This is a genomic window from ANME-2 cluster archaeon (genome assembly GCA_019429385.1).
Lineage (GTDB): Archaea > Halobacteriota > Methanosarcinia > Methanosarcinales > Methanocomedenaceae > Methanocomedens_B.
Map to the genome: position 1 here is coordinate 1 of JAHYIS010000023.1, position 43268 is coordinate 43268.

Below are 43268 nucleotides of genomic sequence, written 5' to 3' on the forward strand. Positions count from 1 at the left end.
AAAACCATGCAGCAATATCAAATAACCTATAGGAGCTTTTGAAGCGTGAACCAGCAGGTCATCAAATTCGGTACTGGTCTTTTGTGTGAGATGGATTAATTTCTTCTCAACAATATGCAGGAAAATGGATCTTACAATGTAGGTAAGCAATATTATGATAAAGAATAGCCCGAGCTTTTCCAGTGAGAGGTCAAGCATTTCTATGTTTAAGATGTCGGGTATTTTTATCATGGGACTTCGGGGATTTAAGTGTTAACGATACTTAAAAGTTACCGCTATGGATTAGATTATACAGGCAACCACTAAGGTGGACTACAACAGTACCAGCGAGAATACAATACCGAAGAAATATGACGTCAGTATCCACGCATATATCATGACGCTCGTACACAGTCATAGCTCGATAATAAAACTGACTGATCCTATGACCACATTGCCCCTGTCATAAAGGAAGAACCCGTAGTAACCGTGAAAGTACTTTTTATCCTGAAGTAGTTTAACATTGTAAAATTATGAAACCTTATATACTTACTTGCCAGTATGTTACTATATGGTAAGATTCTTTAACCGTGTACATGAACTGTCAATGTTCGAAGATATATATCGCACCCCATCCTCCTCACTCATCGTGCTCTACGGGCGCCGCCGTGTGGGAAAAACAGAACTTACCCGGGAATTTATCAAAAACAAGAAAAGCATATATCTTTTTATTGAGACAAAACCCGAAAAACTCCTCTTAAAAGACATGGAAGAATCTCTCGAAAAGATATTGGATTTCAGGCCCAGGCTGGATAACTGGGATGATTTTTTCAATCTTCTCTTCAAAACCAGTGACAAAATAATTGTAGTGTTTGATGAGTTCCAGAATTTCAAAAAAACAGACCCTGGCTTCTTCTCCAAGTTCCAGAAATACTGGGATGCATATCACAGGGAAGCACCCCATATGTTCATAGTTATAGGTTCATATGTTGGAATGATAAAAAAAATATTCCAGGGAGAAAAGGAACCACTTTTCGGCCGTGCCACATTGTTTTATAACCTTATGCCGTTCACTTTTTCAGAAAGTTACACGTTCCTGCGCGGTTTTTTGGATGTGGATATAGAAGAGGCAATGAAATTTTACTTTATCTTTGGTGGTGTGCCTAAATATTTACTATTTGCAGGGGAATTCGGCACACCTGATGCTGGTGAGACGTTCAAGAAACTCTTTATCGACACCCATATATTAATGGAAGAAGGTATGAACATCCTAAAACTTGAGTTCGGCACTGAACACAAGAGCTATTTTTCAATTCTTGAAGCCATCTCATTAGGCAGGTCAACGCCCAGGGACATATCAGATTACACGGGTATACAAGCTTCCACAGTCTCAAAATACCTGCATGAATTACTATATGACTATGAGATTATAAAAAAGGAAGAACCGGTTATAAAAACAAAGTCAAGAAGTGGAAGATACTTTTTGGGTGATAATTTTTTCAATTTCTGGTTCAGGTTCATCTATAAAAATTATGGAACATTTGAAATCGATCCTGATATGGGACTGGAGTTGTTCAACAAAGACATCAATGCCTACTTCGGCTTAGCTTTTGAATGCGTTGCCAAAGAATTGCTGATTGCTGTAAATAAAACCGGGGAACTTCCGTTCAGGTTCCTGAAGCTGGGCAGGTGGTGGGATAAAGATGCTGAAATTGATCTGATCGGTTTCAATAAAACGACCCGGGAAATCCTGTTGTGCGAAGTTAAATGGAAACATCTTACCAGAAAAGAGGCAGACAGGATCATAAAAGACCTGAAGGAAAAAGCAGACAGGGTGAAAGGCAAATGGAAGCAACATTATTGCCTGATTGCTAAAGAAATTGACGAAAAAGAACGACTTGATTACCTGGCGTTTGATATTTCAGATATGGAAATGATGCAAGCTCACTGACCATTCATCGAACATCCATTAACCATCCACTGATCATATACAAATCATTTTTTACCTTCAAACCGTTAATCCCTCATCATGACAGGCGCAGTAACATTACTCTCATCGGGTCTGGATTCCACAGTAGCCTTCAAGCAGGCCCTGGACACCTTCGATAACGTGATATGCCTTACCTTTGACTATGGACAGCGGGCAGCGTCCATCGAAATAGAGAAGGCCGCTGCCATCTGTAAAAAGTACCATTGTAAACACCATATTATCCCCCTGCCCTGGTACAGAAACTTCGGCGGTGCCCTGACCGGAACTGAAGAACTTTCCACCCCTTCCATGACCGAACTGGACGATGCCACAAAGTCAAATGAGACCGCCCGCAGCGTATGGGTCCCGGCGCGAAACATGGTATTCTTATCCATTGCCGCCTCCTTTGCCGAGGAGCACGGGCTGGAATGTATCGTGGTGGGATTCGATGCCGAGGAAGCAGCCACCTTCCCTGACAACTCACCTGAATTCATAGAATTGTTTGACAGGGTCATGGAATACGGCACCCTGAACCATCCCCGGATATTCGCACCTCTTGCAGACCTGGACAAGGAAGGTATTGTCAGGTTGGGGCTGGAAATAGAGGCGCCCCTGGAATATTCGTGGTCATGTTACACGGCCGGGCCCGTTCCCTGTGGTGTATGCGAGTCGTGCATGCGCCGGAAACGTGCTTTTTCAAGGGTAGGTGTTCCTGACCCATTACTGGAACGACTGGGAAAATCTTAATGCTGACACCAGTGGTTATAGATTCGAAATGAGCCTGGACGAAGAAATTACAGAGATAGAGGACGAGATACGCAAGACCTCTTACAATAAGGCAACCTCACACCACATCGGCAGACTGAAAGCAAAACTTGCCCGCCTGAAAGAAGATATGGTAAAACGTGCCTCGTCAAAAGGCGGAGGAGATGGTTATTCGGTCCGTAAATCGGGAGATGCGACCGTGGTACTGGTGGGGTATCCTTCAGTGGGCAAATCCACATTGCTGAACCGGTTGACCGGTGCCCAGTCCAGGGTGGGGGCATACGAGTTCACTACCCTGGACGTGGTCCCTGGTACCATGTTCCATAAAGATGCCACTATCCAGATACTGGACGTTCCCGGCCTGGTGCGCGGGGCAGCCTCAGGGCGCGGGCGCGGAAAAGAGGTCATATCAGTGGTCAGGAATGCTGAACTTATCATATTCCTTATCGACGTGTTCCAGACCGGGCATCTGCAGGTACTTGAAAAAGAACTCTATGATGCCGGTATCAGAGTGAACACCCGCAGGCCTGATGTGAAGATAGTGCGCAAGTTCAGGGGCGGTGTCGGCATCAACTCAACCGTGGAAACGGAACTGGACCGGGAAACCATCCTGTCCATACTCAAGGAATACAAGATGCACAACGCTGACGTGCTGATACGGGACAACGTGAACATAGACGAGTTCATTGATGCGCTGCTGGGTAATCGCAAGTACATCAAAGCAGTTACCGTTATCAACAAGGCTGACCTGGTGGACGAAGCCTTCAAAACCAATCTCAGAGCCAATTTCCCGGATGCAATGCTCATCTCGGCTGACATGGATAAGAACCTGGACCCCCTGAAAGACCTTATATTCGACAACCTGAAATTCATCCGCCTGTACATGAAACCTCAGGGAGAGCCAGCTGATATGGACGAGCCCATGATTATCCAGGAAGGGGTCAGTGTGGGTGATATCTGCGACAAACTGCACCGTGATTTTAGAAAAAGGTTCAGGTATGCCCAGGTATGGGGCCCCTCTGCCAAACATGCAGGCCAGCGCGCCGGCCTGGAACATATATTAATGGACGGCGATGTATTGACCATTGTAACCCAGAAGTGACCTTACCATGGAGCAGCGAATCACACCTAAAAAATTCAATATCCTATTGACCGTTTGTATCTACCTGTCATTTATCGGCGCCATAATCTCCCTGTACATGACCTGGGTGTTCGTGGTATGGATATTCCTGATCCTCGGCCTGTTATTCTTTATGGCCCGCAATGCCACGTTTATTATGGAAAAAGTGGTACAAAAGCGATTTAGCTATGATAAGAGCTCTGGTTCTCATTTTGATGATGACCTTGGTGAAGACACTGATGATAAGAACCGGTGACCACGGTCAACCCAGGAACGTTTCTATACGTTCAAGCGCGGTTTTTAGTTCATCCAGACCGGAAGCATAGGAACATCGTAAAAATCCGGCACCCGATTCCCCGAATACATCTCCGGGAACCACGGCCACCTTTTGCTGGTTTAACAGTTCTTCTGCAAACTGCGATGAGGTCATGCCTGTGGATTGCACAGACGGGAATGCGTAGAATGCACCTCTTGGCTCAAAGCAGTCCAGGCCCAGCTCGTTGAGTCCTGTTACAAAAAGCTTCCTTCGCCGGTTATATTCCCTGACCATGGCCTGCATCTCGGAATCGCCTTTGTTCAGAGCCTCGATAGCCCCTATCTGGGATGTGATGGGTGCGCATAACATGGTATACTGGTGAATGAGCAGCATGGCTTTGATAATATCGGGCGGGCCCATGGCATATCCAATGCGCAGCCCGGTCATGGCATGGGACTTTGACAGGCCGTTTAGCAGTATGGTACGTTCATCCATACCGTTGAGTGATGAAAAACAGGTGTGTTTACCGTTGTAGGTAAGCTTGTCGTACACCTCATCAGATATGACCAGCAGGTCGTGTTCCACTGCCACATCTGCCACTTCCTCAAAATCCTTCCTCCCCATCACAGCACCGGTCGGGTTGTTGGGGTAGCTCAGTATGATGGCTTTGGTCTTTGGGGTAATAGCATCTTCCAGTTGTGCCCCTGTCAACCGGAATTCGTTTTCCCGGGTAGTGGAAACGGTAACAGGATTGCCTCCGGAAAAAACAATACACGGTTTATACGATACGTAACTGGGCTCGTGGACAATGACTTCATCCCCCGGATTGACCACAGCACGCAGGGCAAGGTCAGCGGCCTCGCTGACACCGGTGGTTACAAGTATCTGGTCTACGGGGTCATAGTTCACTCCATAGTCCCTCTGGAACGAGTTGGACACGGCTTCCCTGAGTTCAAGCAGGCCGGCGTTGGAAGTATATGACGTGAAACCTTTCTCCAGTGAATAGATACATGCTTCCCTGATATGCCAGGGCGTAACAAAATCAGGTTCGCCCACACCCAGGGAGATAACATCATCCATACCGATGACCATATCAAAGAATTTCCTGATACCCGAAGGTGGGACCACACGTACCCTGTCAGAAACAAATTTTCGTGTCTGGTTCATCGGTCGCTCACATCATCTTAGGGAGTAATGGCCAGTCTTTTTGACTTGTCCTTCTCGAATAGGGTAACTCCGTCCTCTTTGTAGGTCTTGAGCACGAAATGTGTTACCGTGCTCTGCACCTGGTCGAGGGTGGCGATCTTCTCTGCTACGAAAAAAGCCACGTCCTTCATGGAATGGCCGCGCACGGTCAGGGAAAGGTCATGGTCGCCCGATATCAATCGCACAGACCTGACCTCGGTAAAATTGGCAATGCGCCTGGCGATGACATCGTATCCCGACCTGTCACCCAGGGAGATCTTGAGTTCGATGATGGCATAGAGGTATTCTTCACCCACCTTATCCCAGTCAATGACAGCCTTATATTTTCGGATGATACCGCTATCCTCCAGTTCCTTGATGCGGGAGCGAACCTCCGTCTCAGGATAACCGGTAAGCCTGGCAATTTCTGCCGGGTCGATCTTTGGGTCCTGCTCTATAATCTCTAATATCTCATTCATGTCCATGCCTCACTTCAAATAAGCGTATTTTCTATGTATTTACAGGACATAGATATTACGCTTACTTACACGGGTGCAAGCCTGTCAAGGGTATCGCACAATTTATTCACGGTATCCTCTACGGTCTTCATGCCCTCTTCATCGGTATCGGCTTCCTTTTGTGTGATGCCGCCAAAATGACTGTTGTCGCCTACCACTATCATACCGTGGATATGCATCCAGGCATGAATGGACCAGACAGTATATTCCTGCCCACCATTACGGGAGGCCCCGACGGACAGTGCAGCACCGACCTTATCCTTCAGTAAAAACCCATTTCTCCTCAGGGGAAGGGTACGGTCGAACAGCATCTTTAACTGTCCGGACAGGGTTCCGAAATATACGGGCGAGGAGGCAATGATGCCATCGGCAGATGCAAGAGAACTGTTGATCCCTGCCATATCATCCTCGATGGGGCAGCTGTTTTTTTTTCTGCATACATGGCAATCCGTACAGGGGGATATGCGGGTATCGGCGAGGGAGATCTTTTCGACTTCAAATCCTCTTTGCCTGGCAATGTCCAGGCAACGGTCGATCATGTGGCTGTTACTGCCGTCCCGGTTGGGACTGCCGGATATTCCAACAATTTTCATAGTATTACTTCACCAAACCTTCAGGTATCATGGTTACCGGGGTAATAACTTTTCCTGTGCGTTCTTCTTTTTTTTGTATAAATTACCATACTTTTATTGAATTATTTTAATACGTTAACTTGAATATGATTGATGTCCCATCAGGAATTGATGATCGAGAATAAACAGAATATCATCACTTTTTTCCAGAAAAGTGATGCTGAGGTTACTATAATGGATATCGCCGACAACTGTCAATGAGAGTGTACTATCGCTGAAAGATATTTGACCATCCTGGTATTGAGCAGCGTAATCAGGATGAACCGAAATTCAGGTCAGCATGACCTGTTTTCACTGCGGTAAAATCAATGAAAAATGTTGTTCAATAGCAACAGGCTACCTGATAATGTTCAGCTTGCTCAAATCTTCTTTTGTGATGAGATAATAAGCATCATATCGTTCAGCGAAATCCATTATCTTCTGGTTCACAACTCCCCGGCTGTGTGCATACGCGGCATCATGTCCTGATTGCTGCAGTACGTATTCATTGTTGCCGACCTTAATTACAGTAAAAATATCTTCTCCGTCCCCGACTCCTATATGGAGCACATCCCCGGATTCCAGATCCTTTACGATATTGGGTCTATTCTTGGTCTTGACGCCGTATTCAATACTCATTTGATTACCTTCAGTTATTAATTGGAATTATGCCATTGAAAAAGAACGCACCGCTTGTTTTAGTGCATCCACGCATGGCGGTACTCTAACAAATGCTGCGTTATCATTTAAAACTATTTATTGATACACTGATACTACGTGAAACACTGCTACGCAATAGCCTTCGGTTGAAGCTGCTCAACCATACATGACTACCCTCATATCACTATTTTTCGCATGAAATATATACCTGCAGACCAATCCAGTGCACCATGCGCCCGCACATAACCATCAATGCAGCCATGTCCGCAGACGGAAAGATATCCACTCACAGGCGAAAACAGGTCAGGATCTCCGGAAATGATGATTTTAACAGGGTGGATACTATACGTGCACATGCCGATGGTGTGATGGTGGGTATAGGGACCGTGCTTGCTGATGACCCCAGTCTTACAGTAAAATCCGGGCAGCTCAGGTCTGAGCGCAAAAAGCGGTGTGGCTCTGAGGACCCGGCCAGGATCGTAGTTGACAGTATGGCAAGGACACCCCTAGATGCCGATATTTTCAAAAAAGGAGAGGGGGAAAGGATAATTGCCGTGTGCGAGAATGCACCAAAGAGCAGGGTCGAAGCACTGCAGCAACAGGGAGCCAGGATTATCACAACAGGTGAAAAGCAGGTGGACCTTGCAGGACTGATGTCAGAATTAAAGGCGCTTGGCATTGATACGCTGATGGTTGAGGGTGGAGCGACCCTGAACTGGTCACTGCTATCCCAGGGACTGGTAGATGAACTCTCTACGTACATCGGTGCCCTCGTACTGGGAGGACAGGGCGCACCAACATTGGTGGACGGTATCGGGTTTGCCGATATCACAGATGCTGCCGGGCTGGAACTGGTGTCAATGGAGCCGATGGACAACGGTGTATTGCTCAGGTGGAGTGTACTGGATAAGAAAAGTGGATAGGTACACTCATAAGGACACGGGTAAGTGGACAGGTATGTGCACCTATCCGGCAGGATAAGGATCCACTCTGCAAACATATAAACTAATAAATACGGGCTGCGCATATTGTGAGCCATGAACACCAGGCACGTAAAACTTATTGCCACTGTAATGCTTTTATTAATACTGGCGGTATTCGTCACGGCATGTACCGAATCAGAAAAATCCGGACAGAACCGGGTGGCTACACTCGAGACCAGTAAAGGGGTCATCAAATTCGAACTCAATGAAGATAAAGCCCCGATATCCACATCCAATTTCATCGAACTGGCACAGTCGGGTTTCTATGACGGACTGGTATTCCACAGAGTGGTCCCCGGATTTGTGATACAGACCGGCGACCCCACAGCTACCGGCACGGGCGGCTCTGATAAGACCATCCCGCTGGAGATACATCCTGACCTCACGCATACCCTGGGCGCAGTGGGTATGGCGCGCTCTTCAAACCCGAACAGTGCCACCAGCCAGTTCTACATCACACTTGCACCCCAACCCGGCCTGGACGGCAGTTATGCGGTTTTTGGGCAGGTACTCGAAGGCCAGGATGTGGCATCCCTGATACAGCAGGGTGATACCATGATAAAAGTAACAATAAGTGAAAAATAACTTTTTTACAATCTCTATTGAACCGCTGTTGGAAAGTGTTTTATCCCATCTTAATAAATGTATCATTGAACAGTATTATTGATCGTACAGGAAATTTCCATGAGTCAACAGGATAAAGATGAGCTTATAAAAAGAATCCTTGAACGAAAGGAGGAACGTAATGCTGTCATCCTTGCGCACAATTACCAGCGGGGGGAGGTCCAGGACATTGCTGATTTTGTGGGTGATAGCCTGGGATTGAGCCAGCAGGCTGCCAAACTTGACGCTGATGTCATTGTATTTTGTGGTGTGGATTTCATGGCAGAAAGTGCTGCAATACTGAGCCCTGGCAAGACCGTGCTGATGCCTGAAACCTCGGCAATGTGTCCCATGGCTGCCATGATCACACCGGAAGACCTGGTCAGGACCAGGCAGAAATATCCTGATGCTGCAGTTGTATCCTATGTGAATACCAGCGCAGCTGTAAAGGCGGAATCAGATATCTGCTGTACGTCATCCAATGCCATCCAGGTGGTGAACAGCCTGGATGAGGATGTGGTGATATTCGTGCCTGATAAGAACCTGGCACTATATACCCAGCGCTTTACTGATAAGATGATCATACCCTGGGACGGGTACTGCCCTACTCACCACCAGATACTGCCAGGCGATATCCTGCTCATGAGAGAAGACCATCCCGAAGCTGAAGTGATCGTGCATCCTGAATGTAAACCCGAGGTTATTGATGCAGCAGATACGGTGTTGAGTACCGGGGGCATGCTCACTCATGTAAAGAAGTCACAACATAAGGAGTTCATAATAGGGACCGAAGTTGGTATGCTGCACCGGCTCAGGAAGGATAATCCTGATAAGATATTCTATCCGGCCTCAAAGTACGCGGTTTGTCCAAACATGAAAATGAACGACCTGAATAGCATCGTTATGGCACTTGAGGAGAACAGGCATGTCATCACTGTACCTGAATCCGTGCGGGTACGGGCCAAACAGACACTGGACCGCATGCTTGAAGCGGGACGGGGCGATTGATGCCAGAGAGTGTAAAGTATGTCAGGGCGGTCTTTGAACTGCTCAGGTGGGGTAATTGTGCTATGGCAGGGTTTGCCGCCCTGGTGGGTACATTGATAGCATTCCTGGCATTACCTGATTCTCTTGAGGTTGTGCTGGTGTATGAACCGGTGCTGGTGTTTGGTGCTGTTTTCCTGATAACAGGGGCAGGTAATGCTGTAAACGATTATTATGATTTTGAGATAGACCGTATAAACCGGCCTGAGAGGCCCATACCATCAGGCAGGGTCGGGCGCTCATCTGCCCTGTACCTGTCATTCCTGTTATTTGCGCTGGGGATCGCTCTTTCCTCCTTGCTGGGGCCCTTATGCCTCGTTCTGGCCATGTTCAATTCAGTGATGCTGTTTTTGTATGCCAGCAATTTTAAACGCATGGCATTGATGGGAAACCTGGTTGTCGGATACCTGACGGGTTCGACCTTCCTGTTCGGGGGCGCACTGGCCGTTTTTCAGGGGACAGGCATCCAGTCTACAGTGATATTGTTCATACTGGCAACCCTGGCCAACCTGGCAAGGGAAATAGTAAAGGATATCCAGGATATGGAAGGTGACCTTAAGGGTGGGGCGCATACCCTTCCGATAAAAATTGGTGCCCGTGGTGCGGCCCGAGTCGCCGCTGTGGCCGGGATATCGGGTGTGGTTCTCAGCCCGCTTCCATTTTTGTTCAATGTGAACAATGCTTTTGGTATATCTTATCTTGCAGTAATATTTATTGCGGATATGTTGTTCTTAGTAGCGGTAAATGAGGTATTGTTCAGAAACAATGCAGCTAAAGCCTCAAAATTATTAAAGATGGCCATGTTCGTGGCTCTGGTTGCCTTTGTTGTGGGTGCGGTTTTGTAGTAGGCATTGTGCTGGAGTGAGCGCGGTCTTGGAGGAGGAGTTGTGCTGGAGTGAGCGCGGTCTTGGAGGAGGAGTTGTGCTGGAGTGAGCGCGGTCTTGGAGGAGGAGTTGTGCTGGAGTGAGCGCGGTCTTGGAGGAGGAGTTGTCTTGGAGTGAGCGCGGTGTTGGAGGAGGAGTTGTGCTGGAGTGGGCGCTACGTTGGAGTGCTTTTTTAGATTTTATACAATGAATCACATTACGATTTCTATATCAGAAATCCTATGTGGTCAATTTACTGTATTGGGGTTTATTTTGCCCTATATTATTATCATAATGTTTAAATAGGCTTAATAATATGTTAGGGAATTGATTTACTGCCTGATTTATATTATATCGAAGGAAGTACAGTATTATGAAAGACAGAATTGTTCCAACAGCACCGGTAGAACGTCTCATCAGGGCAGCTGGCGCACACAGGGTTAGTGCTACTGCCAGTGATGCCCTCGCAAAGCATCTGGAAGAATATGGTATTAAAGTGGCCAAAAGAGCTAACAGTCTGGCCTTGCACGCAAAAAGGACAACCGTTAAGGGAGAGGACATCGAAGAAGCCCTTAGACAGATGAATCCGTGAAAGCTCCAAACGCCTGTGTACCTATACAGGCATGCTTTTTTTTTAATAAATTGTTACATCAAAGATTTGTCTGATTAATACTGGTGACCATCGTTTCCATTTTTGCCAGTATATTGTTCACATCTGCGTTAGGTTCCACCAGAACCATAATCAATGTGTTCGTGTTAATTTTTCGCAATGCTATTATGCCATTATCAGTGTAGGTCAGATTGTACCTGAAGCCTGTATAATCCAGCCGCGTGGCCATTTCCTGGGTGTATCGATAAATAACAGACGAAACTGCGTGGGCCAGTTTTGTATTTACTTTCCTGTTAAAATGACTTGACACTTCAAGTCCTGCGGGAGTGGAGATACCTATACCCACAACACCTTCCACAGTAGAGCAATAATCATCAAGCAAATTATATAACGTCTCAGACAAACGTTCACTCAATTCAATTTCATCCCCATTCATTTTTTACATTATTAACAAATACTATGTAAATCTAACAGATGATAATATTTACGATTTATATTGAAACCAGGGTCAGACCATGAAATTAAAAGATTTGAACGAACGGGACATTATTTCCCTCATTACCGGGATCTTTCAGGCGGAACCAATTGATACTGTATCGCCCTTTCCAATAGTGGGGCCCGGTGAGGATGATTGTTCGGTTATAGAGTTGGGTGAAGGCAGATACCTGGTATCGTCCACAGATATGCTTCATGAGAGTACGGATTTCCCCAAAGGGATGACCCCGTGGCAGATAGGCTGGATGAGTGTGGCTGTAAACCTCAGTGATATTGCCGCCATGGGGGCTAAACCTGTTGGTGTCATGATGGCACTGGGACTGCCCCCTACTACCGAACTGGATTTTATTAAGGAACTTGCCAGAGGTATGGATGCCTGCGCCCGCCAGTATGGAACAAGCATTATCGGTGGCGACGTTGACCGGCACGATGAACTGACCATCGTGGGCTCTGTACTGGGTTTGGCCGATGACGGATATCTGGTGCGAAGAAAGGGAGCACAGGTAGGTGATGTGGTGTGCGTAACAGGTGAACTGGGTGCAGCCGGTGCGGCACTGGATTCGCTCCGGAATAAAACAAAAGCATATCCCTATGTAATGAAAAAACTCTACATGCCTGTACCCAGGATACGTGAAGGGATGGCCCTGGCACAAACAGGCTGCCTGACTTCGATGATGGATATCAGTGATGGACTGGCATTGTCGTTGCACGATATTGGAGTGGCCAGCGGTGTGGGATTTTGCATCAATCCTTCCAGTATACCGGTACACAGGACCGTTCGGCAGATGGCTGGTAATGAAGCCCGGCTTGTTGAGTGGAGCGTGTATTCCGGTGGTGATTTTGAACTGCTGTTCACTATCCGGGCCGGGTGTGTGGAAAAGGCCAGGAAAATGGCTCATTTCACGGTGATAGGTGAAGTCACTGCCGGCGGGATTGTCTTTTTGCAGGATGGCCACACCACTGAGCTGGAGGCCAGGGGATACCTGCAGTTCGGGGATAAAGTATAATTAGCTGCAATTAAAGGTTGATACCATGGTTACATGTCCCACATGCGGAGGAACAACCTGTATCGACCCGGCCGATGATGTGCTGGATTCCCTCTACCAGATATATATGGCCTGCCCGAAGTGCCAGCCTGAACCGGGATGGAAAAAACATACTGCTCTTGCAGACCAGCCCGGCCTGCCTGCATTGGAGCATTTTGATGCGGGTATGTTGCGGTGCACCTCTTGCGGCCGCAGACCCCTGGATGCAGTGATGGCACATGCCCTGTCCATTATGATGGAGCACGGGGACCGGAACAATGATGCAGGACTCTCACAGGTAGGTACACCGCTTATTGCCAGGGGATTCCCCATCATGTACCCGCCCAGGTTGGGTCCTGATAGTATTGTCCTGATAACAGATTCTATAGGACAGGCGACAGCTGAGGATATTGTGAACAGGGTGCCCGAGGTCAGGGGCGTGGTGTTGCGGCATGGCGGACAGGCCCAGAGCGTGGGGATACTTGACTCTGGCTCCAGCCCGCATGAATATACCCTGCTTGCGGGTTGTGACATGAGATGTGATGTTGCCCAGACCGCTTTTGGTGAGCTGGTGATATATAAGAGCCAGAGCAAGATACATATCGAGTTCGATAACCGCCATAAGATGGATATGCTCGGGAAACTGGACAGGGAAGGTCTGCTGGCTGGTAAGGTGGTGGTGGATGGGTTGTGCGGTCCCGGTACCCTTGGACTTATGGCTATGCTGGCGGGTGCCTGCAAGGTGGTGTTCAATGATGCCTGGCGCCCTGCTATTGAGAACGTGCTGTTGAACATTGAAGTCAATAAAGCGCTGCTGGGTGCGGATGCGGACCTGGAAGTCATCACGACATTGGACGTACTGCCTCTGGTGGGGGATGAACCGGTACTGGTAGCCAGGGTGATGCGGGAAAGGGGACGTGTTGCGGCTGAAGTGTATTTTGGGGACCTGCGCAAACTCGCGGGAATCGTTGAAAAATGGGATGTATGCCTGATCGATGCTTTTCCGGCAATGGAGACTTCGGCGCTTGTCAATACCTGGACCGCGAAGCATCCCGGTGGTAATGTGGTTGTGGTATGAGAAAAAAAGGTATGGAAGAGGGGTGAAGGGTTAATGATAGGTAAATGAGTGAGGATAGTAAGCCCCCTTCTGTTTTAGCGGCACTTCCCTTGGGATGTGGTCCGCCATATAACGGCATTCGGCTAAGCGCCAACTCCGGGCCGGCCCCGGACGTGCCGTATGGCCCCTGTTTGGCTTGCACCCACGAGGATTCACGCGTTCCATCCGCTTATCCGCGCGACCTCAACCTTGCGGTATCATTGCATTGACGCGGTGCGGTATCGTTTCTGTGCCATCATGCGGCCCGGCGTTAAGCCAGACCGTGAGCCGCCGGTTTTGCACGGCAGCTGCCAGGACTCTCATCCTACGTCCACTACAGGCGTTCGTGTGTCCGGGTGGTGGGGGGACTTTCCTCAGGTCAATTGACCCGGAGGCCGTCCTTCCTCTCTCGGGATGTAATAGGTGGATGTGGGGTATAAGGTTTGTTGTTGCTTTGTTATTGTTTGTGGTTACACCACACGCAGGGATGGAATAATAGGATCGATTCCATTAGATATCTGTACTTACGATAGAAAGAAAAAAAGAGTGGTTGTGGGTAAAAAATTTACCCACTTAAAACTGATTTAAGTTGAAAAAATTACTTTTTCGTGCTCTTGTTCAACTTGTAACCACCATAAATGAAGAGACTTGCCTGGAAAATATAAAATATACTTTCAAACCACTTCAAACTAAATTCTGTATTAAATCCGAATTCAATTCCATGACCAAAGTATCTGCCTGAAGCACTCAGGAATCCGAAGATACCCATTAATAATAGAAATTTGAGTAAATCCTTGTTAAGCGCTCCTTCAAATGCCTTATACGCTTTGTAATATAGGAATATTACACCTACATATATCAGTGCAATGACTATTTTTAATGCGGGATTGAATATGCTAGTCTCATAATTAAAATCTAACATTTTCATTCACCTCTTTGACATATTTCAAGAATTTTGCAGCAACAAGCAAATTCATAAAGGCAAATGCCAGGAAGAATAATGATTCGCCCCATTTGAAATCGAGGGTTATAATATCCCCTAAAAATCTAAAGGTAAACGCCGCAATTCCAAGAACCAGACTTACCATTAAAAAATTAAGTCCTTTCTTAAAATCGCCACCATATGCTTTACGTGCCTTATAAAAAAGTATCAAAGCAATTACATAAAGTAAAGGAGCTAACCACTTAAGTATTGGATTTAACATACTTGTCTTGTAGTTTAGTATTTCTATTACCATTTTTTTTCACCCCTAAATTTTATCAAATTCTTTTGCTTGATCTTCACCCAAAAATACAGTTACTTTCTCCCTGCATTTTCGAACACATTCATCCTCACTTAATCTATCAACGGTTGCAGCACTTGCAGGACCGAAGAATTTCGCCATGAGTTCTTTACATTTTTTTTTTTCGCCATAGATTCACCGCCCGTGAATAATGTCTATATATCATCATCATTGTGATGAGGATATAATATATAGACATTAATATATATATATCGTTATTGTGCGTCCTCGAAAGTAGCTCTCATGATGTCCTGCAAAATGGTTGAGCGATACTTCCGGGTAGGGGCAACTTCTGTTCCCACAGGATGTTCAGGAAGTCCTTCAGCGAGGTTGACCCCCGGTCAATTGACCCGGGATGGTCCTTCCTCTCATGAATGTAAAGAATGTATGTGGAGGATAAGGTTTATTTTGGCAATGGCAGGTTGGCCAGGTAACATGTACCGGGCCGGACAGGTAAAAGATTTGCCAAAATCTTGTTCCTGCCTGTACCAGTAGAGTTAACGTAAACGTACTCTCAAAATTTAGCGATTTCTGCGCCTGTTCGGTTGCTGACTCGTTCTTGAGATAGCGTTATTCATGTTTTTATAGGGTTTTCGCACCACAACTTTCTCAAAAGCAGGGACTTTCACTTTCCTTATCTCTACATTATTGTGTTTCAATATGCTTGAAAAATTGTCCTTATCACTTTCGCAAAGGATACTTATTGCCTTCCCTTTGGCTCCTGCTCGTGCAGTTCTGCCGATCCTGTGGATATACTGGTTGCTCTCCCTGGGTATATCATAATTGTAAACATGGGAAATACCCTCGATATCAAGCCCTCTTGCAGCCACATCGGTGCATACAAGGACACATGATTTCCCTGTATGGAATTGCTTCATGACACTGATCCGTTTACCCTGGGTCAATCCGCCATGGATTGCCTGTGCATCAATATTTGAAGCCCTCAGGTTCTTTGCAACTCTATCCGTATTTCTTTTCGTATTGCAAAAAACCATTACGAGGTCTGATTTTTCATGCTGTAACAGATGCACCAGTAACGATAATTTCATATCATCTCTAACCTGGTAGTACGCCTGGTCCAGATTACCTGCATCAACAAACGGGTCAACAGAGACCTGGACCGGTTTGTTCATACTGTTCCTGGAGAGTTTGACAATATCACTTGAGATCGTTGCCGAGAATAAAAGGGTCTGCCTGTCCTTAGGACACTGCTTGATGATCTTTTCCACATCATTTTTGAATCCCATATCAAACATGCGGTCTGCTTCATCGAGGACAAGGGTTTCTATATCACCCAGTTTCAACGTTTTTCGTGCAAGATGGTCAAGCAGCCTGCCTGGTGTTCCTACCACAACATCTGCGGTCTTCAATGCCTTTATTTGAGGGCTGATACCAATACCCCCATAGACTGCAACAACCTCTAAAGGTTTGTATGCTGAAAATTGCCTAAAACTGCTTGCTACCTGCTCGGCCAGTTCCCTGGTAGGTGTCAGGATCAAAGCCTGGGTACCTTTTCCTTTGACAGAATTCTGCAATATACCTACTGCAAACGCGAGCGTCTTTCCTGAACCTGTGGATGAACCTGCAATTACATCGTTTCCTGCAAGGATCAATGGAATGGCTTTTTCCTGTATTTCGGTGGGATTTTCAAATCTCTGTTCAATAATTGACTTTAAAATAGGCTTCGTTATACCTAATTTTCTAAAATTTTCCATAGTAAGACTTTCCATGATTTTTCAAAAAAAAGCTGTTTCATGGCTTTTTATTGGTAATTTCGCTGAATATATAATTAAACAATTAAGAGCCATTAGTACAACTTATGATAGTCAAGATTAATTTACGCTTAAAAGTTATTGAGCTCTTCTAATGCTGGGTGCATCCTTATACTTTTGCCTGGTCTATCACAATAAACTACGATTCGCCTGTAAGGCACCTGATTATTCTATATATCATTCATTCTGCCTGGACCGTCGGTATAGGTATGGGTCAGGTTTGAGGTAAGGCACCTGATTATTCTATATATCATTCATTCTGTCCTCGGCCAGATTCGGGTCCAAGGTTTTTTCATTATATTCACTTCCTGAATTATGTAATCATGTCAGTAGTAACGTTCAAAATTGAACAAAAATTGGCCGAAATGTTTTTATGAGAGTGTCATCATACTATTTTAATAAGTTGCTGGGTTGGGTGATATTTTTGGGGTCAGATTTCAGAGTATTCGGAAGAATTACAGAGTCCTGGTCACAGGCCGGGATGGCCGGACTTATCGTGGAAGCATATGACAAAGATAGCGTTAATGACGATCTCCTTGGCTCGGTCACTACCGGAATAACGGGAAATTTCGAGATAACATTTGAAAAGTCAGATTTCAAGGAGAGATACGGGGATGATAACCCTGATATCTACCTGAGGGTAAAAACGCCATCTGGAACGACTATCTATTCATCGGAAGAGAACGTACGATATCGAGCTAACGAAGAGGAGGAATTCATTATTGCGATTGAAGAAAGTACCCTGAAGAGCAGAAAGCATACCCTGAACACCAATCTGGATCTCAGTAACGTTAAAGATGCGGATACAACCAGGTCCATCAAGGTCGCTGCCGTAAGGGATGGGAAGATTCTCGAGTCAAAGGTCATTAAACTCAGTGAAGTTGAGAATATCAGCTCAATTCCCATTGAGATCGAATACTTTACGGGTGAAAGGGAAAAACCCCTTGGAGTGAATTTAGTGGCCGGACCTGATGTACCGGAGAAGGATTTCCTGGCGGCAAGTAATTATTCCCGGTGGATATCACCGAAAGCTGGTTGGAAGGACTTCACCAATAAAGTACCCAACGTAGTTATTCCTGATACTATTTTCAAATGGCTGTGGTGCCACACGTACACCATTCGGGGAAAGGTGGTTTGCCCTGATGGAAATCCTGTTCCCGGTGCAACAGTAGTGGCAAAGGACGTTGATTGTTTCTGGTGGTGGTGCCGGGAAGATACGGTAGGTACTGCAACCACAAACCCGGACGGGACCTTCGAAATGACATTCAAATGGTGTTGCCGCTATCCGTACTGGATATTACGGTTGCGGGACTGGAGGATCAATCCTGATCTGCTGGACAAGATAACGCACCTTGCTGAAATTCCGCCGATCGGCATACCACCCCTTCCTGACCCTGCCCCTGATCTCAGGATCTTTGGAGATATCATAAACCTTCACCGCTCCGTGAATCTCTCAGAGGACCTGAACAGGACAACTGGTATTAGGGAAATGAAAAACATATCTGCGGTCCAGCCCGGTAATCTTGAAACAATGAGGACTGAACTCTTACAGATACTTCCGGCTAATCCTGAATTAAGTGCCCTTCGCATCTGGCCATGGTGGCCATGGAAAGATTGCAGGCCGGACATCATCTTTGAAGTCAGGCAGGACTGCAAGCAACCTGATACCGTGATCTACAAGGAGAATTATTTCAATACACGGTGGAATATCCCCACCCTTCTTGAAGGCGTGACCCTGATAGCGAATGAGGACGCCTGCTGCATACCGGTAGTGGACCCGCCGGAAGGGAATTGTTTCAAATTCTCTGAAGTGGGTTGCACTTCTTTGATGAATATTGGCGGGAACGATCCAATGTCACCGGTGGTAACCGACCTTGAAGGGTTCGCATATCCTGATAATCTTGACAGGCCTTTCGGGGAGACGCTGTCCATCAAGGGAATATTCGGTGACCTGGCAGATGTGGATTACTACAGAATAGCATTTTCAACTGATGGTATCACGTATAATGAGATGCTGCCGGATATGGTAAATAGTTATTCAAGGGTCTTCTGGGGACCGCCTCTTGCTGGCGGGCCGGCCCAGTGGAACACTGTCCTGTTCAAGAAACAGGAAATTGATGGCCACTGGGTCTTTGAGACACGGGAGAAATTTGAGCGGGACAATGATCCTGCATCGTGGGGGATCACCCGTTTCTGGACTTCCAACAAGTATCTGGTAGTGTCCTGGAATACCGATAAGATGGCATCAGACGGTCTTTACTACCTCAAGCTTGTAGCATACGATGAGGGACCGGGCGATACCCTGGTCAATGAAAGAGTTATGCCGCAATGTGGCAGTGAGACCAGTACCAGTCCGATACCCGAGACCTTGCTGATATGTATCGACAACCGGATCATGGGGGTACATCCTCCGTCAGTGCCCAGCCACCCCTGGGGTTCCGGTTTTATCCATCTTGGGACTGTTGAACCGGACTGTGATATCCTGAAGGTCATTAAGAATCCGGGCCAGGCAGATGAGAAGGAGGTAAAGCCCTGCAGCATCCTGAGGCTTAAGGCCGCAGATGATATGCGTATATGCTTCAATGCCAGTGATGTGGACGGTCACCTGCAGGCCTACCACCTGTCATTGCACTGGGGTGAAAGTTCTTATAAGGTGTTGATCAACGGTTTCAACGGGGCATCACTGGGCACGATACAGTGTGTCAATAATGCATGTGGTACTGTTGACCCCTGTGTGAAAGGACATGAGAAGGGACCAAGATACCAGGATGCTGTGGCCCAGGGTGCTGACAGGCCCATATGGTATGGAGGGAATTACCGGATCGGTTTGAAGGGTTCTGATTTCCCCACCTGTTGCGCCTACCAGTTGAAACTCAGGACCTGGAAGAGAACCTTCAGGGGCTGCGATGATCCGTATAATTTCCACTGGAATGTCACTGAGTATAGCTTTACGGTGATCAGGGAAGACCTTATTGGAAATCCTCTGTTCAAGGAATGCCAGGAGATATGTCCTGATAGTCTTAAGAAGGAAAAGGCCGCTAAGATGCTGACTGATGTTATTCAATAAGGGGAAACCCTTATTGATTCTCCTTTTTTCTTCGTGCTTTGTGTTGAGATAGTCACGGACCTTCTGCAAGAAGCAGGAGGCATCAAAGCTGATTCTCGAATAATTAAAATGCTAATCTATTAATGGAATTTATGCTACAATGAAGCGCAGGCATCCAATTTTAAATAAGGGAAGCTGATTACTGATTGAAAAGATATATATTAATTAGAAATTAACATGATATTAAGGTGATATATATGGTTCAGGCGATAATAAATATTGAAGAACATACTAATAGAATCTTGAATATCGTCAAAGCCAAATATAGCTTAAAAGACAAAAGTGCTGCTATTGACCTCATGGCAACACAATATGAAGAAGAAATACTCGAACCAGAATTAAAACCAGAATATATTGAAAAAGCCGAGAAAATAATTCAGCAAAAACCGATTGATTTAGGTGGTGTTGAAAATTTAAAAGATAGATTAGGCTTTTGATCTTTATGTATAATTTAAAGATAAAGCCTGACCTTGAAAAAACGCTTAAGAAACTGGCCAAAAATAATAGGAAACACGTTGAAATAATTCTAAAAAAAATTGATGAAATCCTAGAGAATCCTCATAGATATAAAAACCTTCGTGCACCTTTGAATGATTGGAAACGGGTACATGTGGATAAACATTTTGTTTTGATTTTTTCAGTTGATGAAGAATCAAAGAGTGTTACGCTGGAAGATTATGACCACCATGACAATATCTATAAACACTAAGCTTTTGAATTAATTTGCGCCTGCTTTGGATTAGATAATCTTTTTTTTCAATTATATTGACGCGACCATGAACTAGCTGATGTACAATCACTATACCCCGGACTTAAGTCACAAGGCCTATATAGAGCGTTTTTAGGTATATTTCTATGATATGATTATTCAATGAAAGTTGAAATATACTTTTGTTAGGAGATTTCTAAGTTAAAATAATAATTGATTTACTTTTTTAATTTTTCGAAATATCTAAATCATCCAAACGGTTCTATTTCTCAAATTCATTGATGATATTGCATTTCTTAGATATGTCTCGTACTTTTGGCAATAGCCGGATATCTTCAAGAATTTTTATTTCTTTTTTAGGATTAACAAATCTCTTCCATATTCAGTTACTGAATAATTCAGTAACTGAATTACTTATGCTCAAGCACATCTTTTAATCCGGACATTCCATTGACGCTCCAACGTACTGGTTGCTGTAAAGAATCACAATATTCTCCAGCCTTATACAGGATCTCCTCAGTATCAATCAGACCCCAGCCCCTCCTTCGCCTTCACCATCCGCACCACAGCACTATTATACGGCGTCCCAATCCCGTGCTCCTCACCCAGCCTCACCACAGCCCCGTTGATAAAATCGATCTCGGTCCGCCTGCCTCTCACAATATCCTGCAGCATGGACGAGCGGTGCTCCCGGGTCGGGGGCAGTTTACGCTCCCATAATATCTGCAAAAACTCCTGCGGCGAGGCCAGCCCCAGGTCAATACCCTCTGCCCTGGCCACCTCAAAAGCCTCTGTAATCATCTGCCCGATAAGCCACCTGGTATGAGGATTGTCAGCGATGCGCCCGTATGGCACCTGGAACAGGGCGGACAGGGGGTTCAGGGCAATATTGTACAGCGCCTTGTGCCAGATATCCCGCATGATATTGTCAGATACCAGGGTGGGTATGCCCGCATCATCCAGCATCCGTGCCGCAGCCTCCACCCTGGGAGCGGGAGGTCCGTCCAGCTCTCCCAGCAATGTCTCGGACGCAATCACTGTCACCTCAACGCTGCCGGGCCCTGTCATGACCGCGCCAAAGATGGCCATGCCCCCCACCATCCTGTCCCTGCCCACAATACCGGCCAGGGTCTCAACATTGCCCAGCCCGTTCTGCATGGATATCACCATGGTGTCCGGTCCCACCAGAGGGAGAACCTCCCGGGCAGCCAGGGCCGTATCAAAGGACTTGACTGTTATGAACACCATATCCTGGTATCCGTCCTTGTGTTTGGCATGCTGCCGGTCTGGACAGGGAACCGGGGGGGCGGTGCAGGCCGCAATGCTGCGCACCGTATGTTCACCCCAGATGCCGCTGATGTGCAGCCCGTCCCTGGCTATCGCTTCCATGTGGGGCTGCCTGCCAATGAGCGTCACCCTGTGCCCCTGCCTGGCCAGCATGCCGCCGATGACCGAACCTATTGCACCCGCGCCCATGATGGCGATATTCCTGCCATCATGGATAGTCCGCCCTTCAACTGTCCGGGGTGCGGTACCGTCAATATGAGTATTCATACACATGAACTGGTCGGGCAACCACTAATAAATAGCGTTTTAAAGTGTAGTGATTATCATACCACAGATGGAAAAACACACCGGAACCTCCCCGGCCCGGGAACAGGACGGACAGGTTCGTGAAGAGCTCGTTGAGGAACAGCCTGCCGAATATATCAAACATCCCCTCATAAATCCAAATACCATCGAGCAGCGGCTCTTCCAGCTCAACCTTGCAGCCATGGCACTCAAACAATCCACCCTGGTGGTACTGCCAACAGGCCTGGGCAAGACCATAGTTGCAATGCTGGTCATCGCAGGCAGGTTCACGCAAAAGAACGGCAAGGCCCTTATCCTGTCACCCACCAAGCCCCTGGTGGAGCAGCATGCGGCCTTTTTGAAGAATGCCATGAACATCTCCCCTGATGACATCGTGGTGTTCACAGGCAGCACCCCGCCCGCAAAACGCACAGCCCTTTGGAATAACGCCCGGGTCGTGGTATCCACACCCCAGGTCATAGAGAACGATATGCTCTCCCGCCGCATCGACCTGTCCGACGTGGTCCATATCACCTTTGACGAGGCCCACAGGGCAGTAGGCAACTATGCTTACGTGTACATTGCAGAGAAATACCAGGCACAGGCACATGACCCGCTGATACTGGGCATCACAGCCAGTCCCGGTTCGAACAGCGACAAGATCGACGAAGTGACCCGCAACCTCCATATCTCAAGTATCCAGGTGAGGACAGAGGATGACCCTGACGTGAAACCGTATGTCCATTTCAGGGATCTGGAATGGAGGCACGTGATTGTTCCAGTGGAAATGAAGGGGCTCCTTGATTCCATGAAAACGGTATTGGAAGACAGGTTAATCCAGCTTGGTAAACTGGGTTTTGTGGCCCCCGGTCAGAAATACCTGAACAAACGCGAACTCCTGGACCTCCAATCCAGGCTGCAGGGTAAACTGAGAGGCGGGCCTGACCAGATGGTCTACAAAGCTATCTCCCTGGTCGCAGAGGTTTTCAAGGTGGCACATGCTATCGAAGTGGCCGAAACCCAGGGACCAGAGGCCCTGGCCAAATATTTCGACCGTCTGGAGCATGAGGCAAATTCAAAGTCAGGCAGCAAGGCATCCCGTAGACTGGTGGATGACGTGAACATGCGCCATGCCATGTACGCCCTGAAGGAACTGGATGCGGTCCATCCCAAACTGGATGCCGTGCGGGAGATCGTATCAGGACAGCTGAAGGAAAAACCTGATTCCAGGGTGATCATATTTACCAATTACCGGGATATGTCCGAACTGGTGACACAGAGCCTGGAAGAAGTGGAAGGTGTCAGGCCGGTAAGGTTTGTGGGCCAGGCCAGCAAGTACAAGGATACAGGCCTCACCCAGAAACAGCAGGTGGATATCCTGGACCAGTTCAAGTCAGGGGAGTACAATACCCTTGTAGCTACCTCGGTGGCAGAAGAAGGACTGGATATCCCTGCCACTGACCTGGTGCTCTTTTATGAACCCGTGCCCTCGGAGATCCGCAGTATCCAGCGTAAAGGGCGGACCGGACGCAGTCATGCCGGTAAGGTGATCGTGCTGGTTGCCAAGGGTACCAGGGACGAGGCATATTACTGGAGCAGCCGCCGCAAGGAACAGACCATGAACACCAAGATGCGCCAGCTTAGCAGGAGTGCATCTGATGCAGTCGGCCTTATTCCTGATGGAGTACATTTGGTTGATACACACCAGGCAGGACAAAAACAGATATTTGATTTCGAACAGGAAAAACCCCTGGTATATGTGGACCAGCGCGAGATTCGCTCGGGCGTGGCCCGGGCCCTGGATAGCGGAGGAATTGATATTGTGCTTTCCACCCTTGAAGTGGGTGACTATATCGTTAGCGACCGGGTAGCCATTGAGCGCAAGACCGATATGGATTTCCTGGATTCCATTATTGATAAGGAACGCAACATCTTCAGGCAGCTTTCAGACCTGGCCCGGACCTATGAACGGCCTGTGCTGATCATCGAAGGGGAGAATCTCTATACCGGCAGGCAGTTGCATCCCAACGCTATCAGGGGTGTGCTGGCATCCATTGTTACCGATTTCGGGGTCCCTATCCTCAATACCAGGGATGAAACAGAAACAGCAGAAATGATCGGTGCTATTGCCAGGCGTGAGCAGGAAGATAATAAACGGACGCCAAGCCTTCACGGGAAAAAGACAGCTATGACATTGAAGGAACAGCAGGAATATATCATCTCGGCCATTTCCAATATTGGACCTTCTGCCGCGGGCAAGTTATTGCGCCATTTCGGTAGTGTGGAGGCGGTGATGAAAGCCAGCACTGATGAGTTGATGGAAGTCGAGTTAATAGGCCAAAAGACCGCGCAGCGTATCAGGGAAGTGGTGGGTGGCGATTATAAGGGTTGATATGGGTAAGTGGCGAATATGAAAGACGGTATTCCCTTATCTAATTTATTTTTCTCAGGTTTTTTAGTGCCTTTGTACCGGATTTAATGGCTTCCATCTGCTGCTGTATCCTGCCAAGGTCGGTTTCCCGCTGGAGGTCAAGGCAGAGCTGAACAACTTTGTTAATGATGGTATTATTGATGAAATCCTGCGTTTCGGGTGCAATAATCCTGGCTGCAGTTCTGGTTGTTACTTCACGCTCTGATGCTTCATACCCTGAAGTTCCATGACTTGATGTTTCATACCCTGAAGTTCCATGACTTGATGTTTCATACCCTGATGTCTGCCCGGATGAAACTGGAGGCTCTGAAGATGTAACTATTTTTGGTGTTGGCGGTGCTCCCTGTGTCACTGTCGCATGGGATGATGCAAGTTGTCCTTGGGAAGATAATGCCTGGTGTGGTATTGAAGGATTTGTTTTACCCGATAACGTGTTGGTCGTATTTTTTCTTGATTCGATAATGCCAGTATTATTAGAACCCTTAGAATTATCGGAATCACAAAGAGGACATACCACATTACCATGGTAACGGAACAGGGGAGCACCGCACTCACAATGCTTTGCCAGCATAGTTCCTCCCATCTCGAGGTATTTTCCAATTTTTTCAAGTTTTGTATCTTCTTCAGTCTTTACCAATATTATCACCGAAAATGTTTCATATATTATAAGCAATATATACACTTAAATAAACCGCTGCTTTTTAAAGTAAGTTAAAATTACAAAATAATAATGAAATTATTGATTAAACATGTATCGGTTTTAATTGTAAATGTAAGGATGTGTTCCGAAATGATGAGAAAACCACTAGAACCAGCTGAAGTGATAAGACAATGTATAGAAGTTATTGACCGTATTATTAATGATGATTCAGTTCCAAGAAATATAAGACGTTCTGCTGATGAAATAAAAATCATTCTTTCCAATAATGAAGATTCAACAGCAATCAGAGCTGCTAAAAGTATAAGAATTCTGGATGATATAAGCACAGATCAGAACCTGCCTTTACATACAAGAACAGTAATATGGAATTTGGCAGGGCAGCTTGAAACTGTTCCGGTTGATTTTATTTAGGAAATTGATATTGATATCAGAAAACTTTGTTTTTTTGATATAGATGATATTACTACAAGTACACAGAGTAATTCAAAGTCAAAAATTTGCTGTTGATTTTACTTTCTATGTTCTCTGTGAACTACTTGATTTAACAGTTATCACTTGTTTTCGTTGACTTTTATGAGTTAGTATTTTCTTAGTTTTTACTTTGATGAGAAGACTACCCCCTACCCTATGATTTCGTCTGGAAATTTAATGTAAATGATGGGATGAGATTTTTTATTATTTTTAAGTTGCATAATTATTTTTCTTCTTTTCTTCTCTTCTTCTCTTCTTCTTCTCTTCTTCTTCTCTTCTCTTCTTCTTCTCTTCTCTTTTTATTTTATTTATTTCATTTATTTTACCTGAAATTTTCATTCTATATTATATATTTTAAACAACTGAATAGAAAACTATATATATATATTAAACAAAGTAGACGTCAATACTATTTTTATTATTATGTTATATAATCATACTTTCTATTTTTATTATTGAGTTCCAGTTGAAATCATACGGTCCCTCTTCTTTATAAACTCTCCAGACGAAATAAGGGGGTGTTCCAAAAAATAGTGTATTTGCCAATCTCAATTCAAAAAAAGTAATAAAAAATTTCGAGAATAAATTGCTCTTATGATATTAAAATATTTTTTGTAACTATTCAGCCCTACAAATTATGGCTACTGATACCGAAATGATATTTGGTAGCTTTATGTGAAGAATTTATAGCTAATGTCTTACGATATCGATTTAGAAATTCCTAAGACATTAAAGACGAAAAGCGCAGTGGCTATTGAAAGCGTTTAATAGGCTGAATAGTTACTATTTTTTTTTATATTTTGGTGTTTTTGTTTCTACAAGAAATGAAGGGGTGTTAACCAGAATCTATAAAAAGGTACACTTCCTATGCATCATGTGGAGAACACAAACATCCGGTTTGTAGTTCTGGTGGTAAAAACTTATTGAAAACGTTATTGTCATTAAACATTCCTGGTGGTATGCAAGTGTTAGACCTAAAAACAGAAACAAATTTTTATGAAAAAAAATCTTTGAACGGACTTTTTGAGGACTATCTTAGTAATGTTGTTATCTTTGATAATAAAGAAGTCCTGAGACCGACTTACACACCTGATTATCTTCCCCATAGGGACGAGCAGATCCAGTCCGTAGTCAGTATATTGGTGGCAGCGCTCAGGGGAGATACACCATCCAATATCTTGATCTATGGAAAAACCGGTACAGGCAAAACTGCTGTTGTTAAATATGTGGGGAATGAGCTTGAAAAGACCGGGGAATCACATGCAATGCCCTGTACGGTAATATACATGAACTGCGAGGTCGTAGATACTCAATATCGTCTCCTGGCCACGTTAGCCCGGCATCTTGGTAAAGAAGTACCCATGACCGGATGGCCTACTGACCAGGTATATGAAGAATTCAAGAATTCTCTTGATGAGCAAAAACGTGTGGTCATTGTAGTCATGGATGAGATAGATAAACTTGTCAGAAAGGGAGATGATGTATTGTACAATCTGTCAAGGATCAATGCAGACCTTAAAAACGCAAGGGTCAGCCTCATCGGTATATCAAATGACCTGAAATTCACTGAATTTCTCGACCCGAGAGTAAAGAGTTCACTGGGCGAAGAAGAGATCATATTTCCGCCATATGATGCCGAACAGATACACGATATCCTGGAACAGAGAGCAAAAATAGCATTTAAACGAAATGCACTTGATGAAACAGTAACACGCCTGTGTGCTGCATTTGCTGCCCAGGAACATGGTGATGCACGACGTGCTTTGGACCTGCTCAGGGTTTCAGGTGAGATTGCTGAGCGGTCCAAATCCTCGATTGTTGAAGAAAAACACGTAAGGTCTGCCCAGGATAAAATAGAGGTGGACAGGATAGTAGAAGTAGTGCGCACCCTGCCAACCCAATCTAAATTGGTACTGCTAAGCGTATTGAAGATCAAAGAGCGGCTGGAAAAATCTGGTGACAACATTTCCACAGGCGAGGTATATACTGCCTATAAACAGATGTGCGGTCACATAGGTGCTGACTTCCTTACACAACGCAGGATAACAGACCTGATATCTGAACTGGACATGCTGGGTATCGTGAACGCCATGGTGGTAAGCAAGGGCAGGTACGGGAGAACCAAAGCCATATCACTGAGCGTTCCTGAGAATAACACTAAGAACGTACTTCTGGAAGATTACCGGTTAAAACCCCTGGAAGACTTTATCCCGGTCATGCCTGCCGGGCAGTCCCAGCTATTTTAAGCTGGGATTATTTTTACATTCAAAAATATACTGTTAAAATACACTGTACTCGCTCCATTAATGGACTGCAAGTGAAAGATATCCTACCCAGGGAATGTGCCACCGTGCAACTCCGATGATCCATTCTTTCTTGACAGGTTGATGCCTGCTTGTGGAAGCTGCCTGGTCGATATCCCGGTTATTGTCTCCTTTGGTAATATATCCGGCATGAGGGGCAGGAGGTCCGCCGTTCCACATTGGCTCACCTTCATCCACCCAGTACATGGCTCTGTGGATGATAGGGGTATAGCTTTTGTTGCCGAATTTATGGTAAAGTATTACATCCCCATAATTGTCAAAAGATTTGTATCCGGATAAACTTCCCTGTGTGTATGAGATAATCTCTGTCCTGTCGATAGACTGGATCAACACCACATCACCAATACCGATGTTGGGCAGCATGCTGCCTGATTCCACAGCCACGGCGGGCCTGGGAGTGCCCAGGGTAATCTGGGATACCAGCATGATAAGGAGGATCATACCAGCAATGAAGATGAGGTCTCTTGTGAGCCCTATCCAAAAATTATTACTGGTTTTGAACTGCTCAATTATGTTGAATATCTTTTTTATGCTTGTTTGCCGATCATGAGAATTCATATTGGCGAATATTTATTGCGTGTGAGGTGATAATGTTTTGTGCGAATTTTATGAACATGACAAACCAGGATTCAATGATAATTGAACAATTTGCGCAGGCCGGGTACCAGATTGACCCTGATGCCCTGTCTATCTTAATTGAGAACAATTCAACGCAGGGTTTCATCAATACTATCCTGGATTCACTTGACGAATCCATCCTGGTAGTCGGTCCCGAACATATCCGTCACGGATTACTAGTACCTTCAAAGATACCTTCATCAGCATCACCAGATATTTCCTCATCAATCACGTCAAAGGTGCCTTTATCGGCATCACCGGAAATATCCTCACCAATAACATCAAAGAGACCTTTTTCAGTATCACCGGAAATATCCTTATCAGTTACACCGCAAGCACCATTATCCGAATGTTACCGCGCACCTGTCAGGGATCCTGATTTCGAAGATGAATGGACATGGGACCTGGATGTACTATCTGATATAACTGACCAGTCAACCTGTGTAGGTGAGATAGGGGAATTCGTGGATTATTTCAGGGACCGGTTCACAAAATTGAGCGAAATGCTGAGGAACCGTAATGTCAGTTTCCGGCCCATCGAAAGTCTGAGCCGGCGCACGACCGGGCTGGTAGAGGGACGTGAAGAAGTTTCGCTCATCGGTATGGTATCTAATATTCAGACATCCAAGAACGGTCACAGGATGATAGAGATAGAAGATACTACAGGCACTTTCCGTACCATGGTATTGAAAAAGAACAAGGAACTGTTTGACCAGGCCATGAAAGTAATGCTGGATGAAGTGGTGGGCATTACCGGTACATTGAGCGATGACGGAAACCTGCTTTTCATAAACAATATCATGTGGCCTGATATTCCCACAAGGAACAGTATTGAACTTGGAAAGCCCGGTAGTACAGGACTGGCCGTGCTGATATCAGATATACATGTTGGCAGCGACACTTTTCTGGAACATGAGTGGCTGGCATTCCTCGATTGGTTGAACGGAAATAACAATAACAAAAATAACGGTTCGATCAACGTGTCAGATATCAAATACCTGGTCGTCGCCGGTGACGTTGTAGACGGTATAGGGGTATACCCGGACCAGGAAAAGGAACTGTCCATCCTTGATGTATATGACCAGTACCGCAAGGCAGCCGAATATTTCAACCAGGTGCCCGAACATATCAAGGTAATTATCTCGCCTGGTAATCACGATGTTGTGCGGCAGGCCGAACCCCAGCCTGCTTTACCTGATAAGGTTAAAAAAATGTTCAGACCGGACGTGATCTTCGTAGGCAATCCGGCAGTTGTATCCATGGATGGCGTGAATACTCTTATCTACCACGGGCGAAGCATTGATGACCTTATTGCCGCCCTGCCTGGGATGAAATACGAGGACCCAGCCAAACCCATGATAGAGATGTTAAAGCGCAGGCATCTTTCACCCATCTACGGCAGCAAGGTATCCATCGCACCCGAGAGGACCGACCATCTGGTGATCAATAAGATACCTGCCATCCTGCACTGCGGTCATGTTCACACAGTAGGCTGTACCAATTACCGCGGAGTTCTGGTAGTGAATAGCGGCACCTGGCAGTCCCAGACCGGGTTCCAGAGACGCATGAACCTCCAGCCAGACCCTGCACGCGCCGCAGTAGTGGACCTTGGGAGCCTGGACACAAAGATTATCTCGTTTCAATGAACTTACCAGATGCAATGAACACTTCACCTGACCAGTTCGACCGGTTCAAGAAACAGGGCTATCATATTGTAGGTGCCCACAGTGCGGTAAAACCCTGTCTGTGGTCGGGCAGGGCAGTCAAGGATGAAGGTAGTTGCTATAAATCAACGTTCTATGGTATAGATTCCCACCGCTGTATCCAGATGACACCGTACCTGGGCTGCAACCAGGCATGTATCTACTGCTGGCGTCCCATCGAGCATCCGGTAGACGCTCCCCGACACTGGGACGCTCCCGAGGTAATCGTTGAGGGCTGTATCAATACCCAGCGCAGGTTCATGTCAGGATACGGGGGACTGGAGACTATTGATAAATCATTGTGGCAGCAATCCCTGGAACCCAGGCACGCAGCAATTTCATTGGCAGGTGAACCTACCCTGTACCCTCATCTGGATGGCCTGATAAATGAGTTCCACAACCGTGGCCTTTCTACTTTTGTGGTTACCAACGGCACCAGGCCTGAAGTGATTGAAAATATCAGGCCTACCCAGCTGTACATGAGCCTGGATGCACCTGATAAAGATACTTACAGGGATATCTGTAACCCGCGCAATCCCGGTCATTGGGAGCAGATACTGCGCTCCCTGGCAATCCTGCACGACCACCCTTCCAGAACAGCTATCAGGATAACGCTTGTGAAGGGGCTCAATATCAAGGATATCCAGGACTATGCCAGGCTCATCGAGATGGCATCACCTGATTTTATTGAGGTTAAAGCCTACATGCACCTGGGATATTCACGCATGCGTCTCGAGCGGGATGCTATGCCCCGGCATGAAGAGATACTCCAGTTCGCAGCCCTGCTGGCAGGTGAACTGGATTACCAGGTAACGGATGAGGTTGAGCCCAGCCGGGTGGCCCTGCTGTCAAAACACGGCGCGGTAAGCCAGATAGATTGGGGAGATTTAAATTGAACAGCTTTGATACATCGTATCCGGATTGACAAAAATGGCGGGCTGGAAGGGATTTGAACCCCTGGCCGATGGATTAAGAGTCCATCGCTCTGCCTGTCTAAGCTACCAGCCCATGTTGATGTTTTCTCTTAATTACATTATCATAATATATACGTTTCGTAGATGAATTATTGACAACCTTTTAATATTCAAAGATTAACTAAAATACCATTCAGTACTAAAAGAAATAGTGGATTACATGAAAAAAGACCTCTTAATGTGGGATGAAACCATATTCAAAGACCCGGACCTTTTCGAACTGGACCATATACCCGAATACTTTGCACACCGTGATACCCAGATGCAAACCCTGATGTATTGCGTAAAACCTGCCCTGCGCGGCGGCAGACCCGTCAATGTGCAGTGTATAGGTTCACCGGGCACCGGCAAAACCACAGGAGTGAACAAACTGTTCGAGGAGATAGAAAAGGTCAAATCGAAAGTTATACCTGTTTACATTAACTGCCAGGCCAATTCCACGCGCTTTACAGTATTTTCCCGAATATTTAAGAAATTGTTCAATCACAGCCCTCCATCGTCAGGTGTATCGTTCCAGAAGATCTATGAAAAGATAAACCAGCACCTGGCTGACGAGGAAAAAGTGCTGGTAGTCGCTCTGGATGATGTGAATTACCTGTTCCATGAAGGTGAACATGACAAAGTATTCTATTCATTGCTTCGCGCCCATGAAACAAATCCAGGTGCCCGGATAGGTGTGATATCAATATTAAGTGACACAGGCACCGGATTTCATTTGGACCCGAAGGTGGAGTCCGTGTTCCTCCCTGAAGAGATACAATTCCCCCGATACAACACAGACGAGATACGTGATATCCTGAACAACAGAATAAAAATAGGTTTTTTCCCTGATGTAGTGAGTTCTGATGTCCTCGATGCAGTGGTCGAATATGCCGAACTGCTGGGAGATTTAAGGGTAGGTATCGATCTGCTTAAGCGCTCGGGCCTGAGCGCTGAAAAACGTGCGAACAGGACCATTTCACTGGATGATGTAAAGAGTGCTTACGAATCCTCAAAACTGGTGCATCTCACGTACCTGTTAAAGTCATTGAAAAAAGAAGAAAAGACCTTAATGGACCTGATCCTTGACCTTGCGGAGATTACAACTGGTGAACTTTACCGGGCATTCCATGAAAAGACAGGGCTTGGATATACAAGATACTATGAGACCCTGGAAAAATTACTGGTCCTGAAACTGGTGGAAACAAATTTCACCGGTAAAGGTACACGGGGACGGAGCCGGATTATCACATTGCGATATGGAGCAGACGAAATTCGAAAGCGCATGGGTTAGTGTATTTCAGTAAGACCCCTGCATTTCAAGTGGAATAGAGTGTCGAAATGTACCAGTATTGGGACCACTGACAGCGCTTGTCAGACCTGTCTGGCTTTGTTTAAGGTTATTTTTCATTCCGGGGAATGAAAATGATACGAAAAAAGTGTGTGTGCAATTATTTCTTGAACTCAGTATAATTGCACTTACCGCAGGTTAGCCTGTCCTTGTGTTCTGCGAGGAAGAACCCCTCTCCACAGCGGGGGCAAGCCTGCCTGATCTTCTTGATTGAGTTACCTGATACTTCGTAGTATTTATGTGCAGCCATTATCATCACCACTATTCGTCAGTATATTCCGATTCCCAAAACGTTATTCCGCAACCGGCTCTTCTTCAACTTCTGCCACAGGTTTGGGTTTATTTCGCTCAATGATATAGTTGTTTTCCACTACTGCTGCACGTTTTGCATCAGAATATATCTTGGCATACCCTACTGTTTTCTGGGTACCGTATTCAGTGGCCAGGTTACCTAAAATCACCAGTTCGTAGCTGGAATTAAGCAGTGCGACCAGTTTGTTCTTTACATCGTCCCTTGAAGGGGTAGCACCGGTATTTGCGATGTTGAATGTAATCTCGTTTCTATCAAGCAGAGGGTTTTTCCTCTCTTTTGTAATTTCAATGTCCAAATTGAATCCTCCATTATACTATCGTTAGAATATAGCCTTCATTAATCTTATTATTGAATATGTACTTTTCTATCAAACTGAATTAAAATCTTTCATTCGCTGGCCATTCGTTCCAGCATACTATATATCTGGGTCTTTATGTCAGATGTGACCTTTACCATAATGGCACCTTCATCAGGCAGGCCGTATATTACTACTGATGACGGAGGCGCAAGCACAATTGCCGGTAATGCGGCAAGGTCCTCTTCACCTTCCACCATGATCTGGACCGGTTCGTCAGCATCCAGGGCCCTGGTAAGTGCTGATACCAGTTCATGGGTCACACAACCTGCAGGGTTTTTAACATGGACTTCCCTGAAATCCGGATGTCTTATACCCTTGATTATCTTATTCTCTGCAGGGACTCGGTGTGTTTTCTCATCAACGAATGAGATGTCAGGTACAATGTCACACAGGAGCATATTGAATGTTGAGATGTCACCAACGACGATAAGCTTGGCAGGATTGCCGATATCGGCAAGCAATTTCCGGGTTGTTTCTACACTATTTCCAGGGTAAAGCACGCCGAACTGTTTTCGCATCTCATGGCGCATGGACTCAGGCAGGCAAAATGTCTTTCCAAGGATGGTCTCAAGCATAAATACACTACCGGACCTTCAGTGCATATTCACCGCGCAGGTCCACCTTGAGTCTTTTTGCTATATTTGAACGTGATGGGTCGATAATTACTACGTAACCGCTCCAGTCGGAACTGAGGACATTAGAACCACAAACTACACATGCGGTACCTGAAGTGATCCTGTGACATTCATTACATGCTTTGTCTGGCATCTCTGTATTACCTCTTTTCAGGCCTCAGCCTTATCCTTTATTCTCTGGTCTTCTTCGATCCACTCTAACTTGCCAAGCGCGGGTTGACGCATAGTCAGGCCTATTTTGCTATCTCTCGGTTCCTGCTCGTTTATGCTGACAGCAACGATCCTGGCGCGGACACGGTCCCCTTCTGAGATAGACCTGTTACTTTCTTTTGTAACCAGACGGGCGTTCTTGGAATCATAGGAAATATACTCGTCTGTTATCTGGCTGACATGGATTAGTCCATCCATCGGTCCTATACCGATGAAGGCACCGAACTCCACGATTTCGACAACACTTCCTTCGATGATCTCCTGCAGTTCGGGCTTGAAAACCAGTGCATCGAACACGCTTTCATAATATACTGCGCCATCTCCTGCAATGATGTGACCGTCACCAACTTCTTCAACATCCATGATGGCAACAATGGCACCTACTTTCTTATCTATCTGCCCTTCCAGTTTGTGTATAAGGGCAATCTTGACTGCATTGTTAACATCGTCTCCCAGCAGTTCAGGAGCTATGCGTACAGTGTCAGCCAGTTTCATTTTCTTGTACATTCAATAATCCTCTGTATTAGTAAATTAATGGAAATAATAATTAAGTGAATATGCCGTACTTTTCACATCTTTTCAAGATGATCTTTTCCGCGCAAGTACACTACTGTGATGTCTTTACTACATAATCTTTTCTTAAGTTCTATATCATTTGTCAGAACTGCAGCTTCTTCTTTAATAGCCAATTCTATGATAGCATCATCGACAGGCCCCTCGGTCATCACCTGAGTACACTGCTGTGTCAGGGTAAAACCAGCATTTGCTGCCAGTTTATCCTTGCCCTTTGCCAGTTGTTTCAAGGTTTTCAGTTCCCTTACAACGCCTGATGGCGCCATATACTCATCATATCCCAATCGGTTCAGTTCCGTGAAGATATCCACTCCGAACTGGACAGGGATCATGAAAGCATTGGTATCGATAATCACTTTCATCGTAACGATTTTGATTATTTTATAGTGCCTGAACCAATAAGTCGCCACCTGGCGCCGACTCTTCGGCTGATTGCCACGCCGTCACCTTCATCAGCACAGACAGGTCTTTTCAGTTTAACTTCAACGTCCTTTTTGCGGGCACTGGTTACCAAACCCACGGTAGTAGCGGTCCCTATGTTGAGCATAAGCGGTTCATTGGAATGGATGGGGTCGATAACCAGTTCATCGGCTGAACCCACAACCCTCTCGAGCAATCTTACTTCCATGACAAAACCGTTCCTTGTGGGGGGAAGAGCCCCTGGCTCGCCTGCCACCTGGCCTACCAGACTATCGCTCTTGGTGATGGAAGGGTCAAGTTTGGTCCCAACTCCTATCAATCCGCCGGGTGTAGCTGTGTCCAACTTTTCAGTTCCGGCCATGATAACAGTGACTTCCGTTTCTATAGGCTCCCAGCTCATTGCTCCGCCGGATTCGATCTTGCGTCCGGGCCTGATCTCTATCTTATCACCCGGACCGAGGGAACCCTGGCTTATGGTCCCGCCAATCACACCGCCTGTTATCTTACCAGGTTTTGTGCCGGGTTTGTTGATGTCAAAGGAGCGGGCTATGAGCATCCGGGCTGGTTTATCTATGTTCTGTTCAGGTGTTGGGATGTTCTCTTCTATGGATTGGATTAAAAGGTCAATATTAATAGACTGCTGGGCAGATAATGGGATAATGGGGGCGCCTTCTGCAACGGTCCCTTTGACAAAATCCAGTATCTGTTGATGGTTCTCAAGGACTTTATCCCTGCTGACCAGGTCAATTTTGTTCTGGACTATGACGATGTTCTTGATACCTATGATATCCAGGGCCATAAGGTGTTCTTTGGTCTGGGGTTGAGGACATTTCTCATTGGCTGCAATGACCAGGACCGCCCCGTTCATGATCGCTGCACCGGAGAGCATAGTGGCCATGAGCGTCTCGTGGCCGGGGGAATCTACAAAAGATACTGTCCTGACCGCTTCTGTTGCGGTGTTGCAGTGTTCACAGGAATCGGCGACTGTGTAGGCATCAGGTACGCTGCATTTGGGACATTTTTTAAAGGTGGAATCGGCATAACCGAGCCTGATGGAGATGCCCCGTTTAATCTCCTCGCTATGCTTGTCGGTCCACACGCCTGATATGGCGCTGACAAGCGTGGTCTTTCCGTGGTCTACATGGCCCACGATGCCGATATTAACAGTAGGTTTGCTCAACTATATGTGTCCTCCAGTGATAAAATGGAAAGTTATGATGCTCTATTGTAGTATTCTTTATATTTAATATCATTGATGAGGTTACACATACTGGCCGGGTTGGGTATAGACAATCTGTCCTGAGCGTAATTTTTTACTGGCCCAGTTTTTCAGATATTTTTTAAACAGGACCCGGGTGCCGGGTATAAGCAGCAAAAAGCCGGTAATGTCGGTGAGTATACCGGGCGTGAGCAGCAGTATGGCGCCAATCAACACCAGTACGCCATCGAACAGGGCATCTCCGGGCATCTGACCGAATGACATCTCACTCCGGATACGACGCAGTACACCCAGCCCCTGGTGCTTTGCCAGCGCGGCCCCGGCTATTCCGGTGACGATTACAAGCATAAGGGTGGGCAGGAGTCCCAGTTGCCTGCTCATTTCCATGAGTATATAGAGTTCTATGAAAGGGACTGTCACAAAGAGTATCAATAATTGTCCAAACATATTATGAGCATAGAATCTCATAAGAGTTAACGGTAATCGTATCTATACGGTAATCAGGATATTTGTGAGGGATTCCAGATGGCAGACCATGAGAAATTAGTATGGAAGGAAGAGATTTGCGCAGGGTGCGGTATCTGTGAGAGGAGTTGTCCCGGCAGGCCGAGGGCCATTGTTATAACAGGAGGTAAGGCTTTTATAGACTTCGACCTGTGTGATGCCTGTGGCATTTGCATCAGGGAATGCCCGGTCAAAGCACTGAGCTTTGAAATGCTGGCATAAAAAACAAAGCTACCATTTCATTTTTTCATTGTACATAAAGTATACCTTTGTGTGCTCAAGTTAATCCGACCGTAGGGAGGATTTTCTTGTTTAATTGGCTTCGTTTTGACTGGATAGATCAAACTCCATTTACCGCTGACAGGACATCGATGGATGATCGATTCTTATTATTCAGCGTAATTGCTCTCTCTATTCTACCGGAAAACTATTAAACCCATTAATACTTTGAAGAAACTGAAATCAGGAGATATTATATGCCTTTTCATGTTATGCTGATACCAACGTTAGGCTGTCCTGCTAATTGTGCGTATTGCTGGAGTTCAGAGGAAGACTCTCCGGTAATGAGTGTTGAAACTATCGAAGAAGTGGTAAACTGGCTCAAGGATTTCCGGAACGAACCGGTTACTTTTACCTTCCACGGCGGTGAGCCGTTGTTGGCGGGTGCGGATTTTTTCAGGAAAGCCTTACCATTGATCGCAGAGGGGTTGGGTGAACAGAAAATTGCGTTTGCATTGCAGACGAATCTGTGGAAAATGACGCCGGAACTTGCGCAGATACTGGCTGAGTATGATATTCCTATTGGTTCAAGTATGGATGGCCCAAAGGAGCTGAATGATTCACAGCGGGGAGAAGGGTACTATGATAAGACGATGCGGGGCTATGAAATTGCTACCCAAAATGGTCTTAAGGTAAGCTTTATCTGCACGTTTACCTCAAATTCTGTGAAGTCCAAAGAGGATATTTTCAATTTCTTCCTTGAGAACGGCCTGACCCTTAAGTTACATCCTGCACTGCCATCGCTTCGCAGTCATGACCCGAACGAGCTGGCACTTGAACCTGAAGAGTACGGGGAATTGCTGGTGTACCTGCTGGATAACTATCTGGAACACCTGAACGATATTGAAGTTATGAATATTAACGATCTGTGCAGGTGTGTGTTCACAGGCCGGGGTAATGTTTGCACGTTTGTGGATTGTATGGGGGATACCTTTGCCGTTGGGCCTGATGGCAGTATCTATCCCTGCTACCGCTACGTGGGAATGGCGGACTATGTTATGGGCAATGTATATGACCGTCCCACTATGGAAGACCTTACCCGGTCTGATGCATGGAAGCTTATGCAGGAATTCAAGGCTCTTGTGGACAAAAAATGCGGGGATTGTAGTTACATTCGTTTTTGTCGTGGAGGATGCCCCTACAATGCCACTGCACCGTATGATGGTAAAATTGTGGATGTAGACCCCCACTGTATTGCCTATAAGAGGATTTTCAAGGAGATCACTGACAGGCTGAATAATGAGATGTTTGGCGGTCCCGGTCTGGAGATGGGCGGCTTTCAACCAGTAGCTCCGGTGAATAGCAAGGCAGGAATAATGGACCTGATGCGAAAGCATTAGGTTGAGTTTTTCGAGTAAAATTTTGGCGAAATAATTTCGGGATACAACAACGGTATCTGAAATGCAAAGAGAAGTTTCAGATGAATGTGACACTATCCTGCACTCAGGGAGCCCTTTACAGCGAGGGATTTTGCGGCAATCATTTTATTCCAGCAGTATCTCAACCCTGCACTTGAATACGTTGATCTGGTTATTTTCAACTCCCACGTTAAAACTTTTCACATTGACCTGTGTGATGTTGCCCTTTGACTTGAAGATGGGAAGTTCAGACGCTTCATCTACCGCATTCTTTATTGCAGCTTCCCAGCTTTCCGGGGACGAACCAATTGTTTCGATTATTTTCACTACCATTCACATATCCTCCTATTTCTTGTTATCAACTTTTCTCATTACTACAGAACCATCACGCATATGCACTTTTATGTATTCATCTTTTTTCGAGCCAACTTCGTACTTGTTGTACAGCATGGCCTCCAGCCGACCCGCACCCAGTACCCTGCGCAACATTTTGGTGTTTTCATTGCTCTTTTTTCCGGGTGCGGCAGGCGGACTTGGTGTCAATTTCTTCTTTGAATATATGGCGCCGCCGGTCATATTCGCACCCACGTATCCTTTGGCCTCATTGATGACCAGGTTACCGGATTTCATGTACGCGCCTGCGAACTCATGCACTTTGCCGCTGACCACTACGGCACCTCCGGCCAGCCGTGAGCCTGTGTTCATACCGGCATTTCCTCTCACATAGACCGTGCCCCTCCGCATGAGCAGGCCGGTCCCGTTATAGACATCACCTTCCACAACCACCGTACCTCTGCAATCCATGCGGGCGCCGATGGTACCTCGCAGGATACTGTCGCTGAGGGTCAGGATATTCCCCTCCTTTTCAAGGGAATTGGACACCAGGGTATCTTCACCAGGCCCGTTACAGAGAATATCGGTGACGGAGCGGAATTTCCTGTAGCCATCCTCATCGGAAACCACCTCAATTATGTTACCCAGCGGCTCCTTCAGGGTCCCGCTGACATACAGCTCACCGGCCACCATGCCCATACCAGCTTCGGCGCCCACATTCCCGTCAACGAACAGCCGGCCTGCCGGCTCTGGCTTTCCTGTCCCTCCGAGATGCTTCAGGTCAGAACCCATGCCAAAGGCCAGGCGCTCACCCACATCGCCCTTGATATGGACATCTGCACCACTTTTCAGGGCGTCCACCATGTCTCGGTATGTGTATGACCCTTCGGTCTGGTCTGGTATTAGCGACTCCGGGTCCAGTTTCTGGTTCAGGTAGTGGAAGTTGAACGTATAATCGCACAGGTTATCTACCGGGGACGTGAGGACAAGGCTGATGTCTTCCATACCGGTTCAACCGTGTATCAACATGGGAAGGCAGCGTGTGCACACCCATTCGCTCTTCATCTCATGGCGCAGGGGCAGGAGGTATACCTCGTTCTCCCCTTTGTGGCAGTTGAAGCACTGTATAGATATGTCTGATTTCTTTGGTTGCTTTTCCGCCTTTATCTCATTGAATTCCACGGTCTCGCGCTCCTCTACGGTCATGGCACCTTCGGGACAGATGCCGATACAGTACCCCATGCCATCGCACAGGTCCTCTGACATTACTTTTGCCTTGCCATCTATGATCTGTATGGCTCCCTCTGCACACGGTGCAACGCACTTTCCGCACCCGGTGCATTTTTCTTCATCTATTGTCACAATCGTTCTTTTGACCATTTATTTCATCTCCTTTAGTGGTGAGTGCCTTCAACCAGTTTGATACCTGCATCTGTTATTGTCTTTTTAATGGAATCGATGTGCGGGCATTCGGGATAATCTTCCATCTGCATGCAGGAACTCAGGTGCACCACATCCACGCCGAATTTTTTCAGGGATTTTACCAGCCGGTAGACGCGCCGTCCTGAACAGCCACCGCAGGTGAAATAGGCCATCATCTGGGCATTCTTGTCATAGTCCTTAAAGTGACTCGTCCGCTTGTTAAATGCCATAAAGCAGGCAACACCGGGGCAGGCTTCTGACACGATATCGCACCTGATGACTGCAATTTTGGTGGGTTTTGTGTCGGTACTTTCTATGGTGTTCACCTCTTTTCTGATAATTGATGAATGAAACATATACATTGTACAATTATGGATTGTCTTTTCTCGATATGTCTCTTGTGTTATCAGGTATGTTTTGTCTGGAACCGATATAAGAGTTTTCTCCATTTATCAACATAACAATGATAAATATCTGGTATTCTGTAGGATTTGAGGTACGTCAACGACCCAGGATTTCGCGATGCTCAATTTCGTGGCATAGGAGAAGGGAAGAAATTGAGACCGCAGGAATAATGCTTTTTTAGTGAGCAGGGAGGAAAAAAGACTGCTGTTCTCCTGGATGAGTAATCGGGATTAACAGGATGTGAAAGTGGTTTACCCCATCCTATAAATTCTGTAAATAGGCATCAGCTGTCACAGTGGGAAATATCTGTCGTAGCTGTGGTACGAAAATCGTCGATTGCCAACCCCTTCATTTCCAGTGGAATTTTATATTGATGGATATATACAATCAAAAGTATTATCATAATGATGAGATTTTACACTGTGCAAACCAACCCATGTTCATTTTTATCCAGGCATTCAGTATTGAATACCTACTCCTTCCTGCTCTCATTAAGGATGCACCCGAACGCATTAATAAAATAATCGATCGCCTCGTTGACGGCTGTCCTCCCCTTGTCAGTCAGGGAATAGATGACCTTCCTCCCCTCTTTATGGGAGATTATCAAGCCGTTGCTCTGCAGTTGTTTTAAGGCCGGGTAGATGGTACCCGGAGAGGGTTTGTTGCCCTTCATTTTTTCAAGTTCCGTTGCTATCTCTTCGCCGTACATGGACTTTTTTTTGAGAAGCCATAGTACCATAAAGGACAGCAGTCCCCTCATGTCACAGCAGCTGGGGGGACAAATCTTTTTTTTATCCATATGAGCTATTATTGGACGTCCGATATATTTATATATTATTATTGGATGTACGATATATCGGACGTCCAATAACTACAAAGGAGGTGGACCATGGAACAGAAATGTTGTGAAGTGCAGTGTTCAGAAACTGATGAAGGTTTCAGGATCGAACTGAAAGGAACCGGTATTCAGGAATGCATCAAATCCCTGAAAAAAGGGACATTCAGTTGCTGCAACACAGGGAAGGGGCAGTAAGCCCCTCCCAATTACCCTGACGATATATGAGAAATACCCCCCTCTCTAAAATCCCCTGTAGATATCTGCCGTTATCTGTTTGATTTACGCTATAATGGTAGCTGAACTGTCTCAATCCTTGTTTTCATGGATGCTGGTCGGTGATAGTATTAGTTTTGATGGGGAATTATTGGTATTTAATAGTAAACGAATTCACAACATGTTCGAAAATGCCTTCTGAGGCGTTATACAACTTTTCATCTGCCCCGTAGTCGAATTCATAGATCCTGCCATTGACGAAAAATACCACCATCTTGGATTTTACCGGATAATTTGTTGATTGATGCGTCAGTTCATATCCTTTTATACCATTGACCTCTATCATTCTTTCGTTCAATATATCCTCACGGTACATCACTGTTTTTGCTTCGTCCAGGTTTTTCCAAAGTGAAGTTATGGCTATGACTGTGATGCTTGTTCCTTCTGGTTCATCGACAAACATTTCGGCATTTAATATGCCGCCATCCATTGTAAAATACTCAGGACCGCTGCGCATTGTCCAATTTTCCGGATATTCATATCCGTAGCCTAAGTCGTGGTTGAAACTTCGAATATATCCCGGCGATACGGGGGTTGTTGATAGTGGGGGGATTAGCAGTTCAGAGGTTGTTTCTTCTGACTTCCACAGGCATCCACTTGTTAAAACGACCCCTAACGCGACCATTAACAGGATGAGAAATATTCTCCATTTTTTTGTATTTATTATCATACAATCATCTCGTCTATTCATTCTTTATCAAGGTTGGTTTCTTAAGTATAAGGAATTGTCCCTTATCTTGTTTGCGTACGTCATTCTAATGTACCGATTATTTTGTCATCCACATTTTTAATAATTTTCCATTTCCTGTTTGCCTTTCGGTTTCAGGTAATGAGGGATAAGCAAAGGGTAACTTTTGTCCAGAAGGGCCTGCGGAATATTCACCGGGAAACAATCAGGAATGAAGAAGTTGACTGTTCCGGTATGAAAAAGGTCGAAAGTTAACCCCTTCATTTCAAGTGGAATTATATATTAATAATAGAATACTATCATAAACATTATTATTATCATGAAACTTTCTGATGTGTATACCAGCTAATTTTTATTTTCGCATCTGGATAGTTAATATATGCTGGAGGTCCGGCCTTCGGTAGCAAGGGAAGGTTGCCGGGGGGTGGAGTTGCCGGCCTGCAAATTGGGGTGTGGTCTGGTGATGGGGGCGTTTAATCCGAGCGTCTCCGACCTCGTTTAAAAAAAAAGGGGCAACTAAAGGATGCTCATTTTCAATATTTCAGTTTGTTTGAAAGATATTAATAATAAAATTTCAGTACTTCGCTAATTTTATATTGTGAAGTTTCAATCCTTGTTTTAATGGATGTCGGTCGGTGACCTGGAGATGATTCTGACATATTAATAATTTGATTATTGTTTCAATCCTTGTTTTAATGGATGTC

The 43268-nt window shown here is 45.8% G+C and carries 50 protein-coding genes, 1 tRNA gene and 1 other RNA gene; 24 read left to right on the forward strand and 28 right to left on the reverse strand.

Annotated elements, in window-relative coordinates:
- On the reverse strand, positions 1-231 hold a 231-nt coding region (locus K0A89_08495), incomplete at its 3' end, for a hypothetical protein (GenBank protein MBW6518524.1).
- Between the two features lie 319 nt (positions 232-550).
- Between K0A89_08495 and K0A89_08500 the strand changes: the two genes are divergently transcribed.
- From K0A89_08500 to K0A89_08515, 4 genes are all read left to right on the forward strand, one after another.
- Entirely contained in the window at positions 551-1930 is a 1380-nt protein-coding gene (locus K0A89_08500; protein ID MBW6518525.1) for an ATP-binding protein, read from the forward strand.
- A 78-nt stretch (positions 1931-2008) separates the two neighbouring features.
- Positions 2009-2695 carry a 7-cyano-7-deazaguanine synthase QueC gene (gene queC, locus K0A89_08505; protein MBW6518526.1) on the forward strand — a complete coding sequence of 229 codons (687 nt, stop codon included), beginning with the start codon at positions 2009-2011 and terminating at the stop codon, positions 2693-2695.
- A 28-nt stretch (positions 2696-2723) separates the two neighbouring features.
- Positions 2724-3815, forward strand: coding sequence for a GTP-binding protein (locus K0A89_08510; GenBank protein MBW6518527.1), 1092 nt, complete (start codon positions 2724-2726; stop codon positions 3813-3815).
- 7 nt (positions 3816-3822) lie between these two features.
- Positions 3823-4089 carry a hypothetical protein gene (locus K0A89_08515; GenBank protein ID MBW6518528.1) on the forward strand — a complete coding sequence of 89 codons (267 nt, stop codon included), beginning with the start codon at positions 3823-3825 and terminating at the stop codon, positions 4087-4089.
- 6 nt (positions 4090-4095) lie between these two features.
- Here K0A89_08515 and K0A89_08520 read toward each other — a convergent pair whose 3' ends face one another.
- From K0A89_08520 to K0A89_08535, 4 genes are all read right to left on the reverse strand, one after another.
- Positions 4096-5256, reverse strand: a complete 1161-nt coding sequence (locus tag K0A89_08520) for an aminotransferase class I/II-fold pyridoxal phosphate-dependent enzyme (GenBank protein MBW6518529.1) — start codon at positions 5254-5256, stop codon at positions 4096-4098.
- 17 nt (positions 5257-5273) lie between these two features.
- Positions 5274-5759, reverse strand: coding sequence for an Lrp/AsnC family transcriptional regulator (locus K0A89_08525; GenBank protein MBW6518530.1), 486 nt, complete (start codon positions 5757-5759; stop codon positions 5274-5276).
- 59 nt (positions 5760-5818) lie between these two features.
- Entirely contained in the window at positions 5819-6385 is a 567-nt protein-coding gene (locus K0A89_08530; protein ID MBW6518531.1) for a flavodoxin family protein, read from the reverse strand.
- A 375-nt stretch (positions 6386-6760) separates the two neighbouring features.
- A complete protein-coding gene (locus K0A89_08535) occupies positions 6761-7042 on the reverse strand; it encodes a hypothetical protein (GenBank protein MBW6518532.1) in 282 nt (93 codons plus the stop codon).
- Between the two features lie 251 nt (positions 7043-7293).
- On the opposite strand from K0A89_08535, the gene K0A89_08540 reads away from it, so the two are divergent.
- The 5 genes from K0A89_08540 (at position 7294) to K0A89_08560 (ending at position 11148) form a co-directional block, all read left to right on the forward strand.
- Positions 7294-7986: a 2,5-diamino-6-(ribosylamino)-4(3H)-pyrimidinone 5'-phosphate reductase gene (locus tag K0A89_08540; GenBank protein MBW6518533.1), complete on the forward strand. Its 693-nt coding sequence runs from the start codon at positions 7294-7296 to the stop codon at positions 7984-7986.
- A gap of 150 nt (positions 7987-8136) precedes the next feature.
- Complete coding sequence (locus K0A89_08545; protein MBW6518534.1) at positions 8137-8631, forward strand: peptidylprolyl isomerase; 495 nt, start codon at positions 8137-8139, stop codon at positions 8629-8631.
- Positions 8632-8730: 99 nt separating this feature from the next.
- Positions 8731-9657: a quinolinate synthase NadA gene (gene nadA, locus K0A89_08550; GenBank protein ID MBW6518535.1), complete on the forward strand. Its 927-nt coding sequence runs from the start codon at positions 8731-8733 to the stop codon at positions 9655-9657.
- Positions 9657-10538, forward strand: coding sequence for a geranylgeranylglycerol-phosphate geranylgeranyltransferase (locus tag K0A89_08555; GenBank protein ID MBW6518536.1), 882 nt, complete (start codon positions 9657-9659; stop codon positions 10536-10538). Before nadA ends, K0A89_08555 begins: the two co-directional genes overlap by 1 nt.
- Positions 10539-10929: 391 nt before the next feature.
- On the forward strand, positions 10930-11148 hold the full coding sequence (locus tag K0A89_08560; protein MBW6518537.1) for a histone family protein: 219 nt from the start codon (positions 10930-10932) through the stop codon (positions 11146-11148).
- 58 nt (positions 11149-11206) lie between these two features.
- Here the strand turns inward: K0A89_08560 and K0A89_08565 are convergent, their stop codons facing one another.
- Positions 11207-11602 (reverse strand): hypothetical protein, encoded by a 396-nt coding sequence (locus K0A89_08565; GenBank protein ID MBW6518538.1) that lies wholly within the window; start codon positions 11600-11602, stop codon positions 11207-11209.
- Positions 11603-11681: 79 nt separating this feature from the next.
- Here K0A89_08565 and thiL point away from each other — a divergent pair, with 79 nt between their 5' ends.
- Positions 11682-12668: a thiamine-phosphate kinase gene (gene thiL, locus K0A89_08570; GenBank protein ID MBW6518539.1), complete on the forward strand. Its 987-nt coding sequence runs from the start codon at positions 11682-11684 to the stop codon at positions 12666-12668.
- Positions 12669-12693: 25 nt separating this feature from the next.
- Positions 12694-13764: a methyltransferase gene (locus tag K0A89_08575; protein ID MBW6518540.1), complete on the forward strand. Its 1071-nt coding sequence runs from the start codon at positions 12694-12696 to the stop codon at positions 13762-13764.
- 46 nt (positions 13765-13810) lie between these two features.
- Here the strand turns inward: K0A89_08575 and rnpB are convergent.
- From rnpB to K0A89_08590, 3 genes are all read right to left on the reverse strand, one after another.
- Positions 13811-14193: RNase P RNA component (gene rnpB / locus K0A89_08580), an RNA gene on the reverse strand.
- Between the two features lie 187 nt (positions 14194-14380).
- A complete protein-coding gene (locus K0A89_08585; protein MBW6518541.1) occupies positions 14381-14704 on the reverse strand; it encodes a hypothetical protein in 324 nt (107 codons plus the stop codon).
- Complete coding sequence (locus K0A89_08590; protein ID MBW6518542.1) at positions 14691-15020, reverse strand: hypothetical protein; 330 nt, start codon at positions 15018-15020, stop codon at positions 14691-14693. Before K0A89_08590 ends, K0A89_08585 begins: the two co-directional genes overlap by 14 nt.
- A gap of 288 nt (positions 15021-15308) precedes the next feature.
- Here K0A89_08590 and K0A89_08595 point away from each other — a divergent pair, with 288 nt between their 5' ends.
- The gene (locus tag K0A89_08595) at positions 15309-15560 is read left to right on the forward strand and encodes a hypothetical protein (protein ID MBW6518543.1); all 252 of its coding nucleotides are present in this window, start codon (positions 15309-15311) and stop codon (positions 15558-15560) included.
- A gap of 26 nt (positions 15561-15586) precedes the next feature.
- On the opposite strand, the gene K0A89_08600 is transcribed toward K0A89_08595, so the two are convergent.
- On the reverse strand, positions 15587-16780 hold the full coding sequence (locus K0A89_08600; protein ID MBW6518544.1) for a DEAD/DEAH box helicase: 1194 nt from the start codon (positions 16778-16780) through the stop codon (positions 15587-15589).
- Between the two features lie 481 nt (positions 16781-17261).
- On the opposite strand from K0A89_08600, the gene K0A89_08605 reads away from it, so the two are divergent.
- The 3 genes from K0A89_08605 (at position 17262) to K0A89_08615 (ending at position 20652) form a co-directional block, all read left to right on the forward strand.
- The gene (locus K0A89_08605) at positions 17262-19904 is read left to right on the forward strand and encodes a carboxypeptidase-like regulatory domain-containing protein (protein ID MBW6518545.1); all 2643 of its coding nucleotides are present in this window, start codon (positions 17262-17264) and stop codon (positions 19902-19904) included.
- 236 nt (positions 19905-20140) lie between these two features.
- Entirely contained in the window at positions 20141-20380 is a 240-nt protein-coding gene (locus K0A89_08610) for a DUF2683 family protein (protein ID MBW6518546.1), read from the forward strand.
- A 5-nt stretch (positions 20381-20385) separates the two neighbouring features.
- A complete protein-coding gene (locus K0A89_08615; protein MBW6518547.1) occupies positions 20386-20652 on the forward strand; it encodes a type II toxin-antitoxin system RelE/ParE family toxin in 267 nt (88 codons plus the stop codon).
- A gap of 522 nt (positions 20653-21174) precedes the next feature.
- On the opposite strand, the gene K0A89_08620 is transcribed toward K0A89_08615, so the two are convergent.
- Complete coding sequence (locus tag K0A89_08620; protein ID MBW6518548.1) at positions 21175-22206, reverse strand: ketopantoate reductase family protein; 1032 nt, start codon at positions 22204-22206, stop codon at positions 21175-21177.
- Positions 22207-22273: 67 nt separating this feature from the next.
- Between K0A89_08620 and K0A89_08625 the strand changes: the two genes are divergently transcribed.
- Complete coding sequence (locus K0A89_08625) at positions 22274-24616, forward strand: DEAD/DEAH box helicase (protein MBW6518549.1); 2343 nt, start codon at positions 22274-22276, stop codon at positions 24614-24616.
- 40 nt (positions 24617-24656) lie between these two features.
- On the opposite strand, the gene K0A89_08630 is transcribed toward K0A89_08625, so the two are convergent.
- On the reverse strand, positions 24657-25292 hold the full coding sequence (locus K0A89_08630) for a hypothetical protein (GenBank protein MBW6518550.1): 636 nt from the start codon (positions 25290-25292) through the stop codon (positions 24657-24659).
- 141 nt (positions 25293-25433) lie between these two features.
- On the opposite strand from K0A89_08630, the gene K0A89_08635 reads away from it, so the two are divergent.
- Positions 25434-25727 (forward strand): UPF0147 family protein, encoded by a 294-nt coding sequence (locus K0A89_08635; GenBank protein MBW6518551.1) that lies wholly within the window; start codon positions 25434-25436, stop codon positions 25725-25727.
- Between the two features lie 1019 nt (positions 25728-26746).
- The gene (locus K0A89_08640; protein ID MBW6518552.1) at positions 26747-28033 is read left to right on the forward strand and encodes an ORC1-type DNA replication protein; all 1287 of its coding nucleotides are present in this window, start codon (positions 26747-26749) and stop codon (positions 28031-28033) included.
- 57 nt (positions 28034-28090) lie between these two features.
- Here K0A89_08640 and K0A89_08645 read toward each other — a convergent pair whose 3' ends face one another.
- Positions 28091-28669 carry a signal peptidase I gene (locus K0A89_08645; GenBank protein MBW6518553.1) on the reverse strand — a complete coding sequence of 193 codons (579 nt, stop codon included), beginning with the start codon at positions 28667-28669 and terminating at the stop codon, positions 28091-28093.
- 56 nt (positions 28670-28725) lie between these two features.
- Here K0A89_08645 and K0A89_08650 point away from each other — a divergent pair, with 56 nt between their 5' ends.
- Together K0A89_08650 and twy1 are read left to right on the forward strand one after the other, a co-directional pair.
- Complete coding sequence (locus tag K0A89_08650) at positions 28726-30375, forward strand: DNA-directed DNA polymerase II small subunit (GenBank protein MBW6518554.1); 1650 nt, start codon at positions 28726-28728, stop codon at positions 30373-30375.
- A 14-nt stretch (positions 30376-30389) separates the two neighbouring features.
- Positions 30390-31328 (forward strand): 4-demethylwyosine synthase TYW1, encoded by a 939-nt coding sequence (gene twy1 / locus K0A89_08655; protein ID MBW6518555.1) that lies wholly within the window; start codon positions 30390-30392, stop codon positions 31326-31328.
- Between the two features lie 35 nt (positions 31329-31363).
- Here twy1 and K0A89_08660 read toward each other — a convergent pair.
- Positions 31364-31440: transfer RNA gene (locus K0A89_08660), tRNA-Lys, on the reverse strand.
- Between the two features lie 126 nt (positions 31441-31566).
- Here K0A89_08660 and K0A89_08665 point away from each other — a divergent pair.
- On the forward strand, positions 31567-32679 hold the full coding sequence (locus tag K0A89_08665; GenBank protein ID MBW6518556.1) for an ORC1-type DNA replication protein: 1113 nt from the start codon (positions 31567-31569) through the stop codon (positions 32677-32679).
- A gap of 157 nt (positions 32680-32836) precedes the next feature.
- On the opposite strand, the gene K0A89_08670 is transcribed toward K0A89_08665, so the two are convergent.
- The 8 genes from K0A89_08670 to K0A89_08705 form a co-directional block, all read right to left on the reverse strand.
- Positions 32837-32986, reverse strand: a complete 150-nt coding sequence (locus K0A89_08670) for a 30S ribosomal protein S27ae (protein MBW6518557.1) — start codon at positions 32984-32986, stop codon at positions 32837-32839.
- Positions 32987-33029: 43 nt separating this feature from the next.
- Positions 33030-33344, reverse strand: coding sequence for a 30S ribosomal protein S24e (locus K0A89_08675; protein ID MBW6518558.1), 315 nt, complete (start codon positions 33342-33344; stop codon positions 33030-33032).
- Positions 33345-33436: 92 nt separating this feature from the next.
- Positions 33437-33982, reverse strand: coding sequence for a DUF359 domain-containing protein (locus tag K0A89_08680; protein ID MBW6518559.1), 546 nt, complete (start codon positions 33980-33982; stop codon positions 33437-33439).
- A 7-nt stretch (positions 33983-33989) separates the two neighbouring features.
- Positions 33990-34175, reverse strand: coding sequence for a DNA-directed RNA polymerase, subunit E'' (locus K0A89_08685; protein ID MBW6518560.1), 186 nt, complete (start codon positions 34173-34175; stop codon positions 33990-33992).
- Between the two features lie 17 nt (positions 34176-34192).
- A complete protein-coding gene (locus K0A89_08690; protein MBW6518561.1) occupies positions 34193-34759 on the reverse strand; it encodes a DNA-directed RNA polymerase in 567 nt (188 codons plus the stop codon).
- Positions 34760-34821: 62 nt separating this feature from the next.
- Entirely contained in the window at positions 34822-35187 is a 366-nt protein-coding gene (locus K0A89_08695; GenBank protein MBW6518562.1) for a DNA-binding protein, read from the reverse strand.
- Between the two features lie 14 nt (positions 35188-35201).
- Positions 35202-36425 carry a translation initiation factor IF-2 subunit gamma gene (locus K0A89_08700; protein ID MBW6518563.1) on the reverse strand — a complete coding sequence of 408 codons (1224 nt, stop codon included), beginning with the start codon at positions 36423-36425 and terminating at the stop codon, positions 35202-35204.
- Between the two features lie 81 nt (positions 36426-36506).
- Complete coding sequence (locus K0A89_08705; GenBank protein ID MBW6518564.1) at positions 36507-36911, reverse strand: FxsA family protein; 405 nt, start codon at positions 36909-36911, stop codon at positions 36507-36509.
- A gap of 78 nt (positions 36912-36989) precedes the next feature.
- Between K0A89_08705 and K0A89_08710 the strand changes: the two genes are divergently transcribed.
- Together K0A89_08710 and K0A89_08715 are read left to right on the forward strand one after the other, a co-directional pair.
- On the forward strand, positions 36990-37190 hold the full coding sequence (locus K0A89_08710; GenBank protein ID MBW6518565.1) for a 4Fe-4S binding protein: 201 nt from the start codon (positions 36990-36992) through the stop codon (positions 37188-37190).
- Positions 37191-37444: 254 nt separating this feature from the next.
- A complete protein-coding gene (locus K0A89_08715; protein ID MBW6518566.1) occupies positions 37445-38587 on the forward strand; it encodes a TIGR04083 family peptide-modifying radical SAM enzyme in 1143 nt (380 codons plus the stop codon).
- A 144-nt stretch (positions 38588-38731) separates the two neighbouring features.
- On the opposite strand, the gene K0A89_08720 is transcribed toward K0A89_08715, so the two are convergent.
- From K0A89_08720 to K0A89_08740, 5 genes are all read right to left on the reverse strand, one after another.
- Complete coding sequence (locus K0A89_08720) at positions 38732-38938, reverse strand: dodecin family protein (GenBank protein ID MBW6518567.1); 207 nt, start codon at positions 38936-38938, stop codon at positions 38732-38734.
- 12 nt (positions 38939-38950) lie between these two features.
- Positions 38951-39943, reverse strand: coding sequence for a formylmethanofuran dehydrogenase (locus tag K0A89_08725; protein MBW6518568.1), 993 nt, complete (start codon positions 39941-39943; stop codon positions 38951-38953).
- Between the two features lie 6 nt (positions 39944-39949).
- Positions 39950-40318, reverse strand: a complete 369-nt coding sequence (locus K0A89_08730) for a 4Fe-4S binding protein (protein MBW6518569.1) — start codon at positions 40316-40318, stop codon at positions 39950-39952.
- A 14-nt stretch (positions 40319-40332) separates the two neighbouring features.
- On the reverse strand, positions 40333-40716 hold the full coding sequence (locus K0A89_08735; protein MBW6518570.1) for a CGGC domain-containing protein: 384 nt from the start codon (positions 40714-40716) through the stop codon (positions 40333-40335).
- Between the two features lie 521 nt (positions 40717-41237).
- A complete protein-coding gene (locus K0A89_08740) occupies positions 41238-41504 on the reverse strand; it encodes a PadR family transcriptional regulator (GenBank protein ID MBW6518571.1) in 267 nt (88 codons plus the stop codon).
- Between the two features lie 150 nt (positions 41505-41654).
- Between K0A89_08740 and K0A89_08745 the strand changes: the two genes are divergently transcribed.
- Positions 41655-41798 (forward strand): hypothetical protein, encoded by a 144-nt coding sequence (locus K0A89_08745; protein ID MBW6518572.1) that lies wholly within the window; start codon positions 41655-41657, stop codon positions 41796-41798.
- Between the two features lie 166 nt (positions 41799-41964).
- Here K0A89_08745 and K0A89_08750 read toward each other — a convergent pair whose 3' ends face one another.
- A complete protein-coding gene (locus K0A89_08750) occupies positions 41965-42546 on the reverse strand; it encodes a hypothetical protein (GenBank protein ID MBW6518573.1) in 582 nt (193 codons plus the stop codon).
- Between the last annotated feature and the right edge of the window lie 722 nt (positions 42547-43268).

Coding starts and splice junctions, on each gene's coding strand:
- K0A89_08500 (MBW6518525.1), top strand. CDS start 551: ATGGTAAGATTCTTTAACCGTGTACATGAACTGTCAATGTTCGAAGAT.
- queC (MBW6518526.1), top strand. CDS start 2,009: ATGACAGGCGCAGTAACATTACTCTCATCGGGTCTGGATTCCACAGTA.
- K0A89_08510 (MBW6518527.1), top strand. CDS start 2,724: ATGAGCCTGGACGAAGAAATTACAGAGATAGAGGACGAGATACGCAAG.
- K0A89_08515 (MBW6518528.1), top strand. CDS start 3,823: ATGGAGCAGCGAATCACACCTAAAAAATTCAATATCCTATTGACCGTT.
- K0A89_08520 (MBW6518529.1), bottom strand. CDS start 5,256: ATGAACCAGACACGAAAATTTGTTTCTGACAGGGTACGTGTGGTCCCA.
- K0A89_08525 (MBW6518530.1), bottom strand. CDS start 5,759: ATGGACATGAATGAGATATTAGAGATTATAGAGCAGGACCCAAAGATC.
- K0A89_08530 (MBW6518531.1), bottom strand. CDS start 6,385: ATGAAAATTGTTGGAATATCCGGCAGTCCCAACCGGGACGGCAGTAAC.
- K0A89_08535 (MBW6518532.1), bottom strand. CDS start 7,042: ATGAGTATTGAATACGGCGTCAAGACCAAGAATAGACCCAATATCGTA.
- K0A89_08540 (MBW6518533.1), top strand. CDS start 7,294: ATGCGCCCGCACATAACCATCAATGCAGCCATGTCCGCAGACGGAAAG.
- K0A89_08545 (MBW6518534.1), top strand. CDS start 8,137: ATGCTTTTATTAATACTGGCGGTATTCGTCACGGCATGTACCGAATCA.
- nadA (MBW6518535.1), top strand. CDS start 8,731: ATGAGTCAACAGGATAAAGATGAGCTTATAAAAAGAATCCTTGAACGA.
- K0A89_08555 (MBW6518536.1), top strand. CDS start 9,657: ATGCCAGAGAGTGTAAAGTATGTCAGGGCGGTCTTTGAACTGCTCAGG.
- K0A89_08560 (MBW6518537.1), top strand. CDS start 10,930: ATGAAAGACAGAATTGTTCCAACAGCACCGGTAGAACGTCTCATCAGG.
- K0A89_08565 (MBW6518538.1), bottom strand. CDS start 11,602: ATGAATGGGGATGAAATTGAATTGAGTGAACGTTTGTCTGAGACGTTA.
- thiL (MBW6518539.1), top strand. CDS start 11,682: ATGAAATTAAAAGATTTGAACGAACGGGACATTATTTCCCTCATTACC.
- K0A89_08575 (MBW6518540.1), top strand. CDS start 12,694: ATGGTTACATGTCCCACATGCGGAGGAACAACCTGTATCGACCCGGCC.
- K0A89_08585 (MBW6518541.1), bottom strand. CDS start 14,704: ATGTTAGATTTTAATTATGAGACTAGCATATTCAATCCCGCATTAAAA.
- K0A89_08590 (MBW6518542.1), bottom strand. CDS start 15,020: ATGGTAATAGAAATACTAAACTACAAGACAAGTATGTTAAATCCAATA.
- K0A89_08595 (MBW6518543.1), top strand. CDS start 15,309: ATGATGTCCTGCAAAATGGTTGAGCGATACTTCCGGGTAGGGGCAACT.
- K0A89_08600 (MBW6518544.1), bottom strand. CDS start 16,780: ATGGAAAATTTTAGAAAATTAGGTATAACGAAGCCTATTTTAAAGTCA.
- K0A89_08610 (MBW6518546.1), top strand. CDS start 20,141: ATGGTTCAGGCGATAATAAATATTGAAGAACATACTAATAGAATCTTG.
- K0A89_08615 (MBW6518547.1), top strand. CDS start 20,386: ATGTATAATTTAAAGATAAAGCCTGACCTTGAAAAAACGCTTAAGAAA.
- K0A89_08620 (MBW6518548.1), bottom strand. CDS start 22,206: ATGAATACTCATATTGACGGTACCGCACCCCGGACAGTTGAAGGGCGG.
- K0A89_08625 (MBW6518549.1), top strand. CDS start 22,274: ATGGAAAAACACACCGGAACCTCCCCGGCCCGGGAACAGGACGGACAG.
- K0A89_08635 (MBW6518551.1), top strand. CDS start 25,434: ATGTGTTCCGAAATGATGAGAAAACCACTAGAACCAGCTGAAGTGATA.
- K0A89_08640 (MBW6518552.1), top strand. CDS start 26,747: ATGCAAGTGTTAGACCTAAAAACAGAAACAAATTTTTATGAAAAAAAA.
- K0A89_08645 (MBW6518553.1), bottom strand. CDS start 28,669: ATGAATTCTCATGATCGGCAAACAAGCATAAAAAAGATATTCAACATA.
- K0A89_08650 (MBW6518554.1), top strand. CDS start 28,726: ATGACAAACCAGGATTCAATGATAATTGAACAATTTGCGCAGGCCGGG.
- twy1 (MBW6518555.1), top strand. CDS start 30,390: ATGAACACTTCACCTGACCAGTTCGACCGGTTCAAGAAACAGGGCTAT.
- K0A89_08665 (MBW6518556.1), top strand. CDS start 31,567: ATGAAAAAAGACCTCTTAATGTGGGATGAAACCATATTCAAAGACCCG.
- K0A89_08670 (MBW6518557.1), bottom strand. CDS start 32,986: ATGGCTGCACATAAATACTACGAAGTATCAGGTAACTCAATCAAGAAG.
- K0A89_08680 (MBW6518559.1), bottom strand. CDS start 33,982: ATGCTTGAGACCATCCTTGGAAAGACATTTTGCCTGCCTGAGTCCATG.
- K0A89_08685 (MBW6518560.1), bottom strand. CDS start 34,175: ATGCCAGACAAAGCATGTAATGAATGTCACAGGATCACTTCAGGTACC.
- K0A89_08690 (MBW6518561.1), bottom strand. CDS start 34,759: ATGTACAAGAAAATGAAACTGGCTGACACTGTACGCATAGCTCCTGAA.
- K0A89_08695 (MBW6518562.1), bottom strand. CDS start 35,187: ATGAAAGTGATTATCGATACCAATGCTTTCATGATCCCTGTCCAGTTC.
- K0A89_08705 (MBW6518564.1), bottom strand. CDS start 36,911: ATGTTTGGACAATTATTGATACTCTTTGTGACAGTCCCTTTCATAGAA.
- K0A89_08710 (MBW6518565.1), top strand. CDS start 36,990: ATGGCAGACCATGAGAAATTAGTATGGAAGGAAGAGATTTGCGCAGGG.
- K0A89_08715 (MBW6518566.1), top strand. CDS start 37,445: ATGCCTTTTCATGTTATGCTGATACCAACGTTAGGCTGTCCTGCTAAT.
- K0A89_08720 (MBW6518567.1), bottom strand. CDS start 38,938: ATGGTAGTGAAAATAATCGAAACAATTGGTTCGTCCCCGGAAAGCTGG.
- K0A89_08725 (MBW6518568.1), bottom strand. CDS start 39,943: ATGGAAGACATCAGCCTTGTCCTCACGTCCCCGGTAGATAACCTGTGC.
- K0A89_08730 (MBW6518569.1), bottom strand. CDS start 40,318: ATGGTCAAAAGAACGATTGTGACAATAGATGAAGAAAAATGCACCGGG.
- K0A89_08735 (MBW6518570.1), bottom strand. CDS start 40,716: ATGTTTCATTCATCAATTATCAGAAAAGAGGTGAACACCATAGAAAGT.
- K0A89_08740 (MBW6518571.1), bottom strand. CDS start 41,504: ATGGTACTATGGCTTCTCAAAAAAAAGTCCATGTACGGCGAAGAGATA.
- K0A89_08745 (MBW6518572.1), top strand. CDS start 41,655: ATGGAACAGAAATGTTGTGAAGTGCAGTGTTCAGAAACTGATGAAGGT.
- K0A89_08750 (MBW6518573.1), bottom strand. CDS start 42,546: ATGATAATAAATACAAAAAAATGGAGAATATTTCTCATCCTGTTAATG.